The 55360-nt window shown below is 62.8% G+C and carries 55 protein-coding genes and 1 riboswitch (2 of these 56 cut by a window edge); of the genes, 38 read left to right on the forward strand and 17 right to left on the reverse strand.

Features of this window, described 5'->3' with window-relative positions; translation table 11 throughout:
* A protein-coding gene (gene ahcY, locus RCO31_RS11915) for an adenosylhomocysteinase (RefSeq protein WP_308968554.1) crosses the window boundary here: on the forward strand, positions 1-667 show its 3' portion. It extends 743 nt beyond the left edge of the window; 667 of the gene's 1410 nt are visible here — the last part of the coding sequence; the start codon falls outside the window, past its left edge; it ends in the stop codon at positions 665-667.
* A gap of 96 nt (positions 668-763) precedes the next feature.
* Here the strand turns inward: ahcY and RCO31_RS11920 are convergent, their stop codons facing one another.
* Positions 764-1069: a hypothetical protein gene (locus RCO31_RS11920; protein WP_308968555.1), complete on the reverse strand. Its 306-nt coding sequence runs from the start codon at positions 1067-1069 to the stop codon at positions 764-766.
* A complete protein-coding gene (locus tag RCO31_RS11925; protein ID WP_308968556.1) occupies positions 1066-1638 on the reverse strand; it encodes an XRE family transcriptional regulator in 573 nt (190 codons plus the stop codon). Before RCO31_RS11925 ends, RCO31_RS11920 begins: the two co-directional genes overlap by 4 nt.
* Before the next feature lie 152 nt (positions 1639-1790).
* Here RCO31_RS11925 and RCO31_RS11930 point away from each other — a divergent pair, with 152 nt between their 5' ends.
* Positions 1791-3242: an NAD(P)/FAD-dependent oxidoreductase gene (locus RCO31_RS11930; RefSeq protein ID WP_308968697.1), complete on the forward strand. Its 1452-nt coding sequence runs from the start codon at positions 1791-1793 to the stop codon at positions 3240-3242.
* 222 nt (positions 3243-3464) lie between these two features.
* Entirely contained in the window at positions 3465-3680 is a 216-nt protein-coding gene (locus RCO31_RS11935; protein ID WP_308968558.1) for a hypothetical protein, read from the forward strand.
* Between the two features lie 62 nt (positions 3681-3742).
* On the opposite strand, the gene RCO31_RS11940 is transcribed toward RCO31_RS11935, so the two are convergent.
* Entirely contained in the window at positions 3743-3907 is a 165-nt protein-coding gene (locus tag RCO31_RS11940) for a hypothetical protein (protein ID WP_308968559.1), read from the reverse strand.
* Between the two features lie 157 nt (positions 3908-4064).
* Between RCO31_RS11940 and RCO31_RS11945 the strand changes: the two genes are divergently transcribed.
* Together RCO31_RS11945 and RCO31_RS11950 are read left to right on the forward strand one after the other, a co-directional pair.
* Positions 4065-5351: an amidase gene (locus RCO31_RS11945; protein ID WP_308968560.1), complete on the forward strand. Its 1287-nt coding sequence runs from the start codon at positions 4065-4067 to the stop codon at positions 5349-5351.
* A 162-nt stretch (positions 5352-5513) separates the two neighbouring features.
* Positions 5514-5939 (forward strand): PAS domain S-box protein, encoded by a 426-nt coding sequence (locus RCO31_RS11950; RefSeq protein ID WP_308968562.1) that lies wholly within the window; start codon positions 5514-5516, stop codon positions 5937-5939.
* 48 nt (positions 5940-5987) lie between these two features.
* Here RCO31_RS11950 and RCO31_RS11955 read toward each other — a convergent pair whose 3' ends face one another.
* Positions 5988-6224, reverse strand: coding sequence for a hypothetical protein (locus tag RCO31_RS11955; RefSeq protein ID WP_308968563.1), 237 nt, complete (start codon positions 6222-6224; stop codon positions 5988-5990).
* Positions 6225-6606: 382 nt separating this feature from the next.
* Between RCO31_RS11955 and RCO31_RS11960 the strand changes: the two genes are divergently transcribed.
* Positions 6607-7476 (forward strand): SDR family oxidoreductase, encoded by an 870-nt coding sequence (locus tag RCO31_RS11960; RefSeq protein WP_308968564.1) that lies wholly within the window; start codon positions 6607-6609, stop codon positions 7474-7476.
* Between the two features lie 190 nt (positions 7477-7666).
* Here the strand turns inward: RCO31_RS11960 and RCO31_RS11965 are convergent, their stop codons facing one another.
* From RCO31_RS11965 to galE, 3 genes are all read right to left on the reverse strand, one after another.
* The gene (locus RCO31_RS11965) at positions 7667-8356 is read right to left on the reverse strand and encodes a fumarylacetoacetate hydrolase family protein (RefSeq protein ID WP_308968565.1); all 690 of its coding nucleotides are present in this window, start codon (positions 8354-8356) and stop codon (positions 7667-7669) included.
* A 36-nt stretch (positions 8357-8392) separates the two neighbouring features.
* Positions 8393-10213 (reverse strand): ABC transporter ATP-binding protein, encoded by a 1821-nt coding sequence (locus tag RCO31_RS11970; RefSeq protein WP_308968698.1) that lies wholly within the window; start codon positions 10211-10213, stop codon positions 8393-8395.
* A gap of 101 nt (positions 10214-10314) precedes the next feature.
* Positions 10315-11328: a UDP-glucose 4-epimerase GalE gene (gene galE, locus RCO31_RS11975; protein WP_308968566.1), complete on the reverse strand. Its 1014-nt coding sequence runs from the start codon at positions 11326-11328 to the stop codon at positions 10315-10317.
* A gap of 324 nt (positions 11329-11652) precedes the next feature.
* On the opposite strand from galE, the gene waaC reads away from it, so the two are divergent.
* Positions 11653-12591 (forward strand): lipopolysaccharide heptosyltransferase I, encoded by a 939-nt coding sequence (waaC, locus tag RCO31_RS11980; protein WP_308968567.1) that lies wholly within the window; start codon positions 11653-11655, stop codon positions 12589-12591.
* A gap of 34 nt (positions 12592-12625) precedes the next feature.
* On the opposite strand, the gene RCO31_RS11985 is transcribed toward waaC, so the two are convergent.
* Positions 12626-13159, reverse strand: a complete 534-nt coding sequence (locus tag RCO31_RS11985; RefSeq protein ID WP_308968568.1) for an HAD family hydrolase — start codon at positions 13157-13159, stop codon at positions 12626-12628.
* A complete protein-coding gene (gene waaF, locus RCO31_RS11990; RefSeq protein WP_308968569.1) occupies positions 13156-14229 on the reverse strand; it encodes a lipopolysaccharide heptosyltransferase II in 1074 nt (357 codons plus the stop codon). The genes RCO31_RS11985 and waaF overlap by 4 nt, the downstream gene beginning before the upstream one ends.
* Positions 14230-14404: 175 nt before the next feature.
* Between waaF and rfaD the strand changes: the two genes are divergently transcribed.
* Both rfaD and rfaE1 read left to right on the forward strand, forming a co-directional pair.
* Positions 14405-15385, forward strand: coding sequence for an ADP-glyceromanno-heptose 6-epimerase (rfaD, locus tag RCO31_RS11995; protein ID WP_308968570.1), 981 nt, complete (start codon positions 14405-14407; stop codon positions 15383-15385).
* A 13-nt stretch (positions 15386-15398) separates the two neighbouring features.
* Positions 15399-16871: a D-glycero-beta-D-manno-heptose-7-phosphate kinase gene (gene rfaE1, locus RCO31_RS12000; protein ID WP_308968571.1), complete on the forward strand. Its 1473-nt coding sequence runs from the start codon at positions 15399-15401 to the stop codon at positions 16869-16871.
* A 1-nt stretch (position 16872) separates the two neighbouring features.
* On the opposite strand, the gene RCO31_RS12005 is transcribed toward rfaE1, so the two are convergent.
* Complete coding sequence (locus RCO31_RS12005; protein WP_308968573.1) at positions 16873-17865, reverse strand: lysylphosphatidylglycerol synthase transmembrane domain-containing protein; 993 nt, start codon at positions 17863-17865, stop codon at positions 16873-16875.
* Between the two features lie 135 nt (positions 17866-18000).
* Between RCO31_RS12005 and RCO31_RS12010 the strand changes: the two genes are divergently transcribed.
* The 7 genes from RCO31_RS12010 to RCO31_RS12040 all read left to right on the forward strand — a co-directional run bounded on the left by RCO31_RS12010 (position 18001) and on the right by RCO31_RS12040 (position 26769).
* Positions 18001-18831 (forward strand): transaldolase family protein, encoded by an 831-nt coding sequence (locus tag RCO31_RS12010; RefSeq protein ID WP_308968574.1) that lies wholly within the window; start codon positions 18001-18003, stop codon positions 18829-18831.
* A 220-nt stretch (positions 18832-19051) separates the two neighbouring features.
* Positions 19052-20065: a Gfo/Idh/MocA family oxidoreductase gene (locus RCO31_RS12015; protein WP_308968575.1), complete on the forward strand. Its 1014-nt coding sequence runs from the start codon at positions 19052-19054 to the stop codon at positions 20063-20065.
* Between the two features lie 82 nt (positions 20066-20147).
* The gene (gene murJ, locus RCO31_RS12020; RefSeq protein WP_308968576.1) at positions 20148-21677 is read left to right on the forward strand and encodes a murein biosynthesis integral membrane protein MurJ; all 1530 of its coding nucleotides are present in this window, start codon (positions 20148-20150) and stop codon (positions 21675-21677) included.
* Between the two features lie 101 nt (positions 21678-21778).
* Positions 21779-24079: a xanthine dehydrogenase family protein molybdopterin-binding subunit gene (locus RCO31_RS12025; protein WP_308968577.1), complete on the forward strand. Its 2301-nt coding sequence runs from the start codon at positions 21779-21781 to the stop codon at positions 24077-24079.
* Between the two features lie 137 nt (positions 24080-24216).
* Positions 24217-24648 (forward strand): cytochrome c, encoded by a 432-nt coding sequence (locus RCO31_RS12030; RefSeq protein WP_308968578.1) that lies wholly within the window; start codon positions 24217-24219, stop codon positions 24646-24648.
* A gap of 122 nt (positions 24649-24770) precedes the next feature.
* On the forward strand, positions 24771-25685 hold the full coding sequence (locus RCO31_RS12035) for a cytochrome c (protein ID WP_308968579.1): 915 nt from the start codon (positions 24771-24773) through the stop codon (positions 25683-25685).
* Between the two features lie 139 nt (positions 25686-25824).
* Complete coding sequence (locus RCO31_RS12040) at positions 25825-26769, forward strand: DMT family transporter (protein ID WP_308968580.1); 945 nt, start codon at positions 25825-25827, stop codon at positions 26767-26769.
* A 12-nt stretch (positions 26770-26781) separates the two neighbouring features.
* Here RCO31_RS12040 and RCO31_RS12045 read toward each other — a convergent pair whose 3' ends face one another.
* Positions 26782-27018: an Lrp/AsnC ligand binding domain-containing protein gene (locus RCO31_RS12045; RefSeq protein ID WP_308968581.1), complete on the reverse strand. Its 237-nt coding sequence runs from the start codon at positions 27016-27018 to the stop codon at positions 26782-26784.
* Between the two features lie 284 nt (positions 27019-27302).
* Positions 27303-27421: riboswitch (TPP riboswitch) on the forward strand.
* Between RCO31_RS12045 and RCO31_RS12050 the strand changes: the two genes are divergently transcribed.
* The 6 genes from RCO31_RS12050 to RCO31_RS12075 all read left to right on the forward strand — a co-directional run bounded on the left by RCO31_RS12050 (position 27412) and on the right by RCO31_RS12075 (position 32967).
* The gene (locus tag RCO31_RS12050) at positions 27412-28197 is read left to right on the forward strand and encodes a hydroxyethylthiazole kinase (protein WP_308968582.1); all 786 of its coding nucleotides are present in this window, start codon (positions 27412-27414) and stop codon (positions 28195-28197) included. It overlaps the preceding riboswitch by 10 nt.
* Entirely contained in the window at positions 28194-29021 is an 828-nt protein-coding gene (gene thiD / locus RCO31_RS12055; RefSeq protein WP_308968583.1) for a bifunctional hydroxymethylpyrimidine kinase/phosphomethylpyrimidine kinase, read from the forward strand. Before RCO31_RS12050 ends, thiD begins: the two co-directional genes overlap by 4 nt.
* An 8-nt stretch (positions 29022-29029) precedes the next feature.
* Positions 29030-30109 carry a TRAP transporter substrate-binding protein gene (locus tag RCO31_RS12060; RefSeq protein ID WP_308968584.1) on the forward strand — a complete coding sequence of 360 codons (1080 nt, stop codon included), beginning with the start codon at positions 29030-29032 and terminating at the stop codon, positions 30107-30109.
* A gap of 205 nt (positions 30110-30314) precedes the next feature.
* The gene (locus RCO31_RS12065) at positions 30315-31361 is read left to right on the forward strand and encodes a glycosyltransferase family 1 protein (RefSeq protein WP_308968585.1); all 1047 of its coding nucleotides are present in this window, start codon (positions 30315-30317) and stop codon (positions 31359-31361) included.
* Between the two features lie 9 nt (positions 31362-31370).
* Entirely contained in the window at positions 31371-32045 is a 675-nt protein-coding gene (locus RCO31_RS12070; RefSeq protein ID WP_308968586.1) for a methyltransferase domain-containing protein, read from the forward strand.
* Between the two features lie 292 nt (positions 32046-32337).
* The gene (locus RCO31_RS12075) at positions 32338-32967 is read left to right on the forward strand and encodes a hypothetical protein (protein WP_308968587.1); all 630 of its coding nucleotides are present in this window, start codon (positions 32338-32340) and stop codon (positions 32965-32967) included.
* On the opposite strand, the gene RCO31_RS12080 is transcribed toward RCO31_RS12075, so the two are convergent.
* Positions 32935-34662, reverse strand: a complete 1728-nt coding sequence (locus tag RCO31_RS12080; protein WP_308968589.1) for an aminotransferase class III-fold pyridoxal phosphate-dependent enzyme — start codon at positions 34660-34662, stop codon at positions 32935-32937. The genes RCO31_RS12075 and RCO31_RS12080 overlap by 33 nt on opposite strands.
* A 35-nt stretch (positions 34663-34697) precedes the next feature.
* Between RCO31_RS12080 and asd the strand changes: the two genes are divergently transcribed.
* The 5 genes from asd (at position 34698) to RCO31_RS12105 (ending at position 39267) form a co-directional block, all read left to right on the forward strand.
* The gene (gene asd, locus RCO31_RS12085) at positions 34698-35567 is read left to right on the forward strand and encodes an archaetidylserine decarboxylase (protein WP_308968590.1); all 870 of its coding nucleotides are present in this window, start codon (positions 34698-34700) and stop codon (positions 35565-35567) included.
* 98 nt (positions 35568-35665) lie between these two features.
* The gene (locus tag RCO31_RS12090) at positions 35666-36316 is read left to right on the forward strand and encodes a class I SAM-dependent methyltransferase (protein ID WP_308968591.1); all 651 of its coding nucleotides are present in this window, start codon (positions 35666-35668) and stop codon (positions 36314-36316) included.
* A 69-nt stretch (positions 36317-36385) separates the two neighbouring features.
* Positions 36386-37183, forward strand: a complete 798-nt coding sequence (locus RCO31_RS12095; RefSeq protein ID WP_374991465.1) for a UDP-2,3-diacylglucosamine diphosphatase — start codon at positions 36386-36388, stop codon at positions 37181-37183.
* Positions 37183-38235, forward strand: coding sequence for a glycosyltransferase family 1 protein (locus RCO31_RS12100; protein WP_308968593.1), 1053 nt, complete (start codon positions 37183-37185; stop codon positions 38233-38235). Before RCO31_RS12095 ends, RCO31_RS12100 begins: the two co-directional genes overlap by 1 nt.
* A 39-nt stretch (positions 38236-38274) precedes the next feature.
* The gene (locus tag RCO31_RS12105) at positions 38275-39267 is read left to right on the forward strand and encodes a threonine/serine dehydratase (RefSeq protein WP_308968594.1); all 993 of its coding nucleotides are present in this window, start codon (positions 38275-38277) and stop codon (positions 39265-39267) included.
* Positions 39268-39297: 30 nt separating this feature from the next.
* On the opposite strand, the gene RCO31_RS12110 is transcribed toward RCO31_RS12105, so the two are convergent.
* Positions 39298-40551, reverse strand: coding sequence for a hypothetical protein (locus tag RCO31_RS12110; RefSeq protein ID WP_308968596.1), 1254 nt, complete (start codon positions 40549-40551; stop codon positions 39298-39300).
* A 132-nt stretch (positions 40552-40683) separates the two neighbouring features.
* On the opposite strand from RCO31_RS12110, the gene RCO31_RS12115 reads away from it, so the two are divergent.
* Positions 40684-41814 carry an MFS transporter gene (locus RCO31_RS12115; protein ID WP_308968598.1) on the forward strand — a complete coding sequence of 377 codons (1131 nt, stop codon included), beginning with the start codon at positions 40684-40686 and terminating at the stop codon, positions 41812-41814.
* Here RCO31_RS12115 and dgcA read toward each other — a convergent pair.
* The gene (gene dgcA, locus RCO31_RS12120; protein WP_308968599.1) at positions 41811-42806 is read right to left on the reverse strand and encodes an N-acetyl-D-Glu racemase DgcA; all 996 of its coding nucleotides are present in this window, start codon (positions 42804-42806) and stop codon (positions 41811-41813) included. The two genes, RCO31_RS12115 and dgcA, sit on opposite strands and share 4 nt — an antisense overlap.
* A 150-nt stretch (positions 42807-42956) precedes the next feature.
* On the opposite strand from dgcA, the gene RCO31_RS12125 reads away from it, so the two are divergent.
* Genes RCO31_RS12125 through RCO31_RS12135 form a run of 3 tightly spaced genes read left to right on the forward strand, consistent with a single transcriptional unit; the run spans position 42957 to position 45746 of the window.
* Positions 42957-44102, forward strand: coding sequence for an MlaE family lipid ABC transporter permease subunit (locus RCO31_RS12125; RefSeq protein ID WP_308968600.1), 1146 nt, complete (start codon positions 42957-42959; stop codon positions 44100-44102).
* Between the two features lies 1 nt (position 44103).
* Positions 44104-44871 carry an ABC transporter ATP-binding protein gene (locus tag RCO31_RS12130; RefSeq protein WP_308968602.1) on the forward strand — a complete coding sequence of 256 codons (768 nt, stop codon included), beginning with the start codon at positions 44104-44106 and terminating at the stop codon, positions 44869-44871.
* A 17-nt stretch (positions 44872-44888) separates the two neighbouring features.
* The gene (locus tag RCO31_RS12135) at positions 44889-45746 is read left to right on the forward strand and encodes an MlaD family protein (protein ID WP_308968603.1); all 858 of its coding nucleotides are present in this window, start codon (positions 44889-44891) and stop codon (positions 45744-45746) included.
* A gap of 109 nt (positions 45747-45855) precedes the next feature.
* Here the strand turns inward: RCO31_RS12135 and RCO31_RS12140 are convergent, their stop codons facing one another.
* Positions 45856-46590, reverse strand: coding sequence for an SDR family oxidoreductase (locus RCO31_RS12140; protein ID WP_308968699.1), 735 nt, complete (start codon positions 46588-46590; stop codon positions 45856-45858).
* Positions 46591-46604: 14 nt separating this feature from the next.
* Positions 46605-47645: a LacI family DNA-binding transcriptional regulator gene (locus tag RCO31_RS12145; protein WP_308968604.1), complete on the reverse strand. Its 1041-nt coding sequence runs from the start codon at positions 47643-47645 to the stop codon at positions 46605-46607.
* Positions 47646-47809: 164 nt separating this feature from the next.
* On the opposite strand from RCO31_RS12145, the gene RCO31_RS12150 reads away from it, so the two are divergent.
* The 7 genes from RCO31_RS12150 to RCO31_RS12180 all read left to right on the forward strand — a co-directional run bounded on the left by RCO31_RS12150 (position 47810) and on the right by RCO31_RS12180 (position 54995).
* On the forward strand, positions 47810-49111 hold the full coding sequence (locus RCO31_RS12150; RefSeq protein WP_308968605.1) for a sugar ABC transporter substrate-binding protein: 1302 nt from the start codon (positions 47810-47812) through the stop codon (positions 49109-49111).
* Positions 49112-49189: 78 nt separating this feature from the next.
* Entirely contained in the window at positions 49190-50077 is an 888-nt protein-coding gene (locus RCO31_RS12155) for a sugar ABC transporter permease (protein ID WP_308968606.1), read from the forward strand.
* Between the two features lie 9 nt (positions 50078-50086).
* The gene (locus RCO31_RS12160; RefSeq protein WP_308968607.1) at positions 50087-50914 is read left to right on the forward strand and encodes a carbohydrate ABC transporter permease; all 828 of its coding nucleotides are present in this window, start codon (positions 50087-50089) and stop codon (positions 50912-50914) included.
* A gap of 8 nt (positions 50915-50922) precedes the next feature.
* Positions 50923-51927, forward strand: a complete 1005-nt coding sequence (locus RCO31_RS12165) for an alcohol dehydrogenase catalytic domain-containing protein (RefSeq protein WP_308968608.1) — start codon at positions 50923-50925, stop codon at positions 51925-51927.
* 4 nt (positions 51928-51931) lie between these two features.
* Positions 51932-53005, forward strand: coding sequence for a sn-glycerol-3-phosphate ABC transporter ATP-binding protein UgpC (locus tag RCO31_RS12170; protein WP_308968609.1), 1074 nt, complete (start codon positions 51932-51934; stop codon positions 53003-53005).
* A 26-nt stretch (positions 53006-53031) separates the two neighbouring features.
* Positions 53032-53961 (forward strand): sugar kinase, encoded by a 930-nt coding sequence (locus tag RCO31_RS12175; RefSeq protein WP_308968610.1) that lies wholly within the window; start codon positions 53032-53034, stop codon positions 53959-53961.
* A complete protein-coding gene (locus RCO31_RS12180; RefSeq protein ID WP_308968611.1) occupies positions 53958-54995 on the forward strand; it encodes a tagatose 1,6-diphosphate aldolase in 1038 nt (345 codons plus the stop codon). Before RCO31_RS12175 ends, RCO31_RS12180 begins: the two co-directional genes overlap by 4 nt.
* A 45-nt stretch (positions 54996-55040) precedes the next feature.
* Here RCO31_RS12180 and RCO31_RS12185 read toward each other — a convergent pair whose 3' ends face one another.
* On the reverse strand, positions 55041-55360 hold the 3' portion of the coding sequence (locus tag RCO31_RS12185) for an IclR family transcriptional regulator (RefSeq protein WP_374991466.1). It continues 481 nt past the right edge of the window; only the last 320 of its 801 coding nucleotides appear in the window; its start codon lies beyond the right edge, outside the window; its stop codon occupies positions 55041-55043.

The raw sequence follows: 55360 nt of genomic DNA on the forward strand, positions 1-55360 counted from the left end.
GATGCTCGCCGGCAAGGTCGCCTTCGTTGCCGGCTTCGGCGACGTCGGCAAGGGTTCGGCCGCGTCGCTCCGGCAGGCGGGCGCCCGCGTCATTGTCTCGGAAGTCGACCCGATCTGCGCGCTGCAGGCATCGATGGAAGGCTATGAGGTCGCGACGATCGAGGACGCGCTGCCGCGTGCCGACATCTACGTCACCGCCACCGGCAACCGCGACATCATCACCGTTGACCACATGCGCGGAATGAAGGACCGCGCCATCGTCTGCAACATCGGCCACTTCGACAACGAAATTCAGGTCGCGGGCCTGAAGAACTTCAAGTGGAGCAACATCAAGCCGCAGGTGGATGAGATCGAGTTTCCCAAGGGCAACCGCATTATTCTCCTGTCGGAAGGCCGGCTGGTGAACCTCGGCAACGCCATGGGACACCCGAGCTTCGTCATGTCGTCATCGTTCTCGAACCAGACGCTGGCGCAGATCGAGCTGTGGGCGAATCCGGGCAAGTACGAGAAGAAGGTCTACACGCTGCCGAAGTTCCTCGACGAGAAGGTCGCAGCACTTCATCTTGAGAAGCTCGGCGTCAAGCTGACGAAGCTGCGCCCGGACCAGGCCGAATACATCGGCGTCGCACAGCAGGGCCCGTTCAAGCCGGATCACTATCGGTATTGAGGGCCAATCGCGTCATTGCGAGGAGCGCAGCGACGAAGCAATCCAGTGCGGCAACTGCCGGCTGGATTGCTTCGCTTCGCTCGCAATGGCGAAGCCCTAATCCCGCCGCTTCCTCTTGATGGCGGCGATGCGCTCGACGTCCTCCACCTGCAGATGGCGTCCGCGCTCGAGAATCTCGAGCGTGTATTCTTCATAAGTCAGGCCCAGCCGCTGCGCCTTCTCCACGCGAAACATCGCGACGCCGCGTGAGACGTTCTTGCGCACCTTGTTGTAAGCGCCTTTCCAATAGAAGTAGTTGCCGATGCCGTCGCGACCCCATTCCGGCACGTGCTCGTCATCGAGCGGGGGGCCGCCGTTGTGCCCCGTGGTCGCGGCATTGGTGTCGTCTTCCCGATCGCTCATCGGGATGCTCCACGATTGATGATCACCGCGTAGCGGATCTGCCGCCTGGTCGGATTGCGAAACAGGATCGGCCGGTCGGTATGCATTTTCAGGCAATCGCCTTCGGCGAGCCGGAAGCTCTCGTCGCCGACCTCCATCTCCAGCACGCCGTCCAGCACCCAGACATGCTGTTCGAAGCCTGGCATGCCCATGTTGTCGAAGTTGACGCTGCGGCGCGGCGGAAACTCGATCTCGATGATGTCGACGGACGATCCTGCAGGCGACACATTGCGACGCTGGTAGCGGGTCGCTGGATCGCGCCAGGTCGGCTGGGCCCCGCGCCTGGCGACCGGACTTGCCGGCGCTGCGGGCTCGGCGAGAAGCGTCGAGAGGGTGATGCCGAGGCCGACGCAGACCTTGTTCATGAGCTGCGCGGTCGGACTCGATTCACCGCGCTCGATCCGCGATAGCATCGCCCGGCTGACGTCGGCCTGCTCCGCAAGACGGTCAAGCGTCAGTCCTTTGGCGCCGCGCAGTTCGCGGATGCGTGCGCCAATCCGCTGGTCGATGTCGGGCACGGGCGTTCTCATATAGGTATCTTAGTTTCCACTATAGTGGAATCAAGAGCTATATCTGTCGTTCGGCCTGCGCGACGCGCGGGAATGGCGCCCGCCAAATGCGAGTTGCAATTGCCGCCCACGCAGTCGAATGCTCGGGCAGGGAGGCTGCCATGGCAAACGAGATGGCAAATAAGCATGTCGATGTGTTGATCGTCGGCGCAGGACTTTCCGGCATCGGCGCCGCGTATCACCTGCAAAAGAAATGCCCTGACAAGAGCTATCTGATCCTGGAAGGCCGTGCGTCGATCGGCGGCACGTGGGATCTGTTCCGCTATCCCGGTATCCGTTCCGACTCGGACATGTTCACCCTCGGCTATTCGTTCAAGCCGTGGACGGAGGAGAAGGCGATCGCGGCAGGCCCGACGATCCTGAACTACATCCGCCAGACCGCGAGCGATAACGGCATCGAGCCGCACATCCGCTTCCATCACAAGGTCAAGCTCGCGTCGTGGTCATCCAAGGATGCGCGCTGGACAGTGGAGGCGGAGCAAGGTGAGGCGAACGAGATCGTCCGCTTCACCTGTAATTTCCTGTTCCTGTGCAGCGGCTACTACAGCTACGAGCAAGGCTACACGCCCGAGTTCGCAGGCGTCGGCAGCTTCAAGGGCCGCGTCGTCCATCCGCAGAGGTGGACCGAAGACATCGACTATGTCGGCAAGCGTGTCGTCGTGATCGGATCGGGTGCGACGGCGGTGACGCTGGTGCCGGAAATGGCGAAGACTGCCGCGCATGTGACGATGCTGCAGCGGTCGCCCACTTATGTGGTCGCGCGGCCCGCATCGGACCCCGTAGCGAACAAGGTGCGCGCGCGGCTCGGCCCGCGGCTTGCCTACCACCTGATCCGCTGGCGCAATGTCCTGTTCGGCATGTACTTTTTTCAGCTTTGCCGCCGCAAACCGGAACGGGCCAAGCAACTGATCCTGGGGGGCGTGCGCATGGCGCTGGGCAAGGATTACGACGTCAAGACGCATTTCACGCCGCGCTATAATCCATGGCAACAGCGTTTGTGCCTGGTGCCGGATGGCGACTTGTTCCGCTCCATTCGCGAGGGCCGCGCTTCGGTGGTGACAAACCACATCGACACGTTCACCGAAAAAGGCATCCGGTTGAAGGACGGCTCCGAGCTCGAAGCCGACATGATCGTCACCGCGACCGGGCTCAACCTGCAGGTCATGGGTGGCATGTCACTCAGCGTTGACGGCAAGGCGGTCGAGCCGTCGCAACTGATGAGCTACAAGGGCATGATGTATTCGGACATTCCGAATTTCGCGACCGCGACAGGCTACACCAACGCATCGTGGACGCTGAAATGCGATCTCACCTGCGAGTACGTCTGCCGCCTCCTCAATTTCATGGACAAGCGCGGCTACCGGAGTTGCGTGCCGCGGCAAACCGATCCTTCGGTAACCGAGGCGCCCTGGCTCGACTTCACGTCCGGCTACGTGCAGCGCTCGCTGGCAAAGTTTCCGAAGCAGGGCTCGAAGCGCCCATGGAAACTCTATCAGAACTATGCGCTCGACATCGTTTCGCTGCGGTTCGGCAAGCTCAACGACGGCGTGATGCACTATTCGTGAAGGCCATGTCGGCGTGCGCCGTTTCGCTTTGCCCGTACACCGTCATCACCAATGCCCGCCGTTGCGGCTAGCCGTCACTTTCTGTGCGGGTCGATCACATCCTCGTGCCGCGTTTTGAACCATTGGTCTAGGCCCGACACAGAAGAAGACGGAACGGGCGCGGCGAGTGGCCTTCTGCTCTGCCGCAGACTCGTGTGCGACGACGAGTGAAGGAGCCGAACGATGAGCCCGTTTGCCAAGGCGTTGCGCTATCGGCGTCTCGCCGCGCGCGAAACCAACAAGGCGATCATCAGCCTGCTGCAGCGGCTTGCGGATGATGTCGAAAGACGCGCCCGCGCAAAGGCGGCTGCGCCGCGCGGACCGGCGCTGGTGGTGTCGCTGTCCGCAAGCCTTGCGGCACGCGCAATCCAGCGGGCTCAAGCGATCAGGGCTGCTTGAACACTGCCGGCCGTCGCACAGGTTAGCCGTTTCGACTTTCGGCGGTGTCCGACGGTGCAGGGTCAGTGGAGGGGCGGGTTCCAGTCAATCCAGAACACGTAGATCCCAACGAAGCCAGCCGCGGCGCAGGCGCCGACCATCGCCCAAGGCGTCGAATAACGCGCTACGCGACTTAGCGCGAAGAACATCCCCAGCCAGACCGCGGCGAGTATTGCCAGTTCTTTCATTTGCCCTCTCCATCCCGACGCTAGAATGACGAAGTCTTGAGGGCGCGTATGTGAGATAGATCACATACATCTCGCCGCCATGGACAAGCGATGCGTCGACCCGCTTTGACGAGCAGGGCCATTGCGCCGTGCGCGCGGAGTTGCGATCCTGCCGCGCATGACGAGCTCCCGCGAACGAACCGAACTTGCCCTGGCCCGCATCGCCGACCCGACAGGCGAAGGCGCGCGATCCTGCCTCACCGTCTATGCCGACGCTGCGCGCGCTGCCGCCGACGCGGCCGATGCGCGCGCAAGATCCGGCCGGCCGCTGGGCCCGCTCGACGGCGCGGTGGTCACGATCAAGGACCTGTTCGACGTGGCCGGCGAGGTGACGCGGGCCGGTTCGGCCGTGCTCGCAAAGCGCGGTAGTCCTGCCGTCGCTGACGCGCCGACCATCGCCCGCCTGCGAGAGGCGGGCGCCGTGATCGTCGCCAAGACCAACATGACCGAGTTCGCGTTTTCAGGTGTTGGCGCCAATCCGCATTTCGGCACGCCGGGTAATCCGGCGGACCGCAAGCGCATACCCGGTGGCTCGTCCTCAGGCGGCGCGGTCGCCTGCGCCGATGGCATCGGCGAGATCACCATTGGCACCGACACCGGCGGCTCGACGCGCATCCCCGCAGCGCTCTGTGGCATCGTCGGCTACAAGCCGACTGCGAAGCGCATCACGAGAGAAGGGGCCTATCCGCTGTCGTTCGCGCTCGACTCGATCGGGCCGATGGCGCGCAGCGTCGCCGACTGCTACCGCGCCGATGCCGGCCTCGCTGCCGAACGACCTGAGCCGCTGCAGGCCGCTGACCTGGGCAGCATCCGTATCGGTCTCGTCCAGGGCCTGGTCCTGGAGAACATGGACCGCATCGTCGCGCCCGCGTTCGAGAGGGCGCTCGGCAAGCTTGGAAACGCAAAGCGCGTGGATGTAACGCTCGACCTGAGCATGATGGTTGGCGTCAACGAGCGCGGCGGGATAGCGCCGCCGGAGGCGTATGCGATCCATCGCACGCTCCTGAGCGAAGCCGGCGACGGCGTCGATCCGTTCGTCCGCGCGCGGATCATGCGAGCGGCGCCGATGAGCGCTGCCGACTACATCCAGAACATGCGCGACCGCGAGGCGGGGATTTCGCGCATGCAGGCCGCGTTCAACGATCTCGACGTGCTGGCGCTGCCGACGACGCCGATCGTTGCGCCGACGATGGATGAGGTCGCCACACCAGACGGCTTCGCGGCTCGTAACGCGCTGCTCCTTCGCAACACCTCGATCGCGAACTTCTTCGACCTGTGTGCAATCAGCCTGCCCTTGAAGCTGGGCAACTCGTTGCCGTGCGGGCTGATGCTGTTTGCACGCCATGGCAACGACCGGAAGCTGTTCCAGGTAGCGGCCGCGGTGGAAAAGGCGCTGGCGGCGTAGCGAGACGAGCCTGGAGCACGAAGATCCATACCTCGTGAGGCGCAAGGCCGCCGAACCGACCAGTCCAAGCGGAGCGTGTGCGGGAGCACGCAACTTTGAGGCTCGTCGAAAACTTTGGGGCGTCCCGTGATGCGCCAATCACCGCAAGGTCAGACCAGACAAATGGATGTCGAGGACGTTGTTAGAAGGGCAATCCTTTCGATGGAATCCGATGCGATCGTTGCTTCGGATAAGGACGGGAGGATCGTATTCTGGAATCCGGGGGCCGAGCGGATCTTCGGTTACGCCAGCGCGCACGCCGTAGGCCAATCGTTGGACATTATTATTCCGGAACGATTGAGGAAGCGCCACTGGAACGGGTACCGCTATGTCATGGAAGGCGGGGATAGTCGGTATGGAAAGGGCGATCTATTGGCAGTTCCTGCCATCGCTAGCGATGGCAGGAATCTTTCAGTGGAGTTCACCATAGTCCCATTGAAGTCAAAAGCTGACGACCTCATGGGATTTGTCGCCATCATGCGCGACGTCACGAGCCGATTTGAAGAGACGCGGGAGCTTCGGCGAAAACTCGCGGAAGCAAGCAAGTAGAGCGGCTCACGAGCGGCCGATCTGCGGGAAGTCCGTCGTGCCGCGGCCTCACGATTTCGCCACCTCGGCAGATCCATCAGGGGACATCCGAAAGAACGTGCCGCTGTCGTGCATATCGATCAGCCCGTCGCGCTTCAGCCGTCCGATGCCCGCGCGATAGTCGTAAGCTTGGCCGCCTTCATTCCGGAACACCGCATGGACGCGTTCGACAAAGATGCGGCCTTGCGGATCGGGCCCTATCACCTTGGCAATCTCGAGCAAGCGCTTGGCGGCGTCGGCGGTCATGATCAAACCGGCTCTGCTAGTCCGTCCGTCCGACAAGCATAGCCTATTTGCGCGATTGCGGGTGTGGCAATTCAAGCAACCGGTAAGGTTGGCCGCCTGGGACTCTTAAGTAGTGGCCGAGTTGCGCCAACCAGCGCAATGAACTCGTGGCGATCTGCAAGCGCTCCGCATTGAAGAAGAAGCCAAGAGGTCTAACTCGAAGAGGAAACCGCGCACCGGCATCAGGGTGCGCGACTTCTCGAAGGTTCTCGCCGGCCCGTTGTTCCCTCCCGTAGCATATAGTATACATGTATACTATTCTCGAAGCGCATGGCACCATGAGCGCTGTCACAGCGGATCAAATGTGTGTCGATACAGGCACGGACATCGGGAGGAGGGTTGGATGAGCGGGCTTCCGGAGCCGCCGCAGAAGGGACGGACGATGCTTCCGTCCGGAACTTACGTCGGCAAAGTGGTGATGGTGACCGGCGGCGGGACGGGATTGGGCAAGGCAATGGCGACTGAGTTCGCACGCCTTGGCGCCACCGTCGCTATTGCAAGCCGTAGCGCAGAGCACCGTGCCAACGGTGTGCGCGCGGTGGAGGAGGCGGGTGGGCGCGCTGTCGACGTGGCGCTGGACGTTCGCGACGCGGCCCAGGTGGCTGCCGCGTTCGATCAGATCACCCAGGCCGCGGGTCCGGTGGACGTGCTGATCAACAACGCGGCCGGCAACTTTCCGATTCCGGCAGAGCGGCTCAGTCCCAACGGCTGGAAAGCTGTGGTTGATATCGTGCTGACCGGCGCCTTCCTGTGCAGCCAGGAGTTTGCCCGCCGCTGCGTCGCCCGCGGCGCACCAGGATCCATCCTGAACATCCTCGTGACCTACATCGACGGCGGTGCGCCGGGACATTCGCACAGTGCCGCGGCAAAGGCAGGCGTGGCGAGCCTGACCGAAACGCTTGCCGTGGAGTGGGCGCCGGACGGCATTCGCGTCAATGCGATATCGCCCGGTCTGTTTCCGCACGACGACCATACTGCGTCAATGCGTGCGAACCGGCCGGACGGATACGAGGCCGAGTGGAACCGAATACCGGCACTGCGCGTCGGCCGCACGCATGAACTCGGCTGGCTCGCGACCTACCTCTGCTCGCCATACGCGGCCTACATCACGGGCCACACGGCGGTCATCGATGGCGGCGACCGTCTTCGCCGTTCGGTGCGGATGCCGGTGTTCGTGCCGATCCGCGAGCTGATACCCGAAACGCCACGCTAGTGTCGTGGATCAGAAATTCGCACCATCGTTGCCGCAACTCCGTCGACACTAGAATCATAAACTTGCTAGTGTCCCGATCGAATCCGAAGTTCGCTCTGAGCTCGCTGCAAAGTATAGCGAACTTCGGATTCGGGACACTAGCCTGCATCGACAACATAAGCGCGGTCTTCGCGTTCGCGAGGACTGTCGGCTATTTGATCGAAAAGTTCAGCGTGCCGATACCGTCGATGCCGCAGGCGACCGCGTCGCCTTTAGCGAGAGCGGCGACGCCGGCAGGGGTGCCGGTCATGATGACGTCGCCAGCGCCCACCGACACCTGTTGCGAGAGCTTTGCGATGATCTCGGCAGTGTTCCAGATCATCTGCGCGATATCGCCGTCCTGCCGCATCTCGCCGTTCACCTTGAGCCAGATGCGGGCCTTGTCCGGATGGCCGATCTCGGCTGCCGGTCGGAGCGCCCCGCAAGGAGCGCCCTGATCGAACGATTTGCCGATCTCCCAAGGCTGCTCCTTCTTGCGCGAAGCCATCTGTAAGTCTCGACGCGTCAGGTCGACGCCGACCCCATACCCGTAGACGTGATCGAGGGCGCGCGAAGGATCGATGTCCGCGCCGCCGCTCTTCAGCGCGACGACCAGCTCAACCTCGTGGTGCATGTCCTTGGTCAGTGGCGGATAGGGGATCACGGCTCCGTCCGCTGCGACCATGTCAGCATGCTTGGCGAAAAAGAACGGTGGCTGGCGCTCGTCATTTCCGAGTTCGCGGATGTGTTCGAGATAGTTGCGCCCGACACACCAGATGCGGCGCACCGGAAATGCCTGCGTGGTGCCGGCGACGGGAATTTGCGGCTGCGCCGGCGGCGCGATGACGAACGATGTGCTCATGGATGATCTCGGGATGAAGATGAAGGCAAGGCCACCTTAGGCGCCGCTTGAAGCGAGCGCCAGCGGGCGGATATCGCGATACTGCAGACGGAAGAACGAGGCGTAGCGCCCATTGCGGCGGAGCAAGTCGTCATGGCTGCCGGATTCGACCACCTGTCCGCCCTCGATCACATGAATGGTGTCTGAATGCATGATCGTATGCAGACGATGAGCGATGACCAGCGTCGTCCGGTCCTGGCACAGGTGTTCGATCGCCTCCTGCACCTGCCGCTCGGACTCCGAATCGAGTGCGGCCGTTGCTTCGTCGAGCAGGATGATCGGCGCATTCTTGATCAGCGCACGCGCAATCGCGATCCGCTGCCGCTGACCACCTGACAGCTGAGTGCCGTGCTCGCCGACCGGCGTATCGTAGCCGAGCGGGAAGCTCATGATGAAGTCGTGCGCGCAGGCCGCATTAGCGGCCGCGACGATTTCCGCGTCGGTCGCGCCTGGTTTTCCGAACGCAATGTTTTCGCGGATGGTGCCGCGGAACAGAAACACGTCCTGTCCGACATACGCGGTCTGCTGCCTCAGGCTGCGTCGCGAAACCTGTGCGATGTTGTGCCCATCGATGAGGATCGAGCCGCTCGGCGCCTCGTAGAGCCGCAGCACCAGGTTGAGCACCGTCGATTTGCCGCCGCCCGACGGACCGACCAGAGCCGTCACCTTGCCCGGCTCGGCGACGAGGCTCAGGCGATCGAGCACCGTCTCGCCCGGCCGATAGGCAAACGTCACGTCACGCAATTCGACGCGCGCGTCTTTGAGGACAAGCGCAGGCTTGTCGTTGTCGTCCGGCTCGGTCGAGGGGCTGTCGACGATCTCGATCAGCTTGCGCGCGCCAACAAGAGCCGCATTGAGATCGATATTGAGCCGGGCGAGCCGTTTCGCAGGCTCGTAGGCAAGCAGGAACGCAGCCAGGAAGGACATGAACTGGCCGGGGGTAGCGCCTTGCTCGACGATCCGGTAGCTGGAGTAGATCAGCGTCGCGCAGATGGCGAGGCCGCCGAGCGTCTCCATCAGCGGGCTGGAGCGATTGGAAACCCGCGCCATCTTGTTGGCGTTGGCTTCGACCGCGGAGATGTCGCTGTCGATGCGATGCTGCATCGTCTGTTCAAGCGTGAACGCCTTGACCGTGCGGATGCCCTGCAGCGATTCCAGCATCGTTTCCTGGATGTTCGCGTTGCCCGTGAACTGGTTGCCGGCAAGGCCGCGCATGCGTCGCATCAGCTTGCGCAGCACGAGCAGTGCAGGCGGCGCGACCAGGAGGCCGATCAGCGCCATCAGCGGATCCTGCACGACCATCACAATCACAAGGCCGATCAGCGTCAACAGATCGCGACCGATCGAGGTGATCAACAGGTTGAGCACTTGCGCGATCGCGCTTGCACCCATGGTCATCCGCGCGATGAACTCGGATGAATGGCGATCGGAGAAGAAGCCGATGTTCTCGCGCATCAGCTTGGCGAACAGCTGACGCTGATTGCGCGCAAGGATTGCGTTGGCTACTCGCGACAGATTCACCGAATGGCCGTAGGTCGCGGCCCCGCGGATCGTGAAGATCGCCGCGATCGCCGCCGACAGCCAGAGAATGGTCTTGAAATCGCGCTGTTCATACGCCGCGTTGATCACGTCCTTCAGAAGGTAGGTCGTAAGCGCGGTCGCCCCGGCCGCGATCGACATCAGGACGAAGGAGAGCAGGTAGCGCCGCCAGTAGGTTGCGCCCTGCTCCTTGATCAACCGCCGAATCAACAGGGCCGCGCCATGCGGGTCCTGCGTGATCGAAAGCTTGCTGTCGTTCGAACTGGAAATTGTCCGCATCCTGCCTTGCGGGCCGATTGAACGCCCGAGCATGCGGCCTCATTGCCCGCTTGGCAGCGAATTTTCAAGTCAAAACAGACGGATAAACCCTCAAATAGGCGTCAGGCCGGAACAACGTCGCGTTGTGCGGTCGCGCGTTCGCGCAGCAGTTTTTCTTCCCACGCCAGCGCGTGCGCGGCGATCGTGTCAAGATTGTCAAACTGCGGCGTCCAGTCGAGGGTTGCGCGGAGCCTCCGCGTATCGGCAATCATCGTCATGATGTCGCCCGGCCGGCGCGGCGCTTCATCGACGGCAAAGGTCCGGCCCGAAACCCGACGGACGGCCTCGATGACTTCGCGAATCGAATATCCGTGTCCATAGCCGCAGTTCAGTGTGTCGGAGCGGCCGCCGCCACGCAGGTAAGCGAGTGCGGCGCGATGCGCCTGCGCCAGGTCGCTGACATGGATGAAATCACGGATACAGGTGCCGTCCGGTGTCGGATAGTCGGTGCCGAAGATGTCGAGCTTGCTGCGCTGGCCGGTCGCGGCCTCGACCGCGACTTTCAACAGATGAGTTGCACCCGGCACGGCAATGCCGCAGCGCAGCCTCGGGTCGGCGCCGGCGACGTTGAAGTATCGCAGCACGACATAGTGCAGGTCGTGAGCGATCGCCGTATCGCGCAGCATGATCTCGGTCATGAGCTTCGAGGTGCCGTAGGGCGACAGTGGCCGCGTCGGCGCGTCCTCCGGCACCGGCGTCCGCTCCGGATTGCCGTAAACGGCGGCAGTCGACGAGAAGATGAATTTCTTCACGCCACATTTGACGGCGCTCGCCAGGATGTTTCGCGACGAAACGGTATTGTTGCGGTAGTAGCCAAGCGGATCGCGCAGCGAGTCCGGTACGATGATGGAACCAGCAAAGTGAATGATCGATTCGATATCGTGCGAACGGATCACGCCTTCGACCAGGTTCTCATCGCCGGCGTCGCCGATATAGAGCGGCACGCCCTCTGGGATGAAATGTGAGAAGCCGGTGGAAAGATCGTCGACCACGGCGACGGTTTCGCCCGCGTCCACCAGCGCATGCACCATCTGGCTGCCGATGTAGCCGGCGCCGCCTGTCACGAGCACGGTCATGAAGTGACTGTTCCTTGGTTGCCTCGCCCGACTGTCGCGGTCAAATGTGGAATGGTCGTTATGAGCAGTGGCAGATCAGGCGTCGCAGAGGAGTTTTGCATCCGGTATGGTTGCTGAATTCTGAATTTGGTCAAATGGATGAGCAAGTTCTCGCGAGTGAGCTGGATTTGACGTTCGTACCATCCTTGCCGGCTGAGTCATGCGTGCAAAGCTCAAATCCAAAAAGCGCACTCGCTTCATGAAGTTGCTGGCGCCCCTTGATTCTAACTTCTGCAGACGAGGTTGCCGCAAAGTGATGCGAACGTTAGAATCGGGACACTAGCGATGGACAGTATTCTCTTCATCAAGACCTCGTCGCTTGGCGATGTCGTCCACCACATGCCCGCGGTGACCGATGCTCGGCAGCGCTTCCCGGACGCGCAGATCGTCTGGGTAGTGGAGGAAGCATTCGCCCCGCTGGTCGGCCTGCATCCGGCCGTCGATGCGGTTATTCCTGTTGCGACGCGCCGGTGGCGCAAGCAGTTCCTCAAGCGCGAAACATGGCGGGAGATCAGGGCGTTCCGGGCGCGGTTGCGTCCGGCGATCTTCAATAGGGTGATCGATGCGCAGGGCCTGATCCGCTCGGCGATCCTGGCCCGCGCCGCGCAGGGGCAACGCCACGGCTACGATGCGCAGAGCATCAAGGAGCCGTTGGCGTCACGGTTCTATGACGTGAGGCACAGGGTTTCTCGTGCGCTGCATGCCGTGGAGCGAAATCGCAAGCTGACCGGGCTCTCGCTCGGCTATCAGCCCACAGCAGCCATCGACTATGGCCTCATTGGTGCGGCGAAGTCGTCCGATCGCTATGCGATGCTGCTGCACGGGACGTCACGTGTCGCGAAGGAATGGCCTGAGGAGTGCTGGATCGAACTCGGCCGCTGGCTGCATGGCAAAGGTTTCGAATGCGTGCTGCCCTGGGGTGATGGGGTCGAAAAACTGAGAGCCGAGCGGCTGTGCGCCGCGATTCCCGACAGCCGCGTGCTGGAACGCCAGCCGCTCGATGCGACGGCGAAGGTTATTGCCGCGGCATCCCTCGTCGTCGGTGTCGACACGGGACTTCTGCACCTCGCAGCAGCCTATCAGGTACCGCTCGCGGGCATTTATGTGTCGTCCGATCCTGGATTGACCGGACCGGTCGGGGCAGGGCGTATCGTCATCGTCACCGGCGTGGAGCGAGCGCCGGTGGCGAGCGAGGTCATAGCTGGCGTGGAGCAACTGCTTTAGATCGCGTCATTGCAAGGCCGACACCGACAGTTCGTCAACGCTCGCCGGTCGTACACGCCTTGAGACATCCGGCGACGAACGCTGCGAGATCGCCGCCCTCGAACAAATAACCTGTGATGCCGGCGGCTTCCGCCGCCGCAAGGTCGGTTGCACCATCACCGATCAGAAAGCTCTTCGCGCGTTCCACGGGCCAGTTCCGCATCAGGTCGAGAATCATGCCGGGCTTTGGCTTTCGCCAATCGCTGTCCTTGCGATAGGCCGCGACCGTGGCCTCGGCGAGGTAGGGACAATAGCGAATGTCGTCGACGCGCGCGCCCTGACGGCCAAGTTCGGCGATCATCCAGCGATGCAGGCCGCGGACATCATTTTCCGTGAAGAATCCGCGCGCGACACCCGACTGGTTGGAGACGACGAAGACCCAATATCCGGCGTCGTTGAGTTGACGAATGGCCTCCGCTGCCCCGGTCATCCAGCGAAAGCGATCGCGCGTGCCGATATAGCCGTCGTCATTGTGATTTATCACGCCGTCACGATCGAGGAAGGCCGCGGGTCTTGTTGCGGAGGTCACGGCGCCTGCCTCGCAGCCGTTGCAAGCAGTCCGGCTCCGGCCAGCGCGCGCTGCGCGACCTCGATTACCTCAGACGTCGGAATGTCCCGCATGCAGGCGTGATGCTGCATTCGGCAGACAGGCTTGTGGCAGGGGCGACATGGCACGTCGGTTCGGCTCTGGATCACTGCCGCGATCGGGTTCAGCGGCTTCCAGAGATCCGGACTGGTCGGGCCGAAAATGCCGACCGCCGGCGTGCCGATCGCCGCCGCCACATGCAGCAGGCCGGAATCGTTCGAGATCGCCAGCGGTGAGGCGGCGAGCGCGAGGATTGCGTTGCGAAGATCATTGCCGGTGAGATCGCGCACGCGCGCACCGCCGGCCTGAACGATCTCGGCTGCAATCTGCTTTTCGCCGGGACCGCCGACCACCCACACGTCGAAGCCAATGTCTGCCAGGGTCCGCGCAGCTTCCGGAAAATAGCTCCAGCGCTTGGAGGGACCCACCGCACCTGGCGCAAGTGTGATCGCCGGTCGGTCGCCGAGCTTGTTGGCAAATCGCCATGCAGCGACATCGTCCCGACTGACGACGAGTTGCGGCATCGGCCATTCGTGCGGAAGGCGAGCGTTCGCGGGTAACGCGAGGGCTGCGCATTGATCGACCATACGCGGCAGGTCCTTTTCGCCGCGTCGCCAGTCGTTGACGAGCCCAAAGCGGGCTTCACCGATGAAACCGGTTCGTTCGGGAATACCGGCGAGCGTCGGCGCGAGCGCCGCTTTCCACTTGCGTGACATGACCAGCGCGCTGCCGTAGCTCTCCTTGCGCAACTCGGCGGCCAGCGCGAACTGGGCCCCTAGCGCGAGTCGGCGTCGCGGCAGATCCCAGACAATGCCTTTGCGGACACCGGGCATGTAATCGACCAACGGCGCGCAGGTTTTGTCGGTGAGCACGTCGATCGGCCGGTCGGGCCAGCGCCCCTTCAGCACGCGCACGACGGTGTGGCAGCGAACGAAATCGCCGATCCACATATAGGGAATGAGCAGGATCGGGCTGATGTCCGTCCGATTTGGTTCTCTGAGAATTTCGCTCATTGTATCAAAGGCTTGCCTTTGCCGATGCGGCGCGTGCCAGCTTGTGCGCCTTAGCGGCTTCGGACCGGCGCGTCCAGTGTCCATGTCTTTAGCTGCGCTTGATCCGCCTTCGAAGGTTGCCCGCCCGCCGGGTCTGGGGCAATGGTTGCGCGCAAATTCGGGGACCTAAACTATCATGCTGCTGGTGACCGGCGGGGCCGGCTTTATTGGATCGAACGTGGTTGCCGCGCTCAATGACGCGGGACGCGCCGATATCGCCGTGTGCGACCATCTTGGAACCGACGGCAAGTGGCGCAACCTGGCCAAGCGCCAGATCGCAGTTTTCGTCGGTCCGGCGGAACTGCTGCAATGGCTCGAGGGCCGCAAACTCGATGCCATTATCCACCTCGGCGCGATCTCGGAGACGACTGCGATCGACGGCGACCTCGTCATGCAGACCAATTTCATCCTGCCGACCCGGTTGCTCGACTGGTGCACGGCGACCGGTACGCCCTTCATCTACGCGTCGTCGGCTGCGACCTACGGCGACGCCTCGCATGGGTTTGACGATGACTGGTCGGTGCCGACGCTGAAGGCCCTGCGCCCGCTGAACCTCTACGGCTGGAGCAAGAACCTGTTCGATCTCCTGGTCTCCGAGCGCGTTGCAAGACACGAGAAAATGCCGCCGCATTGGGCCGGGCTGAAGTTTTTCAACGTGTTCGGGCCGAACGAATACCACAAGGGCACGATGATCAACGTGCTCGCCAAGCGCTTTGCCGACGTCAAGGCGGGACGGCCCGTACAGTTATACAAATCCTACCGGGAAGGCATTGCCGACGGTGACCAGCGGCGCGACTTCATCTATGTCGACGACGTGGTGCGGGTGGTGCAATGGCTGCTTGCGACGCCGAGCGCCAGCGGCATCTTCAATGTCGGAACGGGAACGGCGCGCAGTTTTCGCGAGCTGATCCTGGCCGGCTATGCTGCCTTGGGCACGAAGCCGAACATCGAATATGTCGAGATGCCGGACAACATGCGTGCCGGCTATCAGTATTTCACGCAGGCCAGGATGGAACGACTGCTTGCTGCAGGTTACAACGGCGGTTTCACTTCACTCGAAGACGCCGTCCGGCAATACGTGACCGGGTTTCTCGACAAGCCCGATCCGTATCGCTAAGGGCAATCGCGACATGTTCAGCTTCGATCAAGTTGCTTCCGATATCGCGCGTCAGACGGTGCTGTGCGTCGGTGACCTGATGCTCGACGAATTCGTGTACGGCGAAGTCTCGCGCATTTCGCCCGAGGCGCCAGCGCCGGTGCTGGCCGTCAACCATACCGACATCATGATCGGCGGCGCCGGCAACATGGCGCGCAATATCGCTTCGCTCGGAGCAAAATGCATCTTCGTCGCGTTGATCGGCCGGGACGACGCGGCCCACATCATCGCAGCAAGGCTCGCACATGAGCGTTCGATTGAGCCAAAGCTGGTGGTTGATCCTTCGCGGCCGACCACACGCAAGATGCGCTTCGTGTCAGAGCATTTCTCGACGCATCTGCTGCGAGCCGACTGGGAATTCGCGCACGCGGCCCAGCCCGATGTCGAACAGGAATTGATCGACAAGGCCCTCGACGCGATACCGCACGCCAACGTCGTCGTCCTGTCCGACTACGCGAAGGGTGTACTGACACCGCGGGTGATCCGCGAGGTCATCGATGCGGCGATCAAGGCCGGCAAGCCGGTGGTCGTCGATCCGAAAAATCCGGATCTATCGATCTATCGCGGTGCGACGATCGTGACGCCGAACCGCAAGGAACTGGCAGAGGCGACGCGTCGCCATGTCGGCAGCGATGTGGAGGTCGCCGAGGCCGGCTTCCAGGCCATCAAGCTGTTCCAGGGCAAGGGGCTGCTGGTCAAACGCAGCGAACATGGCGCCAGCCTTGTCCGCGCGGACGGCAGCGCCGTGCACGTCCCCGCATATCCGGGGCCGGTGATCGATGTGTCGGGTCCCGGCGATACGGCCGTCGCAACCTTTGCCGTCGTCATGGCGACGGGGACGGATTGGGAAACGGCCTTGCGCTACGCGAACGCGGCGGCTTCGGTGGTGGTCGGCAAGCAGGGAACAGCGACGGTTTCTTTGCCCGAACTGCGCGCGCGCGTCTTGCCGCATGCCTCGCTCGTGATCGAGGAAAAGATTGCGCTCACCGCCGAGACGCTCGAGGCGCGGGTGAAGCAATGGCGCAAGCAGGGCATGCGGGTCGGCTTCACCAATGGCTGTTTCGATATCCTCCATCCCGGGCATATCAAGGTGATCACCGATGCCCGCGCTGCCTGCGACCGGCTCGTCGTTGCGATCAATTCCGACGCGTCGGTGCGCCGGCTCAAGGGCGCGGAGCGGCCGCTGCAGACTGAGCGCGCGCGTGCCGAGGTGCTCGCCGCCCTCGAGGCGGTCGATCTCGTGGTGATGTTCGAAGAGGACACGCCGCTGCGCCTGATCGAGCAGATCAAGCCGAATGTGCTGGTGAAGGGTGGCGACTACCCCCGGGACCAGGTGGTGGGCCATGAGGTGATGGACGCGATTGGCGGCGAGGTGCTCCTCGTCGACTTTGTTCCCGGCTTCAGCACCACTTCGCTTGTCGACCGCGCCAAGCAGGGCGGCGGATAACTCACGCTTGCGGCTTCGGCTGCGGCTCGGGCACACCATCCTCATCGTCCATCGCCGCCGCGCCTTTCGCCGACTTCTCCGAGCTCAGCAACCAGGCCAGCCCGCCCGCTGCGCCGACGATGAAGTAGATCGCGCCGAACAGGAGCGAGATGGTGACGCCGTCCGCAGTGCTGAGTCCGGCATGACTGAAGGCAGCTTGCATCGCCTGCTCACGTACGCCCCATCCGGCGATCGAGATCGGCACCATGGTGATGAGGTTGACCGGCGGGATCAGCAGCAGCATCTCCCCGAACGACACCGGCGCTGCGATCGCCAGCGCGGCGCAGGTCGCAATCGCGACCGAAAGGAGATGATTGAGCAGCGACAGAAGCAGAACCCGCGGGCCGATCCGCCGGTCGAACATGACGTGGCTTGCGAGCTTCGCACATCCCTGGAGGTGCCGTGCCGGCCAGATGTCCTGGATCCATCGCCATGACAGTCGTCCAAACACGAGAAAGACGATGCAGCCTGCGATCGCTGCGAAATCGAGCAGGGCCAGTGCCAGGCGCCCATGCTCGTTTTCGATGAGCCGCAAGCTCCATGGCAGGCTGATGACGACGATCGCCGCCAGCACGATCAGGCCGACCGCGCGATCGACCAGCACCGAATAGGTTGCCGCCTGCCAGGTCGTACCGTGCCGCTGCAGGAGCCAAAGGCGAACCCCGTCGCCGCCGATCGTCGACGGCAATGTCTGGTTGAAGAACGCGCCGACGAGAGTGAAACGCAGCGCGGCGTGGGTCGAAAGGTGCGCACCACAGGCGTTGGCGATTTCGCGCCAGCGCAAGGCGGCGACGCCGAGCTGGATGACGGTCGCCGCGACCGCCGTCGCAATCCAGCCCAGATCGATCGAGCCAAGGCGCGCCTGAATCGCCGGAAAATTCACACCGCTCAGCGCAAGGTATAGCAGTCCTGCGGAGATCGCGATCTTGAGAGCAAGGAAGAAGAGCTTGCGCATGCCGTTGACGTCTTGCGGGAGGTGAGCAGGACCGGGAATCTCGGCCGGTTGAGCGCGAAGGTGTTGCTTTGGTATGGTTTCGGCAACGGTCTGGCAAGGGCTCGAATTTAACGATTGTCGTATGGGCCGGAGAATGTGTCGGCCGGCGCCGGTCAGGGGCGTTGCGGTGGTCCCGGCGAGCGAGTAAGGGAAATGAATAACGGAGACAAACCCATGGTTCCCCGTCTGGAATCCTTGAAAGTCAAGCTTTTCACCGACGGCGCCGACAAGGCGCAGATCGTCGCCATGGCCCGCAACGCCTGGATTTCCGGTTTCACGACCAATCCGTCGCTGTTGAAAAAGGCCGGCGTGACGGATTACGTGGCCTATGCACGGGAACTGGTCGCCGCGGTTCCCGACCGGCACATCTCGTTCGAAGTGATTTCCGACGACATCCCGGAGATGGTCGCGCAAGCACGCCTGATCTCGTCCTGGGGCAAGAACGTCTACGCCAAGATCCCGGTGTCGACGACGCGCGGCGAGCCGATGTTCGACGCGGTGCGGACGCTGTCGCGGGACGGCATCAAGATCAACATGACGGCGATCTTCACGTCCGAACAGGTGGCGGAGGCGGTCACCGCGCTGGAGGGCGGCGCGCCCGCCTGCGTCTCCGTCTTTGCTGGTCGCCTCGGTGATGTCGGCATCGACTATCGGCCGATCGTCGCCGATGCGGTTGCACGTGCCCGCGCGACGCAAAATGTCGAAATCATCTGGGCCTCTACACGTGAAGTGTTCAACGTGGTCGAAGCCCATGACATGGGATGCCACATCATCACCGCCCCGGCGGATGTCCTGAACAAGCTGCCCGGTCTCGGCACCCAGACCGGCGCAGAGCTGGCCCTCGGCGCGGTCAAGGCGTTCCGCGACGACGCGCTCGCGGCGGGAATCACGCTGCCGCCGTCGGACAAGCTGCACGCGGCTGAGTGAGTCGCGCGTCATCTGCCTCGATGTAATTGTCTGAATCAAAAGGTGTTTGGACGGGCACCGGTCGCAATTAGCGGCCGGTGGGCTGGCGTGCTAAACGGTACAGAGTCGGTTGTGAGGTGCGCCTTTCAGCCCGGCTTGGGGTTTCAGCCCGACTTGGAGTTCAGGTCTTGAGTTCAAGTCTTGAGGTTCAAGTCTTGGGGTTCGGCTGCAGGGACAGCGGATGGCGTTGGCGGGTAAGACTTCGGTTGGGATCGGCAAGAACTTGCGCGTCGGTGTGATCGGCGCGGGCGTGATGGGCAGCAACCATGCCCGGGTGTTCGGCGGATTGTCGGATGTCACGCTGGTCGGCATCGCCGATCCACTCGACGCCCATCGCAGTCGCGCCACTGATCTGATCGGCTGCCGGACCTTCGCAACTTTCGAGGATCTCTTGCGCGAAGGCGTCGATGCGGTGACCATCGCTGCGCCGACTCACCTGCACCACGAGATTGCGCTCGCCTGCATCGCGCAGAAGGTTCATGTCATGGTCGAGAAGCCGATCGCCTCGACCGTTGAAGAGGGGCACGAGATCGTCGCGGCCGCGCGAAGAGCCAATGTCACTTTGATGGTCGGCCATGTCGAACGCTTCAATCCGGCGGTCGAGACGGTCAAGCAGGCGATCAAGGGCGAGGAAATTCTCTCGATCGCGATCACCCGCGTCGGACCGTTCCCACCGCGGATGTCGAACGTCGGCGTGGTGATCGATCTCGCCGTGCACGACATCGACCTGATCCGCTGGTTCACCGAATCCGAGATCGTCGAGGTGCAGCCGCAGCTTTCCAGCGCGGTCGCCGAACGCGAGGACATCGCCCTGCTGCAATTCCGCACTGCCTCGGGTGTACTCGCGCATATCAACACCAACTGGCTGACGCCGTTCAAGGCTCGTAACGTCACTGTTGCGACGCGCGGCAAGTACGTGATGGGCGATCTGCTGACGCGGCAGGTCACCGAGTGTTTCGGTTTTCAGCCTGACGGTAGCTACTCCATGCGGCATTTGTCGGTCGGCTATGAGGAGCCGCTGCGCAGTGAGCTGGCTGCATTTGTCGGCGCGGTCCGTTCCGGCGCCAGCCCCGCCGTTACTGGTGACGAGGGCGTGGCGAGCCTTGAGATTGCAATCCAATGCCTGGAGTCCTCGTCATCGAAGCGCGACAAGCCGAATCTGCAGGTCGAGCCGCGACGCGCGGCAATTGCATAGCCGGCGCATCTTGCTGTGCGCATCGCGCGTGCGGCATATCTTGACCGTTTTGCGCTTTGCGGCGTTCCTGTAGAACCAGCCGATGTTCCGCGGCATTTTCACCTTCGGCGGCTTCACGCTCCTGTCGCGCATCGCGGGGTTCGCGCGCGACATCGTGATGGCGGCGATTCTCGGCGCGGGGCCGCTGGCGGATGCCTTCGTCGTCGCACAGCGGCTGCCCAATCATTTCAGGGCGATCTTCGCCGAGGGCGCGTTCAATGCGGCGTTTGTGCCGGCCTACGCGCACTTGCGCGGCGGGGCAGGCGAGGCGGGCGCAAAGCGATTTGCAGACCGCATCTTCACCATGCTGCTGATTGTCCAGGCGCTGTTGCTCGTGCTGGCACTTGTTTTCATGCCGCAACTGATCACCCTGCTGGCGCCAGGATTCTCCGATGATCCAGAGCGGCGGTCGCTCGCCATCGAACTGACGCGGATCACATTTCCGTATCTGCTGCTCATCACTGTGGTCACCCTCTACGGCGCGATCCTCAACGTGATGAACCGGTATGCGACCGCTGCGGCAGCGCCGATCCTGCTCAACCTGTCGATCATGGTGGCGCTGGCGCTGGCTGCATTCTTCCCGACTGCAGGACACGCGGCGGCGTGGGGCGTGCTGGTCGCAGGCGTGCTTGAGGTGTTGTTGCTGGCAGTCGACGTCGGCCGGCAAGGTGCGCTTCCGCGACTGACCTGGCCGCAGTTCGACGCGGATGTCCGCAGCTTCTTTCGCTCGCTGGCCCCCGCGACGATCGGCTCCATGGGGCCGCAGATTGCGGCCTTTGCAGACACGATCATTGGTTCGTTTCTGGCGACCGGCGCGCTTGCGGCGCTCTATTACGCGGATCGTCTCAACCAGCTGCCGATCGGCGTCATCGGCGTCGCCGCGGGCACGGTGCTGCTGCCGGCGATGTCGAAACTGCTCGCGGCCGGAGATGAGCAGGGCGCGGCAAACGCGCAGCGGCGGGTGTTTAACCTGACGCTGCTGCTGACGATGCCGTTCCTGGTCGCATTCCTCGTGGTGCCCGATACCATCATGCGTGCGCTGTTTGTGCGCGGAGCGTTCTCGCCAGCGGACGCAGCCAACGCTGCATCGACCCTTGCGGCCTACGCGGTCGGCCTGCTGCCGTTCGTGCTGCTCCGCAGCGCGGTCGCGTCGTTCCTTGCCCGGAAGGATACGGCCACGCCGGCGAAGGCCGCGTTGATCGGTGTCGGCGTCAATATTGCTGCAAAGGTGGCCCTGGTCGGTACGCTCGCGCAGGCGGGGCTGGCGCTTGCGACGGCTATCGGCGCATGGGTCAATCTGCTGATTGTGCTTTGGCTGGCGGCTCGCGCCAAGTACCTGACGTTCGACCGCTCCATGCAGCTTGTGATCCTGAAGTTCGCCGTCGCGGCACTGCTGCTGACGGCCGCACTGTGGGCCACCGCGAGGTTTGGTGCGCCACAGCTTTTGTCGAACGTTTCTGCTGGGCGGGAGGAGCTCACGCTTGCCCTGCTGGTCATCGTTGGTGCCGTCACCTACGTCGTGGCCATTATCGCCTTATTTGGCCGCCGCTGGATGACCTTGCTTATTCGTTAGTCGAGTGTTGATCTTCGCTTTTGCCCAGTTTGCTCCGCCCCGAAATCGACCTACATTAGAGCGATCCTAAACGGGCCCTCCAGATTGCAAGCGGACACAAGATGACAATCAAATTCGGCGTCGGGCAAAGCGTTGTCCGTAAAGAGGACGACAGCCTCATTCGCGGCAGGGGCCGCTACACCAGCGATCACGCCCCCGAGAAGCTTCTGCATGCGGTGATCGTGCGCTCGCCGCACGCGCACGCCAAATTCAAGATTGATGCGTCGGCGGCCAAGGCAATGCCTGGCATCGCCGCCGTGCTGACGGCGGAGGACGTGGCGGAGCTCGGTCTTCTGCCGTGCCTTTTCAACTTTCCCGACGCTCCGTTCAAGGTGCCGGACTATCCGATCCTCGCGAAGGATGAGGCCCGCCACGTCGGCGACGCGGTCGCGTTTGTTGTCGCCGACAGCGTTGAGCAGGCGCGTGATGCGGCCGAGGCGCTCGATATCGACTGGCAGACTTTGCCGTCTGTCACCGGCGTCAGCGCTGCCGCAAAGGACGGCGCTCCCGTCATCTGGGAGGACTTTCCCGCTAACGTGCTCTACGACAAACCGATCGGCGACAAGGCGAAGGTCGATGCGATCTTCGCCAACGCGCACGCCGTCGCCGAAGTCAGTATTGTCAATCAGCGGCTGGTGACGAACTACATGGAGACGCGTGGCGTCGTTGCCGAATACGACGCCAAGCGCGACCATCTCACCGTCACGCTCGGCAGCCAGGGCAGCCACCGCCAGCGCGATCTCCTCTGCCAGATCCTCGGTCTGCCGCCGGAAAAGGTTCGCGTCATTACCCCGGACGTCGGGGGAGGCTTCGGCACCAAGATCTTTCCGTATCGCGAATACTTCCTTGCCGCCTTCGCCGCGCGGAAGCTGAAGAAGAACGTGAAGTGGGTCGCCGATCGCGCCGATCACTTCCTGGGCGACAGCCACGGCCGCGACAACGTCACCCACGCACGCATGGCGCTCGATGCCGAGGGGAAGTTTTTGGCGATGGACGTCGACATGCTCGCGGACATGGGCGCCTATCTGTCGATGTTCGGGCCGTACATCCCCTACGGTGGAGCGGGCATGCTGCCGGGCCTTTATGAGATCCCGGCGTTCCATTGTCGCGTGCGTGCGATTTTCACCAACAGCGTGCCCGTCGATGCCTATCGCGGCGCGGGCCGGCCGGAAGCGGCCTATGTGATCGAGCGGCTCGTGGATGCATGCGCTCGCAAGCTGGACATGGCCCCCGACGCAGTGCGCAAGAAGAACTTCATCCCGTCAAAGGCGATGCCGTACACGACGCCGACCGGCAAGGTTTACGACTCGGGCGAGTTCGTCGTGCATCTGAAGCTCGCGCAGGACAGGATCGATTGGAAGGGATTTCCGAAACGCGCAAAGGAGGCGAAGAAGAAGGGTTTCATCCGCGGTATCGGCATGGCTTCCTATGTCGAAATCTGCGGCGTCGTTGGACCGGAAACTGCGGTCGTCAAGCTCGGCGAGGACGGCAACGTCACCGTGTTGATCGGTTCGCAATCGACCGGGCAGGGACACCAGACAGCGTACGCCCAGCTTGTCGCGCAGCAGTTCGGCGTGCCGCCCGAGCGCGTCAACGTCATCCAGGGCGATACGGACTTGATCGCCACGGGCGCAGGCACCGGCGGCTCGAGCTCTATCCCGATCGGCGGCGTGTCGGTCGAGCGCGCTACCAAGAAACTCGGCGAAAATCTGAAGGAGCTTGCCGCGGCAGCGCTTGAGGCAAGTTCCGCGGACATCGAAATCAGCGACGGGCGCCTGCAAATTGCCGGCACGGATCGCACGATTTCCTTCGCTGACGTGGCGAAGCGCGCGAATGGCGACGCGGAAAAGCTCTCCGCAAGCGAGAGCTTCGGTTCGGCGGCCGGGACTTACCCGAACGGCACGCACATCGCCGAGGTCGAGATCGATCCGGCCACCGGCGCGACGCGCATCGTCGACTATGTGATCGTCGACGATTTCGGTGTAACGCTCAATCCGTTGCTGCTCGCCGGTCAGATTCATGGCGGTGCCGCGCAGGGCATCGGCCAGGCGCTGATGGAGCAGGCGGTCTATGATCCGAACGACGGACAGCTCGTCACCGGCACGTTGATGGACTACGCGCTGCCGCGTGCGGACGACACGCCATCCTTCGCATTCGAGACGCACAACGTCCCGTGCACGACAAATCCGTTGGGGGTGAAGGGCGCGGGTGAGGCAGGCACCATCGGCGCGTGCCCGGCGGTGATGAACGCCGTGATCGATGCGCTGTGGCGGGAATATCGCATCGACTCGGTCGACATGCCGGCGACCCCGGAGCGGGTCTGGGTTGCGATTCGCGAGCATGAGCGCCGGCACCGGCTGTGAGGGGCGAATACCGGGATCGTGAATTTAGAATTGGAATAAAGTTCGCTAGCTGGTGTTGGCGGAGTGCCGACACCGGACGGCGAGGGGTCGTGCCGGGTTTGCGTGCGGGGTGAGCCGCGAAAACGGAGGGAATATTGATGATTCGAGTCCTGATTGCCGTCGCCGCTGTGGCGTTCGGTGCGTCGACAGTGATTGCCCAGCAGGATGCAATCGCCGCCCGAAAGGCGCTGATGAAGGCCACTGGAGGTCAAACGGCGATCGCGTCGAAGATGGTCAAGGGCGAAGAGCCGTTCGATCTGACAAAGGCGAAGGGGGTTTTTGCGAGCTATCAGGACACTGCGGCAAAGGCACCCGCCTTGTTCCCGCCGGATTCGAAGGAAGGTGACACGGCCGCGCACGCGCGAATCTGGGAGGCCAAGGCGGATTTCGACGCAAGGTTTGCGAAGATGGGAGCGGACGCGAAAGCTGCGGAAGCCAAGGTCACGGATCTGGACAGCTTCAAGGCGGCGTTCAACGACGTGGCAAAGAATTGCGGCGGCTGCCACAACGACTATCGGGTCAAGAGATAGGCTCTCTGTTTTGAAATCGGCGGGATCGCGGTGCGGTCCCGCCTTTTTGATTCGTCTCGAGCCGATTTGCTTTTCGTGCCACCAATTTTGACGATGGCTTGAACCTTGTGAGACGCAGGACGATGCTCAAGAAATTTCTGGCGCTCGTGCTTGCGACCGCAGTCGCCGCAGTCGGCATCTACTGGGTCGTAACACAACCTACGACGGTCCCGGCCAGTACGCTGCCTGCCTATGCGCCCGATATCGCGAACGGCAAGACGATGTTCAACGCCGGTGGCTGCGCGTCCTGCCATGCGACCAGTAAAGATGATCCCACCTTGCTTGGGGGCGGGATGGCACTGGCCTCGCCGTTCGGCACGTTCTACGTGCCGAACGTCTCACCCAATCCGGTGGACGGCATCGGCCGCTGGTCGGAAGCCGATTTCGTTACGGCGATGCTGAGGGGCACGTCGCCGTCAGCAACGCACTACTTTCCCGCGTTTCCTTACACGTCCTACGCGAAGATGAAGCTCGCAGATGTGCGTGATCTGTTCGCTTATCTCAAGACTTTGCCACAGGCAGCCGGCAAAGTGCGCGATCACGAACTGCGGTTTCCGTTCGACATCCGCCGGAACATCGGCGTCTGGAAGCTGCTCTTCTTTGATGACAGGCCGTTTACGGCCGACGCATCGAAATCAGAGCAGTGGAACCGCGGCGCGTATCTGGTGAACGGGCCGGGCCATTGCGCCGAGTGCCATAGCCCGCGCAACGCGCTTGGCGGGATCATCGCCTCGCAACGCTTCGCCGGTGGACCGAACCCGGAAGGCGAGGGCTGGATCCCGAATATCACCGCGAAGGGCTTGTCGTCGTGGTCAGACAAGGACATTGCCTACTACCTTGAAACGGGACAGACGCCGGAGGGTGATTCGGCCGGCGGGTTGATGACGCGCGTGATCGCCAATATGGCGCAGCTCAGTGCTGACGATCGGATGGCGATCGCGGTCTATCTGAAATCCCTCCCGTCCATCGAAGGCCCGAAACGCCCTGGAAAATCCTGATCTTCAGGTTTTCGGCCCATCGAGCGCCGTGGCATTTGGTCCGCATGCGGGCATGCGTTTTGCGTGCTTTTCGCGGCCGCGTCAGCGTGTTTGTTAGGCACTCCCGATTTGCGCGAGAGTTCCGCGCACAGCGCGCGCGATGATCCACTATTCCCAGAGAGATTTCGTCACTGCCGCCGTCATGAAGCTGAGTGCGGCGTTCCTGTTTGCAACCATGGCGGTGCAGGTGCGCTACCTCGGCGACCGCTTCCCGGTCGGCCAGGTGATCTTCTTTCGCGCGATTTTTGCGTTCGTCCCGATCCTGATCTTCTACGCTGCGCTTGGCGAGCTGTCACGCTGCTGGCAGACGAAGCGGTTCGGTGGGCACGTGCAGCGTGGCACACTCAGCATCGCCTCGGCCTTCTGCTATTTCGCGGCGCTGGCACGATTGCCGATCGTCGACGTGACGGCCATCTCGTTCGTGACCCCGCTGATCGTGGTGGTGCTGGCGGCGATCTTCCTGAAGGAGGTCGTGCACATCTACCGCTGGTCGGCGGTGATCGTCGGCTTCTCCGGCGTGATCGTGATGCTGATCCCCTATTTGGACGTGTCCAAGCACGCGGCGATGACGCCGGTGCTAGCGACCGGTCTCGCCCTGGCGATATGCAATGCGGTCTTTTCCGCGATCGCCGTGATCCAGGTGCGCCGGCTCACGCGAACTGAAACGACGTCGTCTATCGTCATCTACTTCTCGCTGTTCATCGCCATCGGCGGGCTGGTAACGCTGCCGTTCGGCTGGATCGCGCCGAACGGAATCGAACTCGGATGCCTGATCGGCGCCGGTATCGCCGGCGGGGCAGCGCATATCATCTCGACCAGCAGCCACCATTACGCGCCGGCGTCCTTTCTGGTGTCGTTCGACTATTCGTCGATGATCTGGGGTTTTCTGCTCGGCTATCTGTTCTTCGGCGAAGTGCCCGCGACGCTTGTTGCTGTCGGTGCGGTCATCGTCGCAGGCGCCGGCCTGTTCGTCGTCTGGCGCGAGCGGCAGCTTGGTCTGAAGCGGCCGAAGGCGGAGCAGGAGATCGCCGCACCCAGAGGATAATGCGGATCGGCCTCAAAACGCCTTGAAAGTGATGATCGTGTAGGTGTCCTTGATGCCGGGAATGACCTGCACCTTTTCGTTGACGAAGTGGCCGATATCGGTGCCGCTCTCCACGTAGAACTTCACCAGCAAATCGTAATTGCCTGCGGTGGAATAAATCTCCGAGGCGATCTCCGCACGTGCGAGTGCGTCGGCGACGTCATAGGCCCGCCCGAGCTCGCACTTGATCTGCACAAAGAAAGGTACCATTGCCCAAGACCTCCGGAGACCATCGTGCTGCAATCCAGCAAAAACCGGCTAGTGCTCCGTTTCACCGCACTAGTGCTTCGGTTCTAACGTTCGCATCACCTTGCGGCAACCTCGGCGAACGTTAGAACCAAGAGGGACACTAGCAAATTTATCAAGCTCGTGCCGCTTTTCGATTTGAAATTCCCTGGTGCGAGCTCGCTGCAGGTGGTGCAGGAGTTTCAAAGTGCCGGCACGAGGCTGGCAAGCTCACTTGCTGACGCCGGTCAGAGGCGCTAGATAAGTGATTGATCTCATCGGGGTGCCCACCGGGCTTTGAGCGCGGGAACGGGCTGAGAGGCGAATACGCCAACCCATCGAACCTGATCCGGGTCATTCCGGCGGAGGGAGTTTGAGATGTCGGACGTTGTTCCTGACGTTGTTTCTGCTGTTATCGAGTATGCCGCAGCGCTTCCTGTGCGGCTTCGCGCAAAGCCGCCCCGCGTGCATTGCATCACCAACACTGTGGCGCAGGCGTTTACTGCCAACACGCTACTGGCGGCAGGCGCGACGCCGTCAGTGACGACGTCGGTGGACGAGATTGCGGGATTTGTGGCGAGCGCCGACAATCTCCTGGTGAATCTGGGCACGCTCGACGGCGAACGACGCGAGGCGATCGCCATCGCAGTTGATGCTGCCGTATCCAAGCGCCTGCCGTGGGTGCTCGATCCCGTGTTCGTCGACCGGTCGCCGCCACGGCTGGAATTCGCGCGCACGCTGATCGCGCGCAGGCCGGCGGTGATCCGGCTCAATGCGGCGGAATTGGCGGCATTGACGGGCGAAGCGCCTTCGTCAGATGGTGCGCGCAAATTCGCGAAAGCGAACGAGTCGATCGTCGCGTTGTCCGGTGAGGTCGACATCGTCACCGACGGCGTACGACTTGTGAGCTTGCACAACGGCGACGAGTTGATGGGCCTGGTCACGGCCATGGGGTGCGCCGGCTCCGCGTTCGTTGCGGCGTCGCTCGCCGTCGATCGGGATCGCTGGCTGGCAACGGCATCGGCGATGATGGTGTTCGGGCTCGCCGGCGAATTGGCGGCCGACCGCTCGGACGGGCCCGGCAGTCTTGCGTTCGCCATCCTCGATGTGCTGCACGGAATGACCCGGGAGACGATTTTGCAGGACGGCTGGGCTGAAGCATGAGCAACGAACCGGAAATTCCGATCGCTCTGACCATCGCCGGATCCGACTCCGGCGGCGGCGCGGGCATTCAGGCAGACCTGAAGACATTCTCCGCGTTGGGCGTTTACGGCGCGTCGGTGATCACGGCATTGACCGCACAAAACACGCAAGGCGTCACCGGCATTCACGACACACCGCCTGATTTCATCACTGCCCAGATCGATGCGGTGTTCGATGACCTCGATATCAAGGCCGTGAAGATCGGCATGGTTTCGCAGCCCGATGCGATCGCGGCGATCGTCAAGGGTTTGACGCGCTGGAAGCCTGCACATGTCGTGCTCGATCCGGTGATGGTGGCCTCGTCGGGCGACAAGCTGCTGGCGCCGGACGCAATAGATCTGCTTCGCACGCAGCTCATTCCCTGCGTGCAGATTATCACGCCGAACCTGCCGGAAGCCGCGGCGCTGCTCGATGTGCCGGTTGCAGCGAGCGAGGCCGAGGTCGAAGCCCAGGGCAGGAAGCTGCTCACGCTCGGCTGTCAGGCAGTGCTGATCAAGGGTGGACACGGCCAGGGGCCGGAAAGCACGGACTACCTCGTGACGGCAGATTCCGCGCTTCGGCTGTCGGCTCCGCGCATCAGGACGGAAAACACGCACGGTACGGGTTGCACACTTTCGTCCGCGGTCGCAGCCGGTCTTGCCAAGGGCCAATCACGCGAGGACGCCGTGCGCATCGCCAAGGCCTATGTCAGCGCAGCGATTGCCGCGGCCGATCGCTTGCGGGTTGGCAAGGGCCACGGGCCGGTCCATCATTTTCACGCGTTCGAGAATTCACGCGGACGATAAGGGGCATCATGAGCGAACTGTCGCGGCGGAAGCTGATCGGTGCCAGTGCCGCCGTCACGGGTGCGGTCGCGATGCCGAGCGTCGCGCGCGCGCAAACGTTGCGCTGGCGGATGGTGACGTCATGGCCGAAGCGGCTGCCTGGTCCAGGCATGTCGGCTGAACGGATCGCCGAACGCATCGCGACGCTCTCCGGCGGACGTATGCAGATCGCCGTGCATGCGGCGGGCGAGATCGTGCCAGCGCTGGAGACGCTGGACGCCGTCTCGTCCGGCGTGGCCGAGCTGGCGCATACGGCGTCGTTTTTCTGGCAAGGAAAGCAGCCGGCGTCGGCCTTTTTCACGACGGTGCCATTCGGCCTGACGCCGGCGGAGCACACCGGCTGGATCGACGCCGGTGGCGGGCAGGCGCTCTGGGACGAGCTGTACGCACCGTTCGGCGTCAAGCCGTTCATGGCGGGCAACACCGGCGTCTGCATGGGCGGCTGGTTCCGCAACGAGATCGCTGACCTCGCGGCGCTGAAGGGCATGAAAATCCGCTCGCTCGGGCTCGGCGGCGAGGTCTATCGGCGGCTCGGCGCGGTGCCGCTGACGACGTCGCCCGGCGAGATCATCACCGGGCTTCAATCCGGGCTCGTCGACGGAGCGGAATTCGTGGGTCCCGGCTCTGATATCGCGCTCGGCCTTTACCGTCTTGCGTCGAACTACTACGCACCAGGTTTCAACAAGCCGAATGGCACTGGCGAGTGCATCATTGCCCTCCGGACGTGGGAGACGCTGGATTCACTGCAGAAGGCGATCGTCACCCACGCCTGCGCGGCCGAGGCCGCCTATGCGTTGAATGAAATGGAGCGGTTGAATGTCGAGGCGCTGGCGGCGCTGACCGAACGTCACGGGGTCAAGATCAGGATCTTTCCCGCAGCGATGATCGAAACCGCGCGCGGTCATGCGAAGGACGTGATGGGCGAGATCGCAGCCAAGAACGAGATCGCGCGCAGGATCGTAGAGTCCTATTCCGGCTTTCGGGCGCGGGCCGGACGCTGGGCCGACGTATCGGTGAAGGCCGTGCTGGATGCAAGGGGAGGCCTTTAGGCCGAACCCGACCGCGCCTTGCGGCAGGCGTCATCGCTTTTTCACAAAACCAAGCCGACACCGCGATCGGCACGTTCCGCCAATGACAATCAATGACGAGAAACCAGGCTGCTGTCGCGAGCCGGGCCGACAGTCACATGATTGAAACATACTTCGCTAAACCTCGGGAAATGGAATCAAATAGACGGCCAATGGATCGACATTCATGCGGATCCTGATTGCGACCGACGCCTGGCATCCGCAGGTTAACGGCGTGGTTCGGACGCTGACCTCATTGGCCCGCAGCGCCTCGGCGCTTGGCGCAGACATTCGCTTTCTGACACCGGACGGATTTCGAACCGTCGCCGTTCCGACCTATCCCGGGTTGCGAGTGGCCCTGCCGAGCCGGCGCAAGATCGCTGATCGGATCGAGGCGGCCGCCCCGGATGCCATTCACATTGCGACGGAAGGACCGATCGGGTGGGCGGTGCGCGCCTATTGCCGGCGTCGCGGACTGGCCTTCACGACCTCCTACACGACACGCTTTCCTGAATACATCGCGGTGCGCTCGATCGTGCCGGTCGCGTGGGGGTATGCTGTGCTGCGGCGGTTCCACGCGGCCGCTGCGGCGACCATGGTCGCGACGCCGTCGCTCAGGAGCGAGTTGAGCCGGCGGGGTTTCACCAACCTCTGCAACTGGACCCGCGGAGTCGACACGAGGCTCTTCACGCCTGACCGTCCGGCGGAACTCGGCCTGCCGAGACCTGTTTTCATGAGCGTCGGACGCGTTGCCGTCGAAAAGAACCTCGAGGCCTTCCTCTCGCTCGATCTACCTGGCTCCAAGGTGGTGATAGGCGATGGTCCGCAGAAGGCAAAGTTGCAGCAGCAATATCCGGATGCCGTGTTCCTCGGTGAAAGGAGCGGCCAGGATCTGTCGTCGCATATCGCGGCGGCGGATGTGTTTGTCTTCCCGAGTCTGACCGACACTTTCGGTGTCGTTCAGCTCGAAGCACTCGCCTGTGGCACGCCGGTTGCCGCGTTCCCGGTGACGGGCCCGATGGATGTGATTGCCGATCATCCGATCGGGGCGCTGGACCACGATCTGCGAAATGCCTGCCTGCGGGCGCTGAACATGTCGCGCGAAAGGTGCCGCAGCTTCGCGCTTCAATATTCCTGGGAAAACAGCGCGAGGCAGTTCATGTGCAACGTCACTGCGTTGCGGCCGGGACCCTCACTGCGGTGCACTCAACACGTCAGGACAGTCGAACTCTAACGGATAATCATGAAGCTCAACGGCGCAGCACAACTGGATTTCAAAAAGCAGGATGTTGAACGGGCCTACGATCGCTGGGCTCCCGTCTATGATCTTGTCTTCGGCAAGGTGTTTGGCAAGGGACGACGGGCCGCAATCCTGGCAACCAACAGGATCGGCGGCCGGGTGCTCGAGGTCGGCGTCGGAACCGGCATCTCACTGCCACAGTATGCGTCGAACATCGGCGTGTTCGGCATCGATATTTCCGAAGCCATGCTTCGCAAGGCGCAGCGGCGGGTGGACCGGCTGCACCTCACGAATGTCGAGGGTCTTGCGGTGATGGACGCCGAGCATCTGGAGTTTCCCGATGGCTCGTTCGACGTGGTGATGGCCCAATACGTCGTGACCGCGGTCCCCAACCCCGAAGCCTGCCTCGACGAGTTCGCGCGGGTTCTTAAGCCGGGCGGCGAGCTGATCCTGCTGAGCCGGGTCAGCGCCGACAAAGGCCTTCGCTACAAAATCGAAAAGGGACTGATGCCGGTCGTCCGTCCGCTCGGCTTCCGCACCGAGTTTGCATGGTCACGCTATGCGCAATGGGTCGAGGCCAATCGAGCGCACGGTATGGTGTTTATCGAACGCCGCGCCGTGCCGCCGCTGGGCCACTTCTCCCTCATCCGCTTCCGCAAGGTAGGCGTGATCGGCTGACGACGGCGCACCAGTGTCCCGAATCCGAAGTTCGCAATGCTTCGCGGCACTCTCAGAGCGAACTTCGGATTCGATCAGGACACTGGCAAAATCATAATGCCAGTGTCGTTTCTGGTTCAGAAATTCGCTCCTCGGAGTCGCGGCAAGCGGTGGAGCCAATTTCTGAACCACGACACTAGCGCGCCAGTCTGTCGCCGGCGCGCTGTGCCAAATCGGCATGTCACAATCATGTTGTCATGAATCGGATATCGAACTGCTGTATGCAGGCGCGCGCTCAAACCAGAGGACAACAATGAACGGCTTTTTGACGGCATTGCGAACCCAACGCTGGGACGATCATCGCTACTATCATCACAGTCGCATCAATCAGAGCCTGCACTTCGTCAGTGCCGCCAGTTTCCTGATTGCCTACGGGCTGATCTTCTTCGATCCGTTGCTGGCGACGCTCATTGGCTGGCTGGTCTCGATGACCACGCGGCAGGCCGGTCACTTCTTCTTCGAGCCGAAGGAGTACGATCATATCAACGAGGCGACCCACGAGCACAAGGAAGACATCAAGGTCGGCTACAACCTGCGGCGCAAGGTCGTGTTGATGCTGATCTGGGCGTTCTCGCCGGTCGTGCTGTTCATCGATCCGGACCTTTTCGGTCTCGTCGAGCCGTGGGTCACCACCGGTGATTTCATCCGCCACGTGGCGAAGATCTGGCTCGCGGTCGGCATTGGCGGTCTTCTGTTCCGCACCGTGCAGTTGTTCTTCATCCGCGACGTACAGACTGGTCTGGTCTGGATGACCAAAATCCTGACCGATCCGTTCCACGATCTGAAGCTATATCACAAGGCGCCGCTCTTTCTGTTGCGCGGCGAATTGATCGATCCGGGTCTCGATATTCTAGAGCACACCCCGGTCCAGCGTCGCGCGTGAGGCTTGCGGTTGCAATTGCGGGACGGTCGCGTTGCGATGCGACCGTCTCCGCGCAAACATTTCCTTCAGGATCTGCCGGCGTATGCCCTTATTGGTGACGGTCGCATCGCGCCACCACCAGCCGTCGCGCTGCATCTTCTCAGTCGCGGCGACAAAATGATCGGCAACGGCTGCGAAATCCGCATCGGTGTAGTTCAGGCTGAAGATGAAGCGGCCTGTGCCGATCCAGCTGAGCGCAAGGTTCTCCAGTCGCAGATAATACTGGAGCATCCAGTTGTAACGCGACGGCTCGGTGTAGGTGACGAGCCAGATCGACTGCATGTTGCAGACCCGCACCGGCAGGTTCTTCGCCGCCAGCCGCTCGTTCAGCTGGCGTGCCCTCGCATCCCACGTGTCGTCGAGGCTGGCGTAGATCTCGCGCAGCTGAGGGGCTTCGAGCCGGGTCAGGAACTCGTCCATCGCCAACATCACGTAGGGGTGGGAGTTGAAAGTGCCGCGTGCGAAGCAGACATCGGCGGGTCGATCGTCGCGAAAGCGGCGCATCAGGTCGCTGCGCCCGCAGACGGCACCGACAGGCAGTCCACCGGCGAGGCTCTTGCCGTAGGTGACGAGGTCGGCGCGCACGCCGAAATACTCCTGGGCGCCGCCCAGTGCGAGACGGAAGCCGACGAATACCTCGTCGAAGATCAGAACGATGTTGCGCTCGGTGCAAACATCGCGCAGCTGCTTGAGCCACTGCGCATAGGCGCCGCGATCGAACGCGCCGGAACGCGAACTGTCCACAAGCGCCGAGTCCGACGGTGGATTGATGTTGGGATGCAGCGCCTGCGACGGATTGACCAGAACGCAGGCGATGTCGCGGCGCGTCCTCAAGACTTTGAGCGTGCGCTCCGACATGTCGGCCAGCGTGTAAGTTTCATGCGGGGAGACGGGGTTGCCGACGCCCGGTTGCACGTCGCCCCACCAGCCGTGATAGGCACCGGCAAAACGCACGAGGTGCGTGCGGCCGGTATGGTAGCGCGCAAGCCGCACCGCCTGCATCACGGCCTCGGTTCCGGACATGTGAAACGAGACCTCGTCCAGCTGAGAGATCGTCTTCAGCCTGGCGACATTGGCAGCAATGACCGGGTGGTAGGATCCAAGCACTGGTCCGAGCGCCCTGGCGCGGGCCTCGGCGCCGGCAATGCAGTCCTTATAGAAGTCGTAGCCGAAGATGTTGACGCCGTACGAGCCGGTCAGGTCGTAAAAGACATTGCCGTCAAGATCGGTGAGCGTCACGCCCGCCGACGATTCGACAAAGGTGCCGGCACCCAGATGCTCGCGCACCAGCCGGCTGTACTGGAAGGGCACCCGGTAGGTCTCGACGAATTGCAGGTCGGAGATGGCCTTGGAGACATCCGCGGTCATCTGCCGTCCCTTGGCGAAGCGTTCCCGGCATTGCCGTGCGAGCTCAAAGAATGCATTCCGGCGCCGGCCGGCGATCTCCGGCGGGGCTCCGTCCGAGTTGAAAAACTCGTCGGTGTCGAACTCATAGAAGGGAACGAGCCGCGCGATCCGGCGCGACAGTTTCGAGTGTCCGGCCAGCGAGCGGTGCTTGGCTTGCGACAGCAGCAAGCGCGCGTGCGCCCTTGGCAGGACGAAGATTGCGATGGCGGCGATCGCCGCGGCGGAGAGAATCAGAAGGGGCGAATCCATGTTGATGAGCGCTAATCAGCCGTGCTGACAGATTCATGACAATCCGGAACCTGATCTCGGTCCTGACGCAGCAGGAGGACCTGAATTTTCTTCTGACCAACCGGATTCCGCGGTCGGCACTGACGCGGTTCATGGGCTGGTTCAGCAAGATCGAGCAGCCCTTGATCCGCGATGCGTCGATCGGCTGCCTGGGCCTGTTCACCGAGCTCGACCTGAGCGAGGCGAAGAAGACCCGCTTCACGAGTCTGCACGACTGCTTCACCCGCGAACTCCGGCCAGGCCTGCGGCCGCCTGATCCCGATCCGTCGATCGTGGTCAGCCCGTCCGATGCGATCATCGGCGCACACGGGACGATCGCCGATATCGAACTGTTTCAAATCAAGGGCGCGCCTTATTCGCTTGATGACCTGCTTGGCGATCAAACGTCAGCGGCCGCACACCGAAATGGACAGTTCATCACGCTGCGTCTCACTGCGGGCATGTACCACCGCTTTCATGCGCCGCATGATTGCACGATCGACCAGGTCACCTCCATTTACGGCGACTGCTGGAACGTCAATCCGATCGCCTTGAAGCGGATCGAACGGCTGTTTTGCAAGAACGAACGCGCTGTCATTCGAAGCCGCTTGCCGACCGGGGAGACGGTCACGCTGGTCGCAGTTGCTGCGGTGCTGGTGGCGAGCATCCGCCTGCATTTCCTGGATCTCCTTCTGAAGGCGCGAGAGCCGGGGATAAAGATCTTTCCATGCGACGTAAGTGTGCGGAAGGGCGATGAGCTCGGCTGGTTCGAACACGGATCGACCATCATCGTGCTCGCGCCGGAGGGTTTTGCATTCTGCGATAACGTGCGCGAGAGCGCTCGCATTCGGGCGGGCGAACCGCTCATGCGCCGCGTTGACGGGTGAGGGCCGGGTTGCCCTCCGGACCTGTCGTCGAATCGTCACGCCCCGTTGATATGCGCCGTTTCTGAAATGGCTTCATGTCCACAGGAGCATCCCGGCCCATGAGCGCCGATCTCGAACGGCAGGTCGTTGAAACTGCTTATGCACGCTGGGCGCCGATTTACGACGCCGTTTGCGGACCGGTGATGGTGAAGGGTCGCAGGGCGGCGGCGCAGGCCGCGCGCGAAGTCGGTGGCAACATTCTCGAGGTCGGGGTCGGCACGGGTCTTTCGTTTGACGACTATGACAAAACGACGTCGGTGACCGGCATCGATCTTTCCGAGCCGATGCTGCAGAAGGCCCGCTCGAAGCTCGCGACCGGGCGTTATCCGTTCGTCAGGCAGGTCCTCAAGATGGACGCGCATAAGATGACCTTTGCGGACGCGACGTTCGACTGCGTCGTGGCGCAATTCGTCATCACCCTGGTGGAGAATCCCGAACAGGTGCTCTCCGAATGCCACCGGGTGGTGAAGCCGGGCGGGCGGATCATTCTCGTTAACCATCTTTATTCCGAGCGCGGGTGGGCTGCTGCGGTCGAGCGCTGGGCCGCAAAAAAGACCCGCAAGCTTGGACTTCGGCCGGAGTTTCCGTTCGCGCGGCTGCAGGCTTGGGCTGCCGCCAACAGCGAGGCGGCGCTGGTCGAGCGGCGCAAGATCAAGCCGTTCGGCATTTACACGCTGGTCAGCTTCGAGCGGGTTCCGGCGACGCTTTGAGCGTCATCGCACCGTCACCCGACTCTGTTACCTGCGGCTCGGGATGGACGAATCTTGGAGAATGACGGGATGACCGAAAGCGAGCCTGAACGGCGCTTTCGTACGCTTTTCATTTCGGACGTCCACCTTGGAACGCGCGGATGTCAGGCGGACCGTCTTCTCGACTTCCTTAAATTTCATGATGCAGACACGATCTACCTGGTCGGCGATATCGTCGATGGCTGGGCGCTGAAAGCCGGCTGGTATTGGCCGCAGGCGCACAACGATGTGGTGCAGAAGCTGCTGCGCAAGGGCCGCAAGGGTTGCCGCATCATCTACATTCCCGGCAACCACGATGAGTTCCTGCGCAACTATTATGGCACGCACTTCGGCGGCATCGAGGTGGTCGAGCAGACGACGCATCAAGGTGCCGACGGCCGGCGCTATCTGATCATCCATGGCGACATCTTCGACCTCGTGGTGCAGAACGCGCGCTGGCTCGCTCATCTCGGCGATCGCGCTTACGATTTCGCGATCCAGATGAACCGCTTCGTCAACATGTTCCGCCGCATGTTCGGTCGACCGTACTGGTCACTGTCGCAGTGGGCGAAGCTGAAGGTGAAGAATGCGGTCAACTACATCGGTGCGTTCGAGCGCACGCTTGCCGCTGAGGCACGTCGCTGCGACGCTCAGGGTGTGATCTGCGGCCACATCCACTTCGCGACCATCCGCGATGAACACGGTATCCGCTACATCAACTGCGGCGACTGGGTGGAAAGCTGCACGGCTGTCGTGGAGCACGATGACGGCCGATTCGAAATCATCAACTGGGCGAACGCCTCGCCGCCGGTCGCATTGCCTGCCCCGCTTGCGGCGCGTGCCGCCTGATGAAAATTCTGGTCGCGACCGACGCCTGGCATCCGCAGGTCAACGGGGTCGTGCAAACCCTGACGATGATGTCGCAGGCGACCAGAACGCTCGGCGTCGAGATGGTGTTTCTCACTCCACAGTCGTTCCGCACCGTCGCGATGCCCGGTTATCCCGGCATTCGCCTGGCGCTGCCTCCTCCGGGCAGAATCGCGCGGTTGATCGAGGAAGCCAAGCCCGACGCGATCCACATTGCGACCGAGGGGCCAATCGGAATGCTGGTGCGGCAATATTGCCGCGCGCGCAGCCTTGCCCTCAGCTCGAGCTTTCATACGCGGTTCCCCGAATATGTGTCGGCACGGCTGCCGATCCCCGAGGCGTGGGTCTGGGCGATGCTGCGATGGTTTCATAGTCTCAGCGGTTCGGTGATGGCAGCGACTGCGCCGCTGGCGCAGGAGCTCAGCGAGCGCGGCTTTGGCAATGTGCGGGTCTGGCCGCGCGGGGTCGATGCCAAGCTGTTTCGGCCGCGTGCCTCTGACCTCGGCCTGCCACGTCCGGTCTTTCTCTCGGTTGGACGACTCGCGGTCGAAAAAAATCTCGAGGCGTTTCTGGATCTGGATCTGCCGGGCACCAAGGTTGTCGTCGGCGACGGACCACAGCGCGCAAGCCTGCAGCGCCGCTACCGGGACGTGGCTTTCCTCGGTGAACAATTCGGCGAAAGACTTGCCGAGACTTATGCCGCAGCCGATGTCTTTGTGTTTCCGAGCAAGACCGATACGTTCGGTCTTGTGCTGCTGGAAGCGCTTGCAAGCGGCGTTCCCGTCGCAGCCTTCCCGGTGACCGGGCCGCGAGACGTGATTGGCCATGCGCCGGTCGGCGTTCTGAACGACGACCTGCGACAGGCCTGCCTCGCGGCATTGAAGCTGTCGCGGGAGGATTGCCGCGCCTTTGCACTCGAGCGCAGCTGGGAAGCTTCCGCGCAGGCGTTCTTGAAAAATATCCTGATTGCCGCCAGCGGTCGTGCGGATGCCGGCGATTCGCCGCTCTCGGTAACGACCCGCACGCCGGCCTGACGCTTGCCTTACCGAGGCGGGCCGCGCTAACCAAGGCGGATGACCAGCATTGACCTGAATTCGCTTGCTGTGACGCCTGCGGACATCGCCGCCGCCAGCCGGGCCATCGAAAAGTTCGCGGTCCGTACCCCGCTCTTGACCTCGCCGGCGCTCGACGAGAGGACAGGTGCGCAGGTGTTTCTCAAGCCCGAGGTGCTGCAGCGAACCGGTTCATTCAAGTTCCGCGGCGCCTACAACAAGCTTTCATCGATTCCGGAGGCCTCGCGGAGCGCGGGCGTGGTGGCATTTTCCTCGGGCAATCACGCGCAAGGGGTCGCTGCCGCGGCGCAACTGTTCAGCATCCCGGCGACGATCGTGATGCCGGCCGACTCGCCGAAGACCAAGCAGGAGCGCACGAAGGGCTACGGCGCCACGGTGGTCCTGTACGATCGGGACCGGGAGGACCGCGAGGCGATTGCGCGCGAGATCTGCATGAAAAGCGGTGCGACGCTGGTCCCGCCTTTCGATGATCCAAAAATCATTGCCGGCCAGGGCACCGCCGGCCGCGAGATCGCCGACGACATGGCTGCGCGCGGCGCCGTGCCGGACGTCGTCGCAGCTCCTGCCTCCGGTGGCGGTCTGACCGCCGGCGTCGCCATCGGTATCAAGGCGCGGTTTCCGCAAAGCATGATCATGACGGCGGAGCCCGAAGGGTTCAATGATCACGCGCTGTCGTTCGCCGCCGGTCAGCGCCAGTCGCACCACGCGGCGGGACGAACCGTCTGCGATGCGCTGATGGCTCCCATTCCGGGCGAGCTGACGTTCTCGATCAACCGGCAACTCGTGACCTCCGGCGCGGAGGTTTCCGATGCCGAGGTCGCCGAGGCGATGAAGTTCGCGTTCCGTGAGCTCAAGCTCGTGGTCGAGCCGGGTGGTGCGGTCGCACTCGCGGCGCTGCTCGCCGGACGGCTCGATGCGAAAGGTAAGACGGTCGCGATCGTTCTGTCGGGCGGTAACGTCGATGCGGAGCTGTTTGCGAACCTGCTCGGGTGAGCGAGCGCTAACGCTATCGGTGATCGCGGCTCAGGTAAAAAACGCGACCTTCTCGGCCTGGCTCATGCGACGGAACGGTGCGAGCGCATCGGGTCGCGCGGCGGTCGGATTCTGGATCACGCCGTTGACGATCAAGGCCTCGCCGAGGCTTCGGATCGGAACGGCCTTTGTCTCGCTGACCGGCGTCTCGCTGACCGGCAGCGGCGCGACATCCGCGATCTTCGAACAGCGCTCATCAGCTGCGGCCGCATTTACCCGCTCCGCCTCCGCGCTTGCGACATCGATGATCTCGATGTCGTCGGCCAGAGAGACGTGTTGCGCGCGCGCCGGTGCGGTCGCGGTCGAAAACCTGTAAGGCTCGAGCTTTGCCTCATAGAGGCGCTGTCGGTTGATTTCCGGTTCGGTCGGTGATGCCGGCTCGCCGACGGGCGCGGCATCGACGATCTCGATGTCGCTGTCGTCTCCATAGATTTCGTGAAACGCCGCGTCGGGATAGGCCGCAACCTCGGCCGGGGCCGGTTCGACGATGGTCGCCTGCGGCTCATCAAGCGAGGAGGGCGCCGCGTCGGCCGTCGCGTCGTCGTCGAAGGACATCGCGAACGCGCCGTCGTCTTCGCTCATCGCGTCGGCGATGGCGTCGACCACCATGTCCAGCGCGTCGGTCTCGGCGTCTTCGCCCCTCGTCGTGGCTTCGACGTGCTGCATCAGGCCGTCGAACGCGGCGAGGACCTCCACTTCGATATCGCCGGCGACGGAGCGTTCAGCAAGCACGCCGGTATAACCGTCCGTGATCGCGTTTACCTGGGCGTCGAACATGTCGCAGATGCGCGAATCGAAGCCGCGCTCGCGCAGCGCCCATGAGATGCTCTTGATCGTCTCCACGCCGCGGCGGATTGCTTCGAACGCCTGCTCATTGCTTTCGCGCAATAGTCTTTGAGCGATCTCGATCCGCACCTTGGTGAATGCCTTGGCCAGGTCCGGCCAGAGATCGACCGCAGGCTCGGGTTCGCTCAAGGCTTGAGCGTCCGCCTGGGCATTTGCTTCGGCCTGCGCAACAGCTTCGGCCTGCGCCTGCCTCTGGCTTGCGAGAGTTGTTTCGATGCGCTCGACCGCCTCGAGCACCATGCGCGTATCGGCGTTGCGGTTGCGCTTGGCGTATTCGGTCAGGAACCAGCGACCGCGCGCCGTCTCCATGAACGCCTCATGGATTGCGTGGTAGTCCGCGTCCGTCGGCAGCGAGGGGCGGGCGTGAATCGGAGACAATGCGAAGGCGTCGTCGGCCATTGAATTCTCATGGCGCAAATCACCGCGCCTTACGCTAACGATCACCATGATCTTCAGCGAATCGCAATTGAATTGATGTCCGAGACGTCCGCAATCCCCATCGAAGGCCGGAGGTTCGCTTGGAGGCTGTCGGTGTTCTATGCGGCGATTTTTGCGCTGAGCGGCGCCTATATGCCGTTCTTCCCGCTATGGCTCCAGGCCGTCGGGCTCGAGCCAGCCCTGATCGGCGTTGTGGTGGCGGTGCCGACGGCCGCCCGCCTGCTGGCGGTTCCGATCATCACCGCCTGGGCCGGGCGGCATGACCTGTTGCGTGGTGCGCTCATCTGCACGGTGTGCGTGACATTTGCGGGCTTCCTGGCACTCGGCGCGATGCGCAGCGCAGTGACCATCGCCATCGTGCTGTGGCTGCTCGCTTGGGCCTGGACTGCAGCCGTTCCGCTCGCCGACGCCTTTGCCCTGCGTGGCGTCGCTTACCATCGGTGCGATTATGGCCCGATTCGGCTGTGGGGATCGGTCGGCTACGTCGCCGCGGCCCTGGCCGCAGGTCTTCTCGGCAGCCGATTCGGCAACATCAATCTGATCTGGGCGATCGCTGGCGTTGCCGGCCTGTGCGCCCTGTCGAGCTTCTGGCTCATGCCCGCCGGTCCCGCCATGCCCGGCGCGCTGCAGGTCTCAAAGCCTGGCGCCCTTCTACGGACGCCGGCATTTCTTGCCATCCTCGGCGCTGCGGCGCTGATCCAGGGCAGTCATTCGGCCTACTACACCTTCTCCGCAATCTCCTGGCAGGATGCCGGGATGACCAGCACGACCATCTCGTTGTTGTGGGCCTTCTGCGTGGTGGTCGAGATCGTGCTGTTCGCGGTGTCGCCGCGCCTCGGTCTCTCGCCCGCCGCGCTGATCGCAATCGGCGGCGCAGGGGCAGCGCTGCGCTGGCTGATCATGACGCAGGAGCCGCCCCTTGCCGTGCTCGCCGGAGCTCAGGCGCTGCACGCGCTGTCGTTCGGTGCGACACATCTCGGCACGATGGGCCTGTTGGCCAGTCTCGTGCCTGGCCGCATCATGGCCAATGCCCAAGGCTTTATCGCGACGGCGACCGGGATTGTCATGGCCTCGACTGGGATCGCCTGCGGCTGGGCGTTCGCCAGCGTCGGTCAGTCGATCTACTACGGCATGGCGGCAATGGCTCTGGCCGGCACGATTGTGATCGTGACCTCGCGGCAGGCGATCAGAACAGCCATGGCGTCACACTATTCGGGACACTAGCCCCAGAGCTCTGCCGATGGCGGATGCACCTCGCTGCCGTCATAGCGCAAACCGTGATCGCGATCTCTTGCCAGCAGCAGCGGACCGTCGAGATCGACCACGCAGGCGGCTTGCGCCACGAGCATCGCCGGCGCCATCGCCAACGATGTCGAGACCATGCAACCGACCATGATCTCGAAGCGAAGCGCGCGTGCGGCATCGGCGAGCGCCAGCGCTTCTGTCAATCCACCGGTCTTGTCGAGCTTGATGTTGATGGCGTCGTAGCGATCGCGAAGCTCCGCGAGCGAGGCGCGATCGTGCACGCTCTCGTCGGCGCACACAGCAATCGGGCGGCGGACCGTCGCCAGCGCGGCATCTTCGCCCGCCGGCAGCGGCTGCTCGACCAGCGTCACGCCTGCGTCCGCGCATGCATCGAGATTGCGGGCGATGTTGTCGTTCCGCCATGACTCATTGGCGTCGACGATCAGCTCGGCGGTGGGAGCGGCCCTGCGTACCGCGGCGATGCGCTGTTCGTCGCCATCGCCGCCAAGCTTGATCTTCAGCAGCGGACGGTGTGCCGCGCTGGCGGTCGCTTCCGCCATCGCTTCAGGCGTGCCGAGCGAGATCGTGTAGGCGGTCGTCAGCGGTTTTGGTTCGCCGCGTTTCAGCAATTCCCAGACGCGCGCGCCGCTCGTCTTGGCGCGATGATCCCACAGCGCGCAGTCGAGCGCATTCCGTGCCGCGCCTGCAGGCATTGCCGCCTGCAACGCCTCGATGTTCATTCCGCGCATCAGCGCGCTGCTCATCGCGCGCAGTGCAGCTTCCGTCGCTTCCGGTGTTTCGCCATAGCGCGGGTAGGGGACACATTCACCGCGTCCGACGTGCACGCCGTCGCTGACCTCCGCGACAACGACCACAGCTTCCGTCTTCGCACCGCGTGCGATGGTGAAGGAGCCTGCGATCGGCCAGCGCTCGATTCGGACCGAGAGCGCCAGAGATGTTGCTGAAGTCATTCAAGAAATTCGCTGCCGCAGAGTCGGCTTAAGGGTTGCGGGATGACGGTAAGTATGGCTCTTAGAGCCGGCATCGCAAGCCGCCCTGATGGCAGTGGGGCGGCATCCGAAGACGGGTCGGATCCGCGAGGCAGGGGTTAAAAACGCGGCATGAGCGGCGGACCTACACTCGAACAGGTCGTCTATCCTGATGGTATCGCGCTACAGGCCACTGGCCCGTGGACGGCGCATCATGCTGCCGATCTGGAGCAGATGGTCGGCAATGCGGAACTTTTGGCCGCCGGCCGCCGTGGCATCCTGATCGACCTCTCGCGCGTGTCCCAGCTTGATACATTCGGCGCCTGGTTCATCGAACGCATGCGTCGAAGTTTCTCCAAGGCCGGCGCCGAGCCGAAGTTCACCGGATTGTCCGACACCTATTCACCGCTGGTCGACGAGGTCAGCCGGGTGCAGGGACCGGAGGAACTAAAGGCTTCCCGCCTCACCCCCGTGCTGGTTCTCGAGCGGGTAGGCCGTGCGATGGTTGAACTCTTCAGCGAGATCAGCGCGACGCTGAAGGGATTGACGGAGATGACCGGCGCCATCGTCTATGCCGGCTATCAGGTGATCCGCCATCCGAGCCACTTCCGCCTGACCTCGATGGTGCATCACCTGGAACACGTGTGCTGGCGCGCGGTCCCGATCATCCTGATCGTTACGTTTCTTGTCGGCAGCATCATCTCGCAGCAGGGTATTTTCCACTTCTCGAAATTTGGTGCCGGCGTCTTCGTCGTCGACATGCTCGGCGTCCTGACCCTGCGCGAGCTCGGCGTCTTGATCGTCGCGATCATGGTCGCGGGTCGTTCCGGAAGCTCGTATACGGCTGAGCTCGGCTCGATGAAGATGCGCGAGGAGATCGACGCGTTGCGCACCATGGGTTTCGATCCGACTGAAGTCCTGATCGTGCCCCGGCTGCTGGCTTTGATCATCGCGCTGCCGATGCTCACCTTTCTCGGGGTGATTGCCGGGCTGTTCGGCGGCGGGCTGGTGGCCTGGCTCTATGGCGGTCTGCCGCCGGACGCATTTCTCGGTCGCCTCCGCGAGGTGATCACCATCGATCACTTTATCGTTGGAATGATCAAGGCGCCGTTCATGGCATTTGTCATCGGTACCATTGCCTGCGTGCAGGGACTTGCAGTGGAGGGTTCGGCGGAGTCGCTTGGGCAGCACACGACCGCTTCGGTGGTGCAATCGATCTTCTTCGTGATCGTGCTCGACGGCATTTTCGCGATCTTCTTCGCGTCGATCGGATTGTAGGATGGCGCCGGCGAACGACCATATCATTCGCGTGTCCGATCTCACGGTCGGTTTCGGCGAGAGGCTGATCTTGGAGGAGCTCAATCTCGAGGTCAGGAAGGGCGAGATTCTCGGCTTCGTCGGTCCGTCGGGCGCGGGCAAATCGGTGCTGATGCGCGCCATCATCGGGCTGATGCCGAAGCGCGCCGGACGCATCGAGGTGATGGGGATCGATCTCGGCGCGGTCGACGGCGCTGCCCGACGCAATGTTGAGCGGCGGTGGGGCATCCTATTTCAGCAGGGCGCGCTGTTCTCGTCACTGACGGTACGGCAGAACATCCAGTTCCCGATCCGCGAATATCTCGACGTGTCGCAGCGGCTGCTCGATGAGATCACCGTTGCCAAGCTGTCCATGGTCGGGTTGAAGACAGAGGCGGTCGATCGCTATCCCTCGGAACTGTCAGGCGGCATGATCAAGCGCGTCGGCCTTGCGCGCGCTCTGGCCCTCGATCCTGAGATCGTCTTTCTCGACGAGCCGACCGCAGGGTTGGATCCGATCGGGGCTGCGGCCTTCGACGAGCTCGTGCGCACGCTGCAGCGCACTTTGGGCCTGACGGTTTTCATGGTAACCCATGATCTCGACACGCTTTATACGTCGTGCGACCGGATTGCGGTGCTGGGGGATCGCAAGGTCATTGCCATCGGCACGACGAAGGACATGGAAGCCTCCCAGCATCCTTGGTTGAAATCCTATTTCCACGGCAAACGCGGCCGCGCGGCGGCAGGTTAGGTTCCGGAGAAAAACGCATGGAGACACGGGCAAATTATGCGCTGATCGGCGGCTTCACGCTGCTGGTGCTGCTGGCTGCCTTCGGCTTCGTGGTCTGGTTTCAGAATGTCGGCACGGCCAAGACCCGCATCGGCTACCGCATCGTCTTCGATGGCGCCGTAACGGGATTGCGCACGGGCGCGAATGTGAACTTCAACGGCATCCGGATCGGCGAAGTCGACTCGGTCAAGATCGACGATCCGCACACCGTCGTCGCCATCATCAAGGTCGAGCGCAAGGCGCCGGTTCGCAAGGACACCCGGATCGGTCTGGAGTTTCAGGGCCTGACCGGCATTGCCGCGATTTCAATGAAGGGCGGCGATGTCAATGCGCCTGAGGTGGAGCCGGACGCCGATGGCGTACTGACGCTGCACGCCGATCCCGGCTCGAGCCAGGACTTTACCGAAGCCGCACGCGCGGTGCTGCAGAACGTCAACCGGCTCGTGACCGACAATCAGGAGTCGATCCGCAACGCGGTGAAGGGCATCGAGGCTTTCTCGGCGACGCTGGCGGAGAACTCCAAGCGTATCGACAGCGTGATGACCGGGCTGGAGATGATGGTCAACAAGGATGGCAAGGGCGAGCTGCAGGCGGCGATCGCCTCGTTCAAGGAGCTGACCGACAATCTCGACACGCGCACGGCGGAGATTTCCAGCGGCGTCAACAAGCTCACCGCGACCGGGACCAAGGAGATCTCGGTGCTGGTGTCCGACGCGCGCAGGACACTCGGCGACATCAGCATTGCGTTCCGCAACATCGACAAGAACCCGTCACGGCTGCTGTTCGGCGGACCGCCGCCGCAAAGCAACGAGGCGCGTGCGCAGGGACGGCGCTAGTTAACTGTCGCAAGCTGTTCGGCGCGGCTCATCCGTTCAGTAGCGAGGGCTGTCGTGCACAGTGCACGGGAGCCGTCGTTCAGGCTCACGCGATCTGCAGGAGCGGGTCTCACCCTGCAAGAAACCCGCCGTCGACGGCCACAACCGTGCCTGTCGCATACTGGGAGGCGGGCATGCACAGAAACACGACGGCCCCGGCAACGTCCTCCGGCTGGCCCCAGCGCTTGAAGGCGGTGCGGTCGGCGATGCGCTGGTAGTGCGCCTGATCCGAACGTCCGGCGGCATTGATGGCCGTCTCGATGTATCCCGGAGCGACCGCGTTGACGCGAATTCCTTCTTCCGCCCAGGCCAACGCCAGCGCCTTGGTCAGCATGACGACACCGCCTTTGCTGGCGCAATAGGCCGGGATCCGCGGCAGCGCCAGCGTCGCATTCATCGACGCGATGTTGACGATCGAGCCTTTGCTGTTTGCCAGTGCCGGACGAAAGGCGAGACAGGTCCGAAACGTTCCCGTCAGGTTGACATCGAGGACCTTCGCAAACATCTCGATTTCGTATTCCTTGTCACGGGCGAGGATACCCGCGCAGTTGATCAGTGCATCGACGCGTTCATGCTTGAGCGCGAAAGAGGCGACAGCCTTGTCGTCGGTGACGTCGAGCGGAGCGAGCTGCAATCCTGGCCGCGGCTTGAGCAGCGTTCTCGCGATGTCGGCCTCGTCGACGCCGGTTGCCGTGACTGCCGCGCCGAGATCGCAGAACAGATTGGCGATGGCGGCGCCGATGTCGCCGGCGCCGCCGATCACGACGGCATGAAATCCAGGGGTAAGCGAAAACGGACGGTCTATCGGCATTGCTTGTCTCACTTGGCGGATCGTGACGGTGGCGCAGTCGACTCTCGCACCACCAGGGAGTGATAGACTTCGTGATGCATGATCGTTTGTTCGCCGGCGAGGTGACGGACCAGGAATTCGCCGGCCCGCTGCCAGGTTTCTCCTGTCGGAACGTGAATGGTGGTCAGGCTCGGCCGCAGATGCCGGCTCCAGTCGAGGTCATCGAAACCGACCACCGAGAGATCGCGCGGCACGGAAAACCCGCTCCGTTCCGCTTCCAGCAGTACGCCGTAAGCTATGACGTCGTTGCCGCATACCACCGCAGTCGGCCGCTCTTCGAGGCTGAGGAGATAGCGAGCGGCTTCGCGCGCATCGTCCAATGCATATGGCACTTCGACGTGCCATTGCGGGGGTAGCGTGATGCTGCTGTCGGCGAGCGCTCGGCGGAATCCGGCAACGCGGGCGCTCGCGCGGTCATTGTTGCGCTGGAGAGCGGAGACAATCCCGATCCGGCGATGACCGAGCTCGATGACATGCATCGCGGCGCGGTAGGCCGCGGCTTCGTTGTTCGTGCCGACGCAAGGGTAGGGCCGATCGGGCCGGTAGATTCCGACGTTGATGAAGGGCACGGCATTGTCGGCGAGCATCTTGCGCAGAGCGTCGTGATGGCAGTCGCCGCGCAGCACGAGCCCGTCGACGCCGCGGCTGACGAGATTGCGCGCCTGCTGTAGTTCGACGTCGAGGTCGTAGCCGGTCGTCGTCAGGAACAGCATGTAGCCTACGGACGAAAGATAGCTCTGCAGCGATGCGATGCCGCGCGCAAACATCGTGTTGTCGATCGTCGGCACGATTGCCCCGAGCGTGCGCGAGCGGCGCGACGAAAGGATCCGGGCCGGTGCGTGCGGAATGTAGCCGACCGCATCGATCGCCTGTGCAATGCGCGCCCGCAGTGATGCGCTGACGGATTCCGGCTTGTTGATCGCGCGTGAGACGGTCGCAATCGAGACTCCGGCTCGCTCGGCAACCGCGCGAATGCCTTGTTTCGACGACCTCGCAGTGAGCAAGCTCATTTGGCCAATGTAACGTTACAAACTGCGCGCAAGCGCGTGGGCGTAATCTCCGATCATTCTGCACCTTGCACGGCATTTTGTCTACTTGCTTGACAGCGCCAGCTCGGTGCTTAGGATGTAAACGGTTTCAAAAAGGCCGCTGCCGGATCGGGGGGGAGGAGTCCATGATGGCCAGGATGTTTGCGGCATGCGCGGCCTTGACGCTTGTTGCGGTCGGCACTGCCACTCCGAGCGCGCGCGCAGCCGATTTCGACTGGAAGAAATTCCAGGGCAAGACCGTCACCTTTCTGGTCAACAACAATCCGGTCGCGCAGGCGCTTCTGACCTACAAGAGCGATTTCGAAAAGCTCACCGGCATGACGCTCAAGGTGGACAGCTACCAGGAGCAGCAGATGCGCCAGCGCCTGGTCACCGTGATGAACGCGCGCAGCGACGAGGTCGATGTGTTCATGACGTTGCCGTCGCGAGAGGGCGAGCAGTTCGCCGCCGCGGGTTGGTATGCTGATCTATCGGCGATGTCGAAGGATCAGGCGGCGAAGGATTACGACCTTGCCGGCCTGAGCCAGGCCCTGCGCAAGGCAGGTACCTTCAATGGCAAGCTGACCAGCATGCCGATGAACATCGAGGGGCCTATCCTCTATTACCGTACCGACATCTTCAAGAAATGCGGGATCGAGGCGCCGGCCACCATCAAGGACCTCGAAGCCGCGGCACAGAAGATCAAGTCGTGCGACAGCGCGGTTACGCCTTTCGTCTCGCGCGGGCTGAAGCCGGCGGTCGCCTACACGTTCAGCAACGTGTTGCACAACGTCGGCGGTAGCTACATCGTTGATGGCAAATCGAACCTTTGCTCGCCAAAGGGCAAGGAGGCGCTGGAGAGCTATAGCCGGTTGCTGCGAGACTTCGGTCCACCCGGCGTGGTCAATTACAGCTTCCAGCAGATATCGGCGCTCTATCGCAGTGGCCGTGCGGCGATGTCGTTCGAATCCTCCAATGAGTTGCGCACCGTGATGGAAGGCGGCGCGCGACTTAAGGACACTGGCCTGGCGCCGTTCCCGGCGGGAGAGGCCGGACAGGTGCCGACCGCCATCGGCTGGGGCATGGCCGTCTCCGCTCACTCAAAACAGCCGGATGCCGGATGGTACTTCGTGCAGTGGGCGACGAGCCCGGAGATTCAGAAGCGCATGGCGCTGCAGGGCATCGCACCGCCGCGCCCGGCGGTCGCCAACGATCCGGAATACCGCAAATGGATCGAGGAGGAGCCGGTGCGAAAGCAATGGCAGGCTGCGCTCGACGTGCTGGCGACAAAAGGCTCCTCGGAAGTCGGTTACCCGATCGTGGCCAACCCTGAATCGCGCGAGTTCATCGGGCAGGCGGTGCAGGACCTGATCCTGAAGCAAAAGCCCATCGACCAGGCTTGCGCCGATGCGGACAAGGCGCTCGATGCGCTGATCGCGCAGAAATAGCAGTGAGGCGTTGGCTGTATGGCGTCTGCCGCCGATGCCCCAGTTCAGGGCCAGAGCGATGGTGAAAGAAGCACAGGCATGTCCGGGGCTGCTGCCGCATTGACGCAGGATCGGCAGAGACTGGAGTTGGCGGCGCTCTCGGCGCCGGCAGTGATCTTCACTGCCGCAATGATTGCGTTCCCCGTCGTCTACACGGTTTGGCTTGGATTTCAGAGCTTCTCGTCCACGGGCCGGCAGTCCTTCGTCGGCCTGGACAACTATTCGAAGTTGGTTGCCGATCGTGAGTTCTGGCACGGGCTGTGGGTGACATTCGCGCTCTATGTCCTTTCGCTCGTTCTGCAGGTCGTGCTCGGCGTCTGGCTGGCGCTTGCCTTGTTTCACGCCAAGCGCTTGCCGGGGATCGTGCGCTCGCTGTTCATTTCACCGTTCATGATGCCGCCCGTCGTTGCCGGCATGATGTGGCTCGTGATCCTGGATCCGTCGCTCGGCGCGGCCAATTACATCCTCCAATTCCTTGGCCTGCCGCCGTCGGAGTGGCTGGCATCGCCGACCTGGGTCATCCCAACCGTGGCCTTGATCGACACCTGGCAATGGACGCCATTTGTCGCGCTGATCGTGCTTGGCGGTCTGCAATCGTTGCCGCCAAGCGTATATGAGGCCGCCCAGATCGACGGCGCGTCGGCATTCAAGACCTTTCATCGCATCACACTGCCGCTGTTGCTGCCGACAATCGTCACTGCGGCCATTCTGCGCAGTGTGGACCTGTTGCGATTCTTCGACATCATCTACATCACGACCCAGGGCGGCCCTGGCAACGCGTCGAACACGCTCAACATCTACGGCTTCCGCGTCGGTTTCGAGTTCTTCAACATCGGCTATGCGAGTGCGTTGATGCTGACGCTGACCGCGATCGTGTTCGGAGCGGTACTTGCGTTCAACCGCTTGCGCAACGCTGTCGCCTGGTGAGGTAAATCAGTGACGGAAGCACCCACAGTCGATATCTGGATCCGGCGGCTGAACCTGCTTCAGCTCATCGTCGCCGGGGTCATCATCCTGGCGCCGACCGTCTGGATGGTGCTGTCCTCATTGAAGCCGTCGTTCGAGGTGACCGCCTATCCGCCGACGCTGCTGTTCTCGCCGACGCTCGAGAACTATGTGCAGTTGACCGAAACGACACCTTTCCTCGATTACGCAATCAACAGCCTGATCGTGACGATCGGATCGACCGGACTTGGGTTGCTGTTCGGAATTCCCGCCGCCTTCGCCGTATCCTGGACGCGGATTTCCTGGCCGGCCATATTGACGTTGGCGGCGCGCATGGCGCCCGGAACGCTATTCCTGTTGCCGTGGTATGTCATGTTCCGTCAGGTCGGCATGATCGGCTCCTACAGCGCACTTATTCTCAGTCACGCTGTCATCACGCTGCCGATCATCATATGGATCCTGCTGCCCTCGTTCGACGCCATTCCGCGAAGCATTTTCGAGGCCGCGCAAGTTGACGGCTGCAGTGTGACGCGCATTCTCTGGCGGATCGCCTTGCCGCTGGTGGCCTCCGGCATCGCGGTCGCCGCCATTCTCGCCTTTGTGTTCTCCTGGAACTACTTCCTGTTCGCGCTGGTTCTGTCGAATGGCGACAGCAAGACGCTGATTGCGGCCGCATTCAATTTCATCGGCGAAGGATCGACGCAGTGGGGAGCGCTGATGGCGGCAGCAACCCTGATCGCACTGCCTCCGCTCATCCTCGCGATGCTGGTTCAGCGCTGGCTGGTCTCCGGACTGACGCTCGGCGCAGTGAAGGGTTAGGTGTTTCGATGAGCGTCTCTCCACTCCCCAATTCGAACATGCAGGCGGCAGTGTTTCACGGCGGCGAGCGCATCACGATCGAGCGCGTCGCGATTCCGGATGTTGCGGCGGGCGAAGTGCTGGTGCGGGTTTCGCGAACGGCGCTCTGCGGGTCGGACTTCAAGCTCTGGCACAAGGGTGCAGAATTCACCGCCGGTCACGAGATCTTTGGTGTGGTCGAACAGCCCGGTCATCGCCTGCACGGACATCGCTGCGCCGTTTACATCCCGCTGCACTGCGGGCATTGCGCCGCGTGCCGACGTGGCGATACACAGATGTGTCTCGAGGTCTCGAGCCTGATCGGCTGGAACCGGCCGGGTGGCTATGCCGAATATGTGCCGGTGCCGGAGAACTGTCTGCTGCCGGTCCCCGACGATATCGAAGATCGATTGGCGCCGCTGTTGCTCGATGTGATTGGCACATCCGGACACGCGGTACGCTTCGTCAGCCGCGTTGTTCCGCCGGAGGAGGCTGGCCCAGTTCTGGTGATGGGCGCCGGACCAGTCGGACTGGGTGTGGTGCTGGCGCTGCGCAGCCTTGGCTACAGCGACATCTACGTGGCCGATCCGAACACGGCGCGGCTGGCAATCGCCCAATCCTTTGGCGCCAAGGCGCATCCGGTTGGCGATACCTCGATGCGCTTTGCGCTGATCATGGAGTGCTCGGGCGCGCATGCGGCGCGCAATCTCGGCATCGAGCTGGTGCTGCCGCGCGGCGCCTTGGTGCTCGTCGGCGAGAACGCGGCACCCTGGACCATCGAGGAAGGCAAAGTGTTTCGGCGCAAGGATTTCTACATGATCCGCACCTTCTATTTTCCGATCGCCGATTTCGAGCCGAACGTCGCGCTGCTGCGCCAGTTCAAGGAGGAGTATCGCGTTCTCGTCGATGGCGAGTTCGGCCTGACGGCTCTGCCGGAGAATTTTGCGCGGTTCGCCCGCGGCGAATTGATCAAGCCTGTTCTCGCGCTGGATTAATATTGTGGCATCGATCTCCATTCGCAGCTTGATCAAGCGGTACGGCAACTACACCGTCATTCCCAATCTCGACCTCGAGATCGCGGATCACGAGTTCGTCGTGTTCGTCGGCCCTTCCGGCTGCGGCAAGTCGACCCTGCTCAGGATCATCGCCGGCCTTGAGCCCATCACGTCGGGCGATCTTTATATCGCCGATAAGCGCGTCAACAGCGTTCCGGCCGCGCAGCGCGACATCGCCATGGTGTTCCAGGACTACGCGCTCTATCCGCATATGCGCGTATACGAAAACATGTCCTTCGCGCTCGAGTTGCGCGGCACGTCCAAGGCGGAGATCGACGCGCGCGTGAGACGCGCTGCGGCCCTCCTGCACATCGAATCCTATCTTGATCGCAAGCCCAAGGAGCTGTCGGGCGGCCAGCGCCAACGCGTGGCAATGGGGCGTGCAATCGTGCGCAACCCCAAAGCCTTCCTGTTCGATGAGCCGCTGTCGAACCTCGATGCCAAGCTGCGTGGCCAGGTGCGAGCCGAGATCAAGGCGTTGTCGCAGCAGCTCAAGACGACCATGGTGTTCGTCACGCACGATCAGGTCGAAGCCATGACGATGGCCGACCGGATCGTGGTGATGCAAAGCGGCACCGTTCAGCAATACGACACACCGGAAGCGGTCTATGAGCGGCCGGCCAACAAGTTCGTTGCAGGCTTCATCGGTTCGCCTGCCATGAACTTTTTTCCGCTGGAGTTGCACGGGGACCGGATTGTCTTTTCGCAGGACGGCACGACGGCCCCGCTCGACGTAGAGTGCCAAGGTTTGTTGCACCAGGCGGGCAATGGCGTGCTTGGGATCCGCCCCGAGCATTTCGCGGTGACGGGCGAGGCCGCTGACGGTATTGCAGCGATTATCAAGTTGGTCGAGCCGCTTGGTTCGGATACGCTGGTTCATTTCGATCTTGCAGGTGTGTCAGCCATCGCGCGGGTCGATCCGTCGCTGCGGCCGAAAGTCGGCGATCGTCTCAACCTGCGCCCGCAGCCCGGAAAGACGCATCTCTTCGACGGCACCGATGGCAGGGTGCTGCGGTGAATCAGCGGAACGGGCGCGAGAAAGAATTGTCCCTGGACGACCTTGCCACGCAGGCGGGACATGTCCGCGTGATCTGCCTCGGCCTGTCGGCTCTCGATCAGGTCTGGCGCGTCGACCGGCTGTTTTCCGGTGAAAGCGAAAAGATCAAGAGCTTGGACTATTCGATGGTCGGCGGCGGCATGGCGGCCAACGCCGCGGTGGCCATTGCCCGGCTCGGCGGTGCCGTCGCCTTCTGGGGGCGCGGCGGGGACGATGCGGCGGGGCACGAGATGCGATCGGCGCTTACCGGCGAACGCATCGATGTCGCGAACTTCCGCTTGTTCGCAGATGGCCGTTCGTCCGTCTCTGGCGTGATCGTCGACAAATCCGGTGAGCGCCAGATCGTCAACTTCCGTGGTTCCTATCCCGAACAGGCGGGCTGGCTTCCGCTTGAGGAGGTTGCCGACGCCTCTGCCGTGCTCGCCGACCCGCGCTGGGTCGAGGGCGCGGCGACGCTGTTCAGCAAAGCGCGCGCGCTCGGTGTCCCGACGGTTCTTGACGGCGACGTCGCCGATGCGGAGGTGTTCGAGCGCCTGCTTCCGCTCACGGACCACGCCGTGTTTTCCGAACCGGCGCTCGCAGCCTTCGCTGGTTCAGCCAGCGGCGCGTCATTGGCGAGCCTCGCGCGCTTCCATTGTCGCGTCGTCGCAGTGACGCGCGGGCAGGACGGCGTGAGCTGGCTTGAGAATGGCCGAGAGCAAAGGCAGGCGGCGTTTCCGGTCGATGTCGTCGATACCACCGGTGCAGGGGACGTTTTCCACGGGGCCTACGCCTTTGCGATCGGCGCCGGCCTCGAGGTGCGAGACGCCATGGCATTCGCCGCCGCGACCGCGGCGATGAAATGCACGCATTCGGGCGGACGCGCCGGAATTCCTACCATCGACGACTGTCTTGCATTCATAAGGAAGAGTCAGTGAGAACAATTGGAAAGAACCGCGGCCTCGCACGCCTTGCCGACGCGGATGGTCACTTTCGTATGGTTGCGCTCGATCAGCGTCCGCCGCTGTTCGAAGCCATTGCGCAGGCAAAAAACATCACCAGGGATCAGGTCCAGTATTCAGACGTGACGGCAGCCAAGCGCCTGCTCGTCGAGGCGCTGGCGCCGTATTGCAGCTCGATGCTGTTCGATCCCAATTTTGCGGTGCCTGCAGCCATCGACGTGCTGCCCGCACGTTGCGGCCTGATCATGACGCTCGAAGAGCATCGGGTCGAGGAGACGCAGGGCGGCCGCAGGTCGAAAGCCATCGCGAACTGGAGCGTTGAGAAGATCCGGGCGATGGGCGGTGACGCGGTGAAGGTACTGGCCTGGTACCGGCCCGATGCCGATGCGAGCGTCAATGAGCATCAGAGACGGTTCGTGCGCGAGATTGGTCAGGAGTGCGCCCGTTACGACGTCCCGTACGTGCTCGAATTGCTGGTCTATCCATTCCTCGGCAGTGCCAACCATACGCCGGACTATGTGGAGTCGCCGGGCAAGCTACCCGAACTGGTGATTGAGAGCGTACGGGAGTTCGCCAAACCCGAATATGCCGTCGACTTGTTGAAACTTGAAAGCCCGCTGGCCGCCGCCAGTTTGCCTCCACGGGATGGCAGCGCCGCAGCGCGCGCCGCACAGAAAGAGTTCGACGCCATTGGTGATATTTGCCGCGAGCAGGGAATTCCCTGGGTGCTGCTATCGGGTGGGGCAGCGCGCGAAAAGTTCGAGCGCGTGCTGGACTTTGCCTACGCTGCCGGTGCCGGCGGATTTCTGGCTGGTCGCACCATCTGGCTCGAGGCCGTGCGCAGGCACTTCCCCGATCGTAACGCGGTTGCAGCCAGCCTGCGGCAGGACGGTGTCGCTGTGCTGGAAGGGCTCAATGCGCTGACAAAGGCCAACGCCAATGCCTGGACGGCGCGCTTTCCGGCCTTCAGCGATATCAAGCAGGAAGGCGATTTCGCCCGGGCCTACTGAGGCTGTCGAAGTCGTCCCTTGTTGGGCGAGAGATACACGTAGCGCTTAGCGCGCAGCGCGCTCGATCGCGTGAGCCGCCTCCAGCAGGATTTCGGCAACCTCGTGCTCGCGACGTGGGCCGAGACGCACACGTACCGCGGAAACCGTCAACGCGGCGATCGGACGGTTGTCCGCGGTCTTGATCCAGGTGGAGATCGATTTCGTTTCCTGCACCAGTCCGACCTCGCGCAGGTTATAGCCCCTCCGTCGGGCAACGGCGATCTGCGTGAGAACCGTCGCTGCGTCGGTCCTGTAGGGCGCGAACCTCACTTCGTTGGCGGTCACGATCTTTCTCGCCTCGTGAGCGGGCATTGCCGCCAGAATTG

Origin of the sequence: Bradyrhizobium sp. LHD-71 (assembly GCF_031157255.1) — a bacterium.
Taxonomy (GTDB): domain Bacteria; phylum Pseudomonadota; class Alphaproteobacteria; order Rhizobiales; family Xanthobacteraceae; genus P52-10.

What these genes read in the sequence shown, in the direction of transcription:
- RCO31_RS11970 (WP_308968698.1), bottom strand. Translation starts at nt 10,213, where the DNA reads ATGCGGACAATTTCCAGTTCGAACGACAGCAAGCTTTCGATCACGCAG.
- dgcA (WP_308968599.1), bottom strand. Translation starts at nt 42,806, where the DNA reads ATGACTTCAGCAACATCTCTGGCGCTCTCGGTCCGAATCGAGCGCTGG.
- RCO31_RS11955 (WP_308968563.1), bottom strand. Translation starts at nt 6,224, where the DNA reads ATGACCGCCGACGCCGCCAAGCGCTTGCTCGAGATTGCCAAGGTGATA.
- RCO31_RS12150 (WP_308968605.1), top strand. Translation starts at nt 47,810, where the DNA reads ATGATGGCCAGGATGTTTGCGGCATGCGCGGCCTTGACGCTTGTTGCG.
- rfaD (WP_308968570.1), top strand. Translation starts at nt 14,405, where the DNA reads ATGCTGCTGGTGACCGGCGGGGCCGGCTTTATTGGATCGAACGTGGTT.
- RCO31_RS11935 (WP_308968558.1), top strand. Translation starts at nt 3,465, where the DNA reads ATGAGCCCGTTTGCCAAGGCGTTGCGCTATCGGCGTCTCGCCGCGCGC.
- galE (WP_308968566.1), bottom strand. Translation starts at nt 11,328, where the DNA reads ATGACCGTGCTCGTGACAGGCGGCGCCGGCTACATCGGCAGCCAGATG.
- RCO31_RS12025 (WP_308968577.1), top strand. Translation starts at nt 21,779, where the DNA reads ATGACAATCAAATTCGGCGTCGGGCAAAGCGTTGTCCGTAAAGAGGAC.
- RCO31_RS12035 (WP_308968579.1), top strand. Translation starts at nt 24,771, where the DNA reads ATGCTCAAGAAATTTCTGGCGCTCGTGCTTGCGACCGCAGTCGCCGCA.
- waaC (WP_308968567.1), top strand. Translation starts at nt 11,653, where the DNA reads ATGGACAGTATTCTCTTCATCAAGACCTCGTCGCTTGGCGATGTCGTC.
- RCO31_RS11960 (WP_308968564.1), top strand. Translation starts at nt 6,607, where the DNA reads ATGAGCGGGCTTCCGGAGCCGCCGCAGAAGGGACGGACGATGCTTCCG.
- RCO31_RS12105 (WP_308968594.1), top strand. Translation starts at nt 38,275, where the DNA reads ATGACCAGCATTGACCTGAATTCGCTTGCTGTGACGCCTGCGGACATC.
- RCO31_RS12110 (WP_308968596.1), bottom strand. Translation starts at nt 40,551, where the DNA reads ATGGCCGACGACGCCTTCGCATTGTCTCCGATTCACGCCCGCCCCTCG.
- rfaE1 (WP_308968571.1), top strand. Translation starts at nt 15,399, where the DNA reads ATGTTCAGCTTCGATCAAGTTGCTTCCGATATCGCGCGTCAGACGGTG.
- RCO31_RS12040 (WP_308968580.1), top strand. Translation starts at nt 25,825, where the DNA reads ATGATCCACTATTCCCAGAGAGATTTCGTCACTGCCGCCGTCATGAAG.
- RCO31_RS12060 (WP_308968584.1), top strand. Translation starts at nt 29,030, where the DNA reads ATGAGCGAACTGTCGCGGCGGAAGCTGATCGGTGCCAGTGCCGCCGTC.
- RCO31_RS11925 (WP_308968556.1), bottom strand. Translation starts at nt 1,638, where the DNA reads ATGAGAACGCCCGTGCCCGACATCGACCAGCGGATTGGCGCACGCATC.
- RCO31_RS12095 (WP_374991465.1), top strand. Translation starts at nt 36,386, where the DNA reads ATGACCGAAAGCGAGCCTGAACGGCGCTTTCGTACGCTTTTCATTTCG.
- RCO31_RS12135 (WP_308968603.1), top strand. Translation starts at nt 44,889, where the DNA reads ATGGAGACACGGGCAAATTATGCGCTGATCGGCGGCTTCACGCTGCTG.
- RCO31_RS12005 (WP_308968573.1), bottom strand. Translation starts at nt 17,865, where the DNA reads ATGCGCAAGCTCTTCTTCCTTGCTCTCAAGATCGCGATCTCCGCAGGA.
- RCO31_RS12015 (WP_308968575.1), top strand. Translation starts at nt 19,052, where the DNA reads ATGGCGTTGGCGGGTAAGACTTCGGTTGGGATCGGCAAGAACTTGCGC.
- RCO31_RS12030 (WP_308968578.1), top strand. Translation starts at nt 24,217, where the DNA reads ATGATTCGAGTCCTGATTGCCGTCGCCGCTGTGGCGTTCGGTGCGTCG.
- thiD (WP_308968583.1), top strand. Translation starts at nt 28,194, where the DNA reads ATGAGCAACGAACCGGAAATTCCGATCGCTCTGACCATCGCCGGATCC.
- murJ (WP_308968576.1), top strand. Translation starts at nt 20,148, where the DNA reads ATGTTCCGCGGCATTTTCACCTTCGGCGGCTTCACGCTCCTGTCGCGC.
- RCO31_RS11945 (WP_308968560.1), top strand. Translation starts at nt 4,065, where the DNA reads ATGACGAGCTCCCGCGAACGAACCGAACTTGCCCTGGCCCGCATCGCC.
- RCO31_RS12070 (WP_308968586.1), top strand. Translation starts at nt 31,371, where the DNA reads ATGAAGCTCAACGGCGCAGCACAACTGGATTTCAAAAAGCAGGATGTT.
- RCO31_RS12065 (WP_308968585.1), top strand. Translation starts at nt 30,315, where the DNA reads ATGCGGATCCTGATTGCGACCGACGCCTGGCATCCGCAGGTTAACGGC.
- RCO31_RS11965 (WP_308968565.1), bottom strand. Translation starts at nt 8,356, where the DNA reads ATGAGCACATCGTTCGTCATCGCGCCGCCGGCGCAGCCGCAAATTCCC.
- RCO31_RS12090 (WP_308968591.1), top strand. Translation starts at nt 35,666, where the DNA reads ATGAGCGCCGATCTCGAACGGCAGGTCGTTGAAACTGCTTATGCACGC.
- RCO31_RS12050 (WP_308968582.1), top strand. Translation starts at nt 27,412, where the DNA reads ATGTCGGACGTTGTTCCTGACGTTGTTTCTGCTGTTATCGAGTATGCC.
- RCO31_RS12155 (WP_308968606.1), top strand. Translation starts at nt 49,190, where the DNA reads ATGTCCGGGGCTGCTGCCGCATTGACGCAGGATCGGCAGAGACTGGAG.
- RCO31_RS11950 (WP_308968562.1), top strand. Translation starts at nt 5,514, where the DNA reads ATGGATGTCGAGGACGTTGTTAGAAGGGCAATCCTTTCGATGGAATCC.
- RCO31_RS12130 (WP_308968602.1), top strand. Translation starts at nt 44,104, where the DNA reads ATGGCGCCGGCGAACGACCATATCATTCGCGTGTCCGATCTCACGGTC.
- RCO31_RS11930 (WP_308968697.1), top strand. Translation starts at nt 1,791, where the DNA reads ATGGCAAATAAGCATGTCGATGTGTTGATCGTCGGCGCAGGACTTTCC.
- RCO31_RS11920 (WP_308968555.1), bottom strand. Translation starts at nt 1,069, where the DNA reads ATGAGCGATCGGGAAGACGACACCAATGCCGCGACCACGGGGCACAAC.
- RCO31_RS11940 (WP_308968559.1), bottom strand. Translation starts at nt 3,907, where the DNA reads ATGAAAGAACTGGCAATACTCGCCGCGGTCTGGCTGGGGATGTTCTTC.
- RCO31_RS12080 (WP_308968589.1), bottom strand. Translation starts at nt 34,662, where the DNA reads ATGGATTCGCCCCTTCTGATTCTCTCCGCCGCGGCGATCGCCGCCATC.
- RCO31_RS12145 (WP_308968604.1), bottom strand. Translation starts at nt 47,645, where the DNA reads ATGAGCTTGCTCACTGCGAGGTCGTCGAAACAAGGCATTCGCGCGGTT.
- RCO31_RS12045 (WP_308968581.1), bottom strand. Translation starts at nt 27,018, where the DNA reads ATGGTACCTTTCTTTGTGCAGATCAAGTGCGAGCTCGGGCGGGCCTAT.
- RCO31_RS12125 (WP_308968600.1), top strand. Translation starts at nt 42,957, where the DNA reads ATGAGCGGCGGACCTACACTCGAACAGGTCGTCTATCCTGATGGTATC.
- RCO31_RS12100 (WP_308968593.1), top strand. Translation starts at nt 37,183, where the DNA reads ATGAAAATTCTGGTCGCGACCGACGCCTGGCATCCGCAGGTCAACGGG.
- waaF (WP_308968569.1), bottom strand. Translation starts at nt 14,229, where the DNA reads ATGAGCGAAATTCTCAGAGAACCAAATCGGACGGACATCAGCCCGATC.
- asd (WP_308968590.1), top strand. Translation starts at nt 34,698, where the DNA reads ATGACAATCCGGAACCTGATCTCGGTCCTGACGCAGCAGGAGGACCTG.
- RCO31_RS12165 (WP_308968608.1), top strand. Translation starts at nt 50,923, where the DNA reads ATGAGCGTCTCTCCACTCCCCAATTCGAACATGCAGGCGGCAGTGTTT.
- RCO31_RS12075 (WP_308968587.1), top strand. Translation starts at nt 32,338, where the DNA reads ATGAACGGCTTTTTGACGGCATTGCGAACCCAACGCTGGGACGATCAT.